Origin of the sequence: Arsukibacterium sp. UBA3155, from assembly GCA_002364615.1 — a bacterium.
Taxonomy (GTDB): Bacteria; Pseudomonadota; Gammaproteobacteria; order Enterobacterales; family Alteromonadaceae; genus Alishewanella.
Map to the genome: position 1 here is coordinate 183316 of DEYP01000028.1, position 57671 is coordinate 240986.

At 49.3% G+C, this 57671-nt stretch carries 52 protein-coding genes, 1 tRNA gene and 1 pseudogene (2 of these 54 only partly in view); 27 read left to right on the forward strand and 27 right to left on the reverse strand.

The features are described from left to right. From pstC to B2X65_RS16030, 4 genes are all read right to left on the reverse strand, one after another. Nucleotides 1–370: the 5' end (the start) of a phosphate ABC transporter permease subunit PstC gene (gene pstC / locus B2X65_RS16015; protein ID WP_290614308.1), read on the reverse strand. Its footprint begins 1028 nt before the window's first position; the window shows 370 of its 1398 coding nt (coding positions 1–370); its start codon is at nt 368–370; the stop codon falls past the left edge of the window. Between the two features lie 169 nt (nt 371–539). Further along, the gene (locus B2X65_RS16020) at nt 540–1568 is read right to left on the reverse strand and encodes a substrate-binding domain-containing protein (protein ID WP_290614310.1); all 1029 of its coding nucleotides are present in this window, start codon (nt 1566–1568) and stop codon (nt 540–542) included. 172 nt (nt 1569–1740) lie between these two features. Then, a complete protein-coding gene (locus tag B2X65_RS16025; protein ID WP_290614312.1) occupies nt 1741–1962 on the reverse strand; it encodes a hypothetical protein in 222 nt (73 codons plus the stop codon). A gap of 222 nt (nt 1963–2184) precedes the next feature. Then, nucleotides 2185–2919 carry a phosphate signaling complex PhoU family protein gene (locus tag B2X65_RS16030; protein ID WP_290614314.1) on the reverse strand — a complete coding sequence of 245 codons (735 nt, stop codon included), beginning with the start codon at nt 2917–2919 and terminating at the stop codon, nt 2185–2187. 147 nt (nt 2920–3066) lie between these two features. Here B2X65_RS16030 and B2X65_RS16035 point away from each other — a divergent pair, with 147 nt between their 5' ends. The 5 genes from B2X65_RS16035 to folM all read left to right on the forward strand — a co-directional run bounded on the left by B2X65_RS16035 (nt 3067) and on the right by folM (nt 8536). After that, a complete protein-coding gene (locus B2X65_RS16035; protein WP_290614316.1) occupies nt 3067–3411 on the forward strand; it encodes a metalloregulator ArsR/SmtB family transcription factor in 345 nt (114 codons plus the stop codon). A 19-nt stretch (nt 3412–3430) separates the two neighbouring features. Next, nucleotides 3431–4441 (forward strand): ArsJ-associated glyceraldehyde-3-phosphate dehydrogenase, encoded by a 1011-nt coding sequence (locus tag B2X65_RS16040; protein ID WP_290614318.1) that lies wholly within the window; start codon nt 3431–3433, stop codon nt 4439–4441. 2 nt (nt 4442–4443) lie between these two features. Then, the gene (gene arsJ / locus B2X65_RS16045) at nt 4444–5637 is read left to right on the forward strand and encodes an organoarsenical effux MFS transporter ArsJ (RefSeq protein WP_290614320.1); all 1194 of its coding nucleotides are present in this window, start codon (nt 4444–4446) and stop codon (nt 5635–5637) included. Between the two features lie 146 nt (nt 5638–5783). After that, on the forward strand, nt 5784–7685 hold the full coding sequence (locus B2X65_RS16050; RefSeq protein WP_290614322.1) for a putative bifunctional diguanylate cyclase/phosphodiesterase: 1902 nt from the start codon (nt 5784–5786) through the stop codon (nt 7683–7685). Nucleotides 7686–7768: 83 nt separating this feature from the next. Next, a complete protein-coding gene (gene folM, locus B2X65_RS16055) occupies nt 7769–8536 on the forward strand; it encodes a dihydromonapterin reductase (protein WP_290614324.1) in 768 nt (255 codons plus the stop codon). Between the two features lie 65 nt (nt 8537–8601). Here folM and B2X65_RS16060 read toward each other — a convergent pair whose 3' ends face one another. Together B2X65_RS16060 and B2X65_RS16065 are read right to left on the reverse strand one after the other, a co-directional pair. Further along, nucleotides 8602–8898 carry a high-potential iron-sulfur protein gene (locus tag B2X65_RS16060; protein ID WP_290614326.1) on the reverse strand — a complete coding sequence of 99 codons (297 nt, stop codon included), beginning with the start codon at nt 8896–8898 and terminating at the stop codon, nt 8602–8604. Between the two features lie 273 nt (nt 8899–9171). Next, nucleotides 9172–10182, reverse strand: a complete 1011-nt coding sequence (locus tag B2X65_RS16065) for an SMP-30/gluconolactonase/LRE family protein (RefSeq protein ID WP_290614328.1) — start codon at nt 10180–10182, stop codon at nt 9172–9174. A 147-nt stretch (nt 10183–10329) separates the two neighbouring features. On the opposite strand from B2X65_RS16065, the gene B2X65_RS16070 reads away from it, so the two are divergent. From B2X65_RS16070 to B2X65_RS16105, 8 genes are all read left to right on the forward strand, one after another. Next, nucleotides 10330–10953 (forward strand): GNAT family N-acetyltransferase, encoded by a 624-nt coding sequence (locus B2X65_RS16070; protein ID WP_290614329.1) that lies wholly within the window; start codon nt 10330–10332, stop codon nt 10951–10953. A gap of 127 nt (nt 10954–11080) precedes the next feature. Continuing rightward, the gene (locus B2X65_RS16075; RefSeq protein WP_290614331.1) at nt 11081–11539 is read left to right on the forward strand and encodes a hypothetical protein; all 459 of its coding nucleotides are present in this window, start codon (nt 11081–11083) and stop codon (nt 11537–11539) included. A 145-nt stretch (nt 11540–11684) separates the two neighbouring features. After that, the gene (locus B2X65_RS16080; RefSeq protein ID WP_290614333.1) at nt 11685–12251 is read left to right on the forward strand and encodes a type 1 glutamine amidotransferase domain-containing protein; all 567 of its coding nucleotides are present in this window, start codon (nt 11685–11687) and stop codon (nt 12249–12251) included. Between the two features lie 248 nt (nt 12252–12499). Further along, entirely contained in the window at nt 12500–13762 is a 1263-nt protein-coding gene (locus B2X65_RS16085; RefSeq protein WP_290614335.1) for a sensor domain-containing diguanylate cyclase, read from the forward strand. After that, nucleotides 13734–15701, forward strand: coding sequence for a TonB-dependent receptor plug domain-containing protein (locus B2X65_RS16090; RefSeq protein ID WP_290614337.1), 1968 nt, complete (start codon nt 13734–13736; stop codon nt 15699–15701). The genes B2X65_RS16085 and B2X65_RS16090 overlap by 29 nt, the downstream gene beginning before the upstream one ends. Next, the gene (locus B2X65_RS16095; RefSeq protein WP_290614339.1) at nt 15701–16195 is read left to right on the forward strand and encodes a YfiR family protein; all 495 of its coding nucleotides are present in this window, start codon (nt 15701–15703) and stop codon (nt 16193–16195) included. Before B2X65_RS16090 ends, B2X65_RS16095 begins: the two co-directional genes overlap by 1 nt. A gap of 113 nt (nt 16196–16308) precedes the next feature. Continuing rightward, complete coding sequence (locus tag B2X65_RS16100; RefSeq protein ID WP_290614342.1) at nt 16309–17280, forward strand: GGDEF domain-containing protein; 972 nt, start codon at nt 16309–16311, stop codon at nt 17278–17280. Nucleotides 17281–17421: 141 nt separating this feature from the next. Next, a complete protein-coding gene (locus B2X65_RS16105) occupies nt 17422–18117 on the forward strand; it encodes a substrate-binding periplasmic protein (protein ID WP_290614344.1) in 696 nt (231 codons plus the stop codon). 84 nt (nt 18118–18201) lie between these two features. On the opposite strand, the gene B2X65_RS16110 is transcribed toward B2X65_RS16105, so the two are convergent. After that, nucleotides 18202–19509 (reverse strand): aminotransferase class V-fold PLP-dependent enzyme, encoded by a 1308-nt coding sequence (locus tag B2X65_RS16110; RefSeq protein WP_290614346.1) that lies wholly within the window; start codon nt 19507–19509, stop codon nt 18202–18204. 341 nt (nt 19510–19850) lie between these two features. Between B2X65_RS16110 and B2X65_RS16115 the strand changes: the two genes are divergently transcribed. The 3 genes from B2X65_RS16115 to B2X65_RS16125 are packed head-to-tail and all read left to right on the forward strand — an operon-like array spanning nt 19851 to nt 21251. After that, the gene (locus B2X65_RS16115) at nt 19851–20360 is read left to right on the forward strand and encodes a hypothetical protein (protein ID WP_290614348.1); all 510 of its coding nucleotides are present in this window, start codon (nt 19851–19853) and stop codon (nt 20358–20360) included. A gap of 21 nt (nt 20361–20381) precedes the next feature. Next, nucleotides 20382–20972 (forward strand): hypothetical protein, encoded by a 591-nt coding sequence (locus B2X65_RS16120; RefSeq protein ID WP_290614350.1) that lies wholly within the window; start codon nt 20382–20384, stop codon nt 20970–20972. A gap of 21 nt (nt 20973–20993) precedes the next feature. Further along, nucleotides 20994–21251 (forward strand): hypothetical protein, encoded by a 258-nt coding sequence (locus B2X65_RS16125; RefSeq protein ID WP_290614351.1) that lies wholly within the window; start codon nt 20994–20996, stop codon nt 21249–21251. A 109-nt stretch (nt 21252–21360) separates the two neighbouring features. Here the strand turns inward: B2X65_RS16125 and B2X65_RS16130 are convergent. Next, a tRNA-Leu gene (locus tag B2X65_RS16130) sits at nt 21361–21447 on the reverse strand. A 193-nt stretch (nt 21448–21640) separates the two neighbouring features. Here B2X65_RS16130 and B2X65_RS16135 point away from each other — a divergent pair. After that, nucleotides 21641–22156: an RDD family protein gene (locus tag B2X65_RS16135; RefSeq protein ID WP_290614352.1), complete on the forward strand. Its 516-nt coding sequence runs from the start codon at nt 21641–21643 to the stop codon at nt 22154–22156. 30 nt (nt 22157–22186) lie between these two features. On the opposite strand, the gene lptG is transcribed toward B2X65_RS16135, so the two are convergent. Further along, a complete protein-coding gene (gene lptG, locus B2X65_RS16140; protein WP_290614354.1) occupies nt 22187–23254 on the reverse strand; it encodes an LPS export ABC transporter permease LptG in 1068 nt (355 codons plus the stop codon). Between the two features lies 1 nt (nt 23255). Further along, nucleotides 23256–24362 carry an LPS export ABC transporter permease LptF gene (gene lptF / locus B2X65_RS16145; protein ID WP_290614355.1) on the reverse strand — a complete coding sequence of 369 codons (1107 nt, stop codon included), beginning with the start codon at nt 24360–24362 and terminating at the stop codon, nt 23256–23258. Nucleotides 24363–24575: 213 nt separating this feature from the next. On the opposite strand from lptF, the gene pepA reads away from it, so the two are divergent. From pepA to B2X65_RS16160, 3 genes are read left to right on the forward strand one after another with little or no spacing between them, the layout of a single operon-like run. Further along, a complete protein-coding gene (gene pepA, locus B2X65_RS16150; protein WP_290614356.1) occupies nt 24576–26084 on the forward strand; it encodes a leucyl aminopeptidase in 1509 nt (502 codons plus the stop codon). Then, nucleotides 26084–26533: a DNA polymerase III subunit chi gene (locus tag B2X65_RS16155; protein ID WP_290614358.1), complete on the forward strand. Its 450-nt coding sequence runs from the start codon at nt 26084–26086 to the stop codon at nt 26531–26533. Before pepA ends, B2X65_RS16155 begins: the two co-directional genes overlap by 1 nt. A 15-nt stretch (nt 26534–26548) precedes the next feature. Continuing rightward, nucleotides 26549–29404 (forward strand): valine--tRNA ligase, encoded by a 2856-nt coding sequence (locus B2X65_RS16160; protein WP_290614360.1) that lies wholly within the window; start codon nt 26549–26551, stop codon nt 29402–29404. Between the two features lie 116 nt (nt 29405–29520). On the opposite strand, the gene B2X65_RS16165 is transcribed toward B2X65_RS16160, so the two are convergent. Next, a complete protein-coding gene (locus tag B2X65_RS16165) occupies nt 29521–30525 on the reverse strand; it encodes a THxN family PEP-CTERM protein (protein WP_290614362.1) in 1005 nt (334 codons plus the stop codon). Nucleotides 30526–30653: 128 nt separating this feature from the next. Next, nucleotides 30654–31457 (reverse strand): THxN family PEP-CTERM protein, encoded by an 804-nt coding sequence (locus B2X65_RS16170; RefSeq protein WP_290614364.1) that lies wholly within the window; start codon nt 31455–31457, stop codon nt 30654–30656. A 335-nt stretch (nt 31458–31792) separates the two neighbouring features. Here B2X65_RS16170 and B2X65_RS16175 point away from each other — a divergent pair, with 335 nt between their 5' ends. After that, on the forward strand, nt 31793–33298 hold the full coding sequence (locus tag B2X65_RS16175; protein WP_290614366.1) for a Na+/H+ antiporter NhaC family protein: 1506 nt from the start codon (nt 31793–31795) through the stop codon (nt 33296–33298). Nucleotides 33299–33616: 318 nt separating this feature from the next. Here the strand turns inward: B2X65_RS16175 and B2X65_RS17870 are convergent, their stop codons facing one another. The 5 genes and pseudogenes from B2X65_RS17870 to B2X65_RS16200 all read right to left on the reverse strand — a co-directional run bounded on the left by B2X65_RS17870 (nt 33617) and on the right by B2X65_RS16200 (nt 40936). After that, nucleotides 33617–35389 (reverse strand): efflux RND transporter permease subunit, encoded by a 1773-nt coding sequence (locus B2X65_RS17870; protein WP_414631429.1) that lies wholly within the window; start codon nt 35387–35389, stop codon nt 33617–33619. 180 nt (nt 35390–35569) lie between these two features. Next, nucleotides 35570–37411, reverse strand: a pseudogene (locus B2X65_RS17875) (efflux RND transporter permease subunit); the annotation flags it as partial. Further along, nucleotides 37401–38762 (reverse strand): efflux RND transporter periplasmic adaptor subunit, encoded by a 1362-nt coding sequence (locus B2X65_RS16190; RefSeq protein ID WP_290614372.1) that lies wholly within the window; start codon nt 38760–38762, stop codon nt 37401–37403. The pseudogene B2X65_RS17875 and the gene B2X65_RS16190, both read right to left, overlap by 11 nt. Before the next feature lie 55 nt (nt 38763–38817). Beyond that, nucleotides 38818–39243, reverse strand: a complete 426-nt coding sequence (locus B2X65_RS16195; protein WP_290614373.1) for a hypothetical protein — start codon at nt 39241–39243, stop codon at nt 38818–38820. A gap of 103 nt (nt 39244–39346) precedes the next feature. Next, the gene (locus B2X65_RS16200) at nt 39347–40936 is read right to left on the reverse strand and encodes an amidase (protein WP_290614374.1); all 1590 of its coding nucleotides are present in this window, start codon (nt 40934–40936) and stop codon (nt 39347–39349) included. 208 nt (nt 40937–41144) lie between these two features. Here B2X65_RS16200 and zntR point away from each other — a divergent pair, with 208 nt between their 5' ends. The 4 genes from zntR (at nt 41145) to B2X65_RS16220 (ending at nt 45078) form a co-directional block, all read left to right on the forward strand. Beyond that, a complete protein-coding gene (gene zntR / locus B2X65_RS16205; protein ID WP_290614377.1) occupies nt 41145–41597 on the forward strand; it encodes a Zn(2+)-responsive transcriptional regulator in 453 nt (150 codons plus the stop codon). Continuing rightward, nucleotides 41597–42721 (forward strand): SO_0444 family Cu/Zn efflux transporter, encoded by a 1125-nt coding sequence (locus B2X65_RS16210; protein ID WP_290614379.1) that lies wholly within the window; start codon nt 41597–41599, stop codon nt 42719–42721. Before zntR ends, B2X65_RS16210 begins: the two co-directional genes overlap by 1 nt. Before the next feature lie 100 nt (nt 42722–42821). Beyond that, nucleotides 42822–43313 (forward strand): TIGR03546 family protein, encoded by a 492-nt coding sequence (locus B2X65_RS16215; RefSeq protein ID WP_290614381.1) that lies wholly within the window; start codon nt 42822–42824, stop codon nt 43311–43313. 10 nt (nt 43314–43323) lie between these two features. Continuing rightward, nucleotides 43324–45078, forward strand: coding sequence for a TIGR03545 family protein (locus tag B2X65_RS16220; protein WP_290614383.1), 1755 nt, complete (start codon nt 43324–43326; stop codon nt 45076–45078). Here B2X65_RS16220 and B2X65_RS16225 read toward each other — a convergent pair. The 10 genes from B2X65_RS16225 to B2X65_RS16270 all read right to left on the reverse strand — a co-directional run bounded on the left by B2X65_RS16225 (nt 45046) and on the right by B2X65_RS16270 (nt 55997). Then, nucleotides 45046–46452 (reverse strand): family 14 glycosylhydrolase, encoded by a 1407-nt coding sequence (locus tag B2X65_RS16225; protein WP_290614385.1) that lies wholly within the window; start codon nt 46450–46452, stop codon nt 45046–45048. The two genes, B2X65_RS16220 and B2X65_RS16225, sit on opposite strands and share 33 nt — an antisense overlap. Before the next feature lie 128 nt (nt 46453–46580). Continuing rightward, a complete protein-coding gene (gene rraB / locus B2X65_RS16230; RefSeq protein WP_290614387.1) occupies nt 46581–46952 on the reverse strand; it encodes a ribonuclease E inhibitor RraB in 372 nt (123 codons plus the stop codon). A gap of 3 nt (nt 46953–46955) precedes the next feature. Continuing rightward, on the reverse strand, nt 46956–47699 hold the full coding sequence (locus tag B2X65_RS16235) for a 1-acylglycerol-3-phosphate O-acyltransferase (RefSeq protein ID WP_290614389.1): 744 nt from the start codon (nt 47697–47699) through the stop codon (nt 46956–46958). 42 nt (nt 47700–47741) lie between these two features. Next, nucleotides 47742–50051, reverse strand: coding sequence for a DNA topoisomerase IV subunit A (parC, locus tag B2X65_RS16240; RefSeq protein WP_290614391.1), 2310 nt, complete (start codon nt 50049–50051; stop codon nt 47742–47744). A 94-nt stretch (nt 50052–50145) separates the two neighbouring features. Then, on the reverse strand, nt 50146–51540 hold the full coding sequence (locus tag B2X65_RS16245; RefSeq protein ID WP_290614394.1) for a tetratricopeptide repeat protein: 1395 nt from the start codon (nt 51538–51540) through the stop codon (nt 50146–50148). 48 nt (nt 51541–51588) lie between these two features. Then, on the reverse strand, nt 51589–53481 hold the full coding sequence (gene parE, locus B2X65_RS16250) for a DNA topoisomerase IV subunit B (RefSeq protein WP_290614396.1): 1893 nt from the start codon (nt 53479–53481) through the stop codon (nt 51589–51591). A 19-nt stretch (nt 53482–53500) separates the two neighbouring features. Further along, a complete protein-coding gene (locus B2X65_RS16255) occupies nt 53501–54103 on the reverse strand; it encodes a YqiA/YcfP family alpha/beta fold hydrolase (RefSeq protein ID WP_290614398.1) in 603 nt (200 codons plus the stop codon). Nucleotides 54104–54128: 25 nt separating this feature from the next. Next, nucleotides 54129–54905, reverse strand: a complete 777-nt coding sequence (locus B2X65_RS16260; protein ID WP_290614400.1) for a metallophosphoesterase — start codon at nt 54903–54905, stop codon at nt 54129–54131. Continuing rightward, complete coding sequence (locus tag B2X65_RS16265; protein WP_290614402.1) at nt 54905–55363, reverse strand: DUF1249 domain-containing protein; 459 nt, start codon at nt 55361–55363, stop codon at nt 54905–54907. Before B2X65_RS16265 ends, B2X65_RS16260 begins: the two co-directional genes overlap by 1 nt. Further along, on the reverse strand, nt 55350–55997 hold the full coding sequence (locus tag B2X65_RS16270) for an NUDIX domain-containing protein (protein WP_290614404.1): 648 nt from the start codon (nt 55995–55997) through the stop codon (nt 55350–55352). The genes B2X65_RS16265 and B2X65_RS16270 overlap by 14 nt, the downstream gene beginning before the upstream one ends. Nucleotides 55998–56113: 116 nt before the next feature. Here B2X65_RS16270 and tolC point away from each other — a divergent pair, with 116 nt between their 5' ends. After that, on the forward strand, nt 56114–57472 hold the full coding sequence (gene tolC / locus B2X65_RS16275; RefSeq protein ID WP_290614406.1) for an outer membrane channel protein TolC: 1359 nt from the start codon (nt 56114–56116) through the stop codon (nt 57470–57472). 109 nt (nt 57473–57581) lie between these two features. After that, on the forward strand, nt 57582–57671 hold the beginning of the coding sequence (gene lpxL, locus B2X65_RS16280; protein ID WP_290614408.1) for an LpxL/LpxP family Kdo(2)-lipid IV(A) lauroyl/palmitoleoyl acyltransferase. The gene runs 870 nt beyond the window's last position; only the first 90 of its 960 coding nucleotides appear in the window; the start codon lies at nt 57582–57584; the stop codon falls past the right edge of the window.

Here is a 57671-nt window from a genome sequence, read left to right on the forward strand (position 1 = left end):
GTTGCATGTACGCCGCAGCGTCGAGCTCCCACTGCGCAGCCTCTGCCACCACACCAAAATTAGTGGCAAGATTGCTGATCCGGCGCATTATCACATCGGCAGTTAAGCCTTCTGCGGCCAACGCTTCTGCAGGCAATTGGGCAGCCACCATGCCGTTAATGACGCCGGGGGACAACAGTGTCCACAATACCAGAATGAAAAACGCCGGGATAACGGCCCACAAGCCGACCATCATGCCGTAATGATGCGGTCTGGAGTGCATTTTTTGCTGCGGGTTAACTATCGCGACCTTGCGACTGCGCACCATGCCAAGCTGATAGCCTATCGCCATCAATGCCAGCAGCAGTACAATTAACGAAAAATTACTCATGGTTGCTCCATTGCCCAATCCGGGTTATCCCACAGGGATAAATACTTCTTAATAAGCCGCGCCAGCTTAACGCGCCTATATTGCAGTTTTATTACAGTGTCTGTCATATTACTGAAATAGAAAAAGAGGACCGCGGGGTCCTCTTGCTTCTTTTAGCTTACTAAAACAGTTATAGCGACTTTTTGGCGCGAATGTTGGCGATAATAGTGGCGCGCTCATCATCATCCAGTGGAATTAAGCCTGCGGCTTCCAGCGGACTGCCAAAGCCTGAAGCAGCGTCAGAGACAAAGTACTCAGCGAATTCCTTCAAACCCGGAATAACGCCAATATGTTCACCCTTCACGTAGAAAAACAGCGGACGTGATACCGGGTAAGTGCCGTCAATAATATTGTCAACGGTCGGCTCAACACCACTTACTGTGGCTACTTTTATGCGGTCACGGTTTGCTTCATAAAAACTTAAACCAAACACACCAAGCGCATTTTTCTGCGCCTGCAACCGGGCCAGTGTTTCAGTGTAATCACCTGCAATTTCTACCACGCTGCCATCGGTACGCATCGCTAAACAAAAATTGTTTTGCTCTGCTTTTGGCAGTGCCTGCACTTCTGCAAAAGTTTTACAGCCATCCAGTATTACTTTTTCTTCGTACACTTCACGGGTACCGTGGTTTGAACCCGGAATAGCCAGCAAAATGGCCTGATCGGGTAAAGACTTATCAATTTGCTGCCAGTTAGTGTAAGGGTTGGCCACCATTTTGCCATTTTGCGGCACTTGTGCCGCCTGAGCCAGAAACACATGTTCAGGTTTTAATTTAAAGATGCCGGCATCAATCCGCGAAGCAAACACAATACCGTCATAACCAATTTTCACTTCGATAATGTTGTTAACGCCATTGGCATTACACGCTTCTACTTCAGCCGGGCGAATGGCTCGTGAAGAGTTAGCAATATCGATGGTGTTGGTGCCAACACCCTGACAAAATTGACGTAAGCCACCTGAAGAACCACCTGAGCCCACGACCGGAGTACGGAACTGGGCAAAGTTATTACCAAATTCTTCAGCAGCAATTGAAGCGAACGGCAACACGGTTGACGAGCCAGCCACCTGCACTGTATCGCGGTTGGCATGCGCCTGTCCTGCAAACGCCAGGCTAACGGCAGAAGCAACAATCAGTTTAGTAAGCTTATTCATTTTCATTGGGTCGATCCTCAGTATGAGATGCATTTGATGCTGCACAGTATGCGATACTTTTATTTCAGTAATATGACAGCTCACTCCAGACGACGGACATAAAAAAACCCGCTACGATAGCGGGCTCTTACACTGCAGGTTAAAAAAATATATGCCTAGTGGCGTTTCAGGTACCGGTTTACTTCTGTTCTTTATTTACTGCCACACGTTTGGTTGGCGGGTTTAACCAGACCACATGGCCGGTATGTTTTGAGGTACGGGTTAAACTGTTGGCTTCTGTCAGCTGGTCATTGTCTAACACATAAGTGTATTGCTGTTTGCTCATGCTGGAACAACCCGATAAACCAACAAGTGCTACCGCTGCTAATACTGTCACCAGGTGCTTTTTATTCATTTTCATCACTGTACTCCTGCTACGTCTTACCCAGACTATAGTCAGCGCCGCACCGGCTGTCTAGCATATTTTTATTACAGTTTAGTGAAGGTTGGCGATATTTTTTAAATTACCCTAATACATTGTTTTTAATGCAGTTATTAGCGTGACGGTAATGTGCTCACCGTCATAATTACGTCATGTTATTTAATTAGTTGTTAATGATGTATTTTGAAGCCTGAGCAGGCCTTACCGGGGGCGTCGTGGTTGTAATTCAACCCGGGCTGACTGCCCCCTGCTGACTCTGGCCATAAATATGGCCTGCCTGGCCAGATTAACACTGTGCTCGGCGATCCGTTCCAGCGCTCTGGCCACCCAGTTCACCGCTAAGACAGCATCAAGCTGATCCGGTTGCTGACCGGTATCAGCCAGATTACGTCTTAATATGGCGCCATAACACTGATGAACGGTTGCTGCCATAGCAAGCGCCTGCTCCGCCTTGGCAGTACTGGATTGCTGCAGTGCCGCAAGTGCCAGCGTAAGCATAGTGCCTACCGGTGTGGCCAGGCTATCAATTGCAGCCAGCTGCTTTGCCGACGGGGCGCTTGTTGTGTTCAGCAGCACCTGCTGGGCTATCTGCACATTCTGATTGCAAACCTGCTCGATATCACTGATTGCCTTTAACAGCGCCAGCACTAGCCTTAATTCACGATCGCTGGCGGTATGGTTTAACATATCAAGACAATGATCATCCATTGCTACTTCAAAATCATGTGCGCGTTGCAACTGGCTCAGCACCTGCTGTGCCAGTCGGCTATTGTTGCTCTGATAGGCACTCAGCGCGTGCTCAAACTGTTGCAGGGCCAGGCTGCTGACAGCGTGTAACCGCTGCCGGGCCTGAGCCATTTCAGCACTGAAGCCTGCCTGGCCACTGTCCGGCACAGTTTGGCTGCAGTCTGATCCTGACTTGCTGCTGGTAGGCATTGTTGTTTCCTGTGCAATCTGAGTATGTCCGCATCTTAACGCTGCCACTGCCAACGGTAAAGCGGCCATGTTCAACCAGGCCGCTTGACATATGGAAAAATGAATATATGATTATTCGCATATTTAGCCACCAGGTAATGCAGCCCTATGTTAAACCCCCTGCTATTTTATAAAGCTCTGGCCGATGATACCCGCTTAAAAAGCCTGTTGTTAATTACCGAGCAGCAGGAGCTGTGTGTCTGTGAGTTGATGACAGCACTTGACCAGAGCCAGCCCAAAATCTCCCGCCACTTAGCCCAGCTACGTAAAGCCAATATTTTGCAGGATCGACGTAGTGGCCAGTGGGTATTTTATTCTTTGCACCCTGCACTACCGGCATGGGCGAATCAGGTATTGCAACAAACCTTGCTGGCCAACCAGTCTTATCTGGCGCCATGCCGGCAACAACTTACTCTGGTATCCGGGCGGCCTGTTGAACAGGCCTGCTGTTAACAATGAAAAGGAAACTGACATGAGCATAAAAGTAGGCATAAATGGCTTTGGCAGAATTGGCCGTCTGGCGTTACGCGCTGCCTTTGACTGGCCTGAACTTGAGTTTGTACAGATTAACGACCCGGCTGCAGATGCTGCTACCCATGCCCACCTGCTGAATTTTGACTCGGTACATGGTATCTGGCGCCACAATGCCAGCACCGAAGGCAGTAATATGCTGATCAATGGTAAAACCATAGCGGTCAGTCACAATAAAGCGATTAGCGATACCGACTGGTCGGGCTGTGATGTGGTAATCGAAGCCTCCGGCAAAATGAAGACCGTGGCCGCTTTACAGGATTATCTGCGCCAGGGGGTTAAACGGGTGGTCGTCAGCGCCCCGGTGAAAGAAGCCGGAGTACTGAATGTGGTGATGGGCGTTAATCACCAGCTGTATGATAAAACGAAACACCCGATCGTCACGGCAGCCAGCTGCACCACCAATTGTCTTGCGCCAGTGGTGAAAGTTATTCACCAGCAGTTGGGTATTAAACATGGTTCTATTACCACCATTCACGATTTAACCAATACCCAGAGTATTATGGACACGCCGCATAAAGATTTACGCCGGGCCCGGGCCTGCGGCACTAGTTTAATTCCGACCACAACAGGCTCGGCAACCGCTATTGTTGAGATATTCCCCGAGTTAAAAGGTCGCTTAAATGGCCATGCGGTAAGGGTTCCGCTGACAAACGCGTCGCTAACCGACTGCGTTTTTGAAGTAGAGCGGGCAACAACCGCAGAAGAAGTAAACCAAATGCTCAAAGCTGCAGCTGAAGGCGAGCTGAAAGACATTCTGGGCTTTGAAACCCGACCTCTGGTATCCATCGATTATAAAACTGACCCACGCTCCAGCATTATCGATGCGCTAAGCACCATGGTGATTAATGGTACTCAGGTTAAAATTTATGCCTGGTACGATAATGAGTGGGGTTATGCCAACCGTACGGTAGAGCTGGCAAAAATGGTCGGTTTGCAGGATAAAGCCTGAATATGATTGCCGCGTCGCTGTCGCCTGCCGTACGCCAGTATTTGCTGGTAACGGCTAACTACTGGGCATTTACCTTAACCGACGGCGCGCTGCGCATGTTGGTGGTATTGCACTTTTACAGCCTGGGCTACAGCGGGCTGAGCATTGCCATGCTGTTTGTGTTTTATGAAGTATTCGGGGTAGTCACCAACCTGGTCGGCGGTTGGCTTGGTGCCCGTATCGGCTTAAATAAAACCATGAATATTGGTTTATTTTTACAAGTTATCGCGTTGTCGATGTTACTGCTGCCCGCAGCGTATCTTATTGTTCCCTGGGTAATGGCAGCCCAGGCGCTGTCCGGCATTGCCAAAGATTTAAACAAAATGAGCGCCAAAAGCAGCATTAAAATGCTGGTATCGAGCAAGGCTCAGGGTACTTTGTTTAAATGGGTGGCGCTGCTAACCGGTTCCAAAAATGCGTTAAAAGGCCTGGGCTTTTTTATCGGAGGGTTATTGTTAACCCTGGTTGGCTTTCAGCTGGCCATTTTGTGTATGGTGATAATGTTACTGCTGGTCTGGACCTTAAGTTTAATTAAACTAAAGCAGGATTTAGGTAAAAGCAGCACCAGGCCTAAATTTCGGGAAATATTGTCGAAAAGCCGGGCGATAAATATTCTGTCGGCTGCCCGTCTGTTGTTATTTGGTGCCCGTGATGTCTGGTTTGTCATCGCGTTGCCGCTGTATCTGGCCAGCCAGCTCGGCTGGGATCACTGGAGTGTCGGCAGCTTTTTAGCGATATGGGTAATTGGTTACGGTGGTGTGCAAAGTATTGCGCCATTATTGCTGGGAAAAAACAGCATACCAGACGCGAAAACTATCACATTATGGGCCTTGTTGTTATGTGCCATTCCCGCGCTGATTGCCATAGCATTAACCGTTAACTGGCAGCCTGAACTTGCCCTTCTGGGCGGTTTAATGCTGTTCGGTGCCGTGTTTGCGATAAACTCCTCGGTACACAGTTATTTAATTGTCAGCTATGCCAAAAGCGATGGCGTGTCGATGGATGTCGGTTTTTACTATATGGCCAATGCACTCGGCCGGTTACTGGGAACCGTGCTTTCAGGCTGGTTGTATCAGAGTGCGGGGCTGACAACCTGCTTATGGGTATCCAGCACAATGTTAATTTTAGCCGTATTAATTTCCAAGCGGCTGAACTGATAGCCGCCTGATTTTTGAACCCGACTTATACAAAAGTAATATTTACAGAATTAATATTGAGGGTGATAAAACGCGAAGGTCATTCGCACAACCAGAAAAAAGCGGCTACAGTAAACTAACCCGATTAATTCGCAGTATCGACTTGAATGCCGAATAGCTTAGAACATAGCCAAAATTCCGTTGTTAATTACCCTAACCAGCTGCATAAGCTGCGCACCAAACGTTTATTACAAATAATAGGCCTGACCTTATTCGGCCTGGTACTGGCAGTAGCGGTTGCCAGCGGTACAACAAAATGGGTACTGGTAGCAGGCTGTTTTACCCTGGCATTAGCGGGCATCTTTGCCTATCAACGGAAAATTATTACAGCAACCGTAGTGTTACTATGGGCCATGTGCCTGATGTTGTCAGCCTTGGCTTTTATTTCTGGCGGGATCCGCGATCTCGCTTTGCTGGGTTACCCTGGCGTACTGGTGTTTGCTGCCATGCTGGGCAATAGCAGGCTGTTTTTCTCTCTAATTGCCTTCATGCTGGCCTTTTGCGCCTCACTTACCTATCTGGCAGTTAATGGCATGGTTGTCCCGGTTATACCGACGATCAGCGCAGCACACTTTGTGTTTGTAGCGGCAATTTTACTGGTAACCGGTGTCAGCGTGTATTTGCTATATCGTGATCAACAACGTTTAATGAGTAACCTGCACGCTGAAAATCACCGGGTAAAGCAAAGCCAGGCACACATCGAGCATTTAGTCCTGCATGACCCCCTAACCGCACTGCCTAACCGCATATCCTGTCAACAACATTTTCAGCAGTTGTACAATCAGTGTTTAACCAAGGCGCAGCCACTGGCCGTGCTATTTCTTGATTTAGACAACTTTAAACCGGTAAATGATTCGCTTGGTCATGCCGCAGGTGATTTATTACTACAGCAGTTAGCCAGAAGACTGGAAAATTTATTGTCAGAGCATGACATTCTGTGTCGGTTCGGAGGCGATGAATTTTTATTACTGGCCCCCGGTTTTGCCAGCGACGAAGCGTTAGCGGCCAAAGCAGAAGCCCTGCTGCAACAAACAACCGCGCCGTTTTATATAATGCAAAATCAGATAGAGATCTCAGGCTCCGTGGGTATTGCCGTTGCGCCACAGGATGGCATTGAATTCAGCGAAATTTGTAAGCATGCCGATATGGCGATGTTTCAGGCAAAAGCGGATGGCCGTAACGTTTACCGGTTTTATCATGACGAGCTGAACAAGGCCAGTATCGACAAGTTCAATATGTTGCAATTAATGCGTAAGGCAATAAAACAACAGGAGTTCCAACTTTATTTTCAAGCAAAACTGCAGCTAAGCGACAAAAAAGTCATTGGCGCCGAAGCGTTGCTGCGCTGGCCGCAACCTGATGGAAGTATGATTAGCCCTGATGACTTTATTCCACTGGCTGAAAGCAGTGGTTTAATAGTGGAAATTGGCGAGTGGGTGCTGCAGCAAGCTTGTCTGGCGTGCAGTCGCTGGCATCAGCAAGGTTATGATGATCTTACCGTCGCCGTTAATTTATCCTATGTCCAGTTTCGTGATGGCAAGCTGGAGCAACAAGTGCAACAAGCGCTTAGTGCTGCCGCTTTGCCAGCACATGCTCTGGAATTGGAATTAACCGAATCATTACTGATTGGTGAAGGTGATAATATTGCTCAGCAACTGGCTGCGCTGCATCAGTTGGGTATTCGTTTCTCCATAGATGATTTTGGCACCGGCTACTCCAATCTGGGGTATTTGCGCCGATTTAATGCCAGTAGGTTGAAAATAGACAAGTCCTTTATTTTGTCGCTGTGCTTATCGGAGCGGGATGAGCCGTTGGTGCGGGCGATTATTCAAATGAGTAAGAGCCTCGGCCTTAAAACCGTGGCTGAAGGCATTGAGGACAGCGCAACCGCGGCGCAACTGGCCTTACTTGGCTGCGATGAAGGCCAGGGTTTCTATTGGGCAAAACCGTTGCCAGAGAGTGATTTTCTGGGTTTTGTCAGTGCCACACTACTTAACGAAAGCCAATAACTTTGTTACTGAAAAACACAGAGCACTGAACCTGTTGCGACGACGTTGCGTAACGATAATATTATTCCTCAACAGTAATTATTATGCCTGGGTTAACAGCAAATAAGGGTGTCATTATTATCACCGGTGCGGGCCAGCGGGTCGGTCTGCATTGTGCATTAGCGCTGCAGCAACAAGGCTATCAGCTGGTCGTCAGTTATCGCACACAGACCAGTAGCATTGCAGCATTGCAACAAGCTGGGGTGCATTGTGTCAGAGCAGATTTTAATCAGCTAACTGATATCGCCGCTTTCGTTGAAGCAATGGCGGCTTACCCGGCTATACGGGCCATTATTCATAATGCCTCCAGCTGGCAGCCCGACATCCCTCTGGCTCAGCAAAACGGTCAGCATGATGTGCTAAATCAGCTGCAGCAGGATGCAGCGGTATTTGATGCCATGCACCAGGTACATGCCAAAGTACCTTACCTGTTAAACCGTGCTTTGCTGCCTAAGTTGTTAGCGGCAGATGATACAGCTGATATTATTCATTTAACCGACTTTGTCGCCAGTGTCGGTAGCAGTAAGCATCAGGCCTACGCGGCCTCGAAGGCCTCGCTGGAAAACCTGACACTGTCATTGGCACGGCAGTTGGCACCGAACGTTAAAGTGAATGCTATTGCCCCCGCACTGGTTATGTTTAACGAGCATGACGATGAGGCTTACCGGCAAAAAGCGCTGGCGAAGTCTTTAATGGCAGTAGCACCCGGACCAGACGAGGTGTTACAGACTGTGTTGTATTTACTGCATAGTCATTATATAACCGGTCGGATCTTAGCGTTGGACGGCGGCAGGCATTTAAAGCTGCCCTGAACAATATTATCCTGCGCGATAAGTAAAAAACGGCCGACCGGCCGTTTTTTCATACACTGAATGTGTTACGCCGCAATTTTTTTAACCCAGGCTGCACACCAACCTTCATTAGCTACCAACTTCCCCGGGAAAATGGCGCAAGGCCGCCATTCCTGACCCGCTTCACCCTGAACCAAATTACAGTTTTCACATTTCTGACCTGCCACTTCTGATTTATGGGTATAACGCATGGCGGCTGCCAGTGGGTCATCCAGCTTCAGTTGTTCTGCGGCCAGCGCGTTTAAACTGATGCCACCTGCGGTCAGGCCAATGATGGTGCCAGCAGACACTTTAAAAAAAGTTCGACGATTGAAGTTGCTCATACCTACTCTCCTGCATTATGTAGTTAGTATAATACTGGTTAAACCGGCCAATGGTTTTGACGAACATCAATAAATTAGTTCAAAAAACCGCCAGGCCATAACGGCAGTATCATAGACAATACGTTAGCGGCCTATGATTTTTGCCTCAGTACTTAATAGTAGTGCATATTGCTAAGTTCATATCCGGCATTTACCAGTGAGTTGTCAATTCCCGATCATGCAGCAGCTAAGGCCAAAGTGCCGGGCTTTGCGTCTGCTTGCAGCGCTCTGGCATTAAGGCGCTATTAGTGCAATTCGCAGCAAGTAGTTTGTGGCGGTAATATATAAATAGCGATTATCTGGCGTCAGCGCAACATTCGCTGCAGCCACCCCTGTGTGAATAGTGCCTAAGTGAGTACCCTCTGCAGTAAATACCCATACCCCACCGGGGCCGGTAGCCAGAAGGTGACCGCTTGGCAATACTTTTAAACCATCGGGCAAACCACGGCTGGTTTTGGTATGGCCTGTGGCATCAAAAAACAGTTGTGCTGGCCCAAGGCTGCCATCTGAAGCAACCGCAGAGCGCCACCACTGGGCGGCACTCGCGTCTGAGTTTGCAACATAGAGCCATTTCTCATCTGGCGAAAAGGCCAGGCCGTTTGGTCGGTTCAGGTGTGTTATCTGCGCGGTTAGCGTGCCATCTGCAGCCAGCCGGTAAACGGCATTTGCCGTCAGCTGCTTCTGATCAGCCTTATCTCCGCCCCTTAAACCGTATGGCGGATCAGTAAAGTAATATGCACCGCTGCTGTGCTGCACCAGATCATTCGGACTATTGAGCAACTTGCCCTGATAATAATTCACCAACGTTTGATATTGTGGCTGACCGTCTTGAATCTCAGTCAATATGGCTAAACGCCGGTCGCCATGTTGTGCCAGCACCAACTGCTGTTTATGGTTAAAAATAAGGCCATTGGCACCTTGTTGTCGGTTGTAATCCGGATATAAGCCGGTATAGCCTGATGGCGCCAGATAAACTGTTAGCCCGTCTTTTAGATTCCAGCGATACACTTTATTGGCCGGCACATCTGAAAACAATACATCCCCGGTGTCGGGTTCAACAACCGGTCCTTCTGACCAACGAAACCCCTCGGCCAGTATCTCAAGTTGGGCATCGGCTGCCACCAGTTGCAACATTTCTGGCTGCTGCACTAAAACCGGTTGTGCAGGTAACTGGCCAAAAACATTGGCGCTACTGACAGCACACAACACACCGCATAGCAAACTTAACACCCGTAATACTCTCATTTACTTACTCCTTATCGCTTGTCGCATAACCCACACCTTACCTTGGATCTGCAACAAAGCACTACCCCTTAATAAACCGCATGACATTTACCAATGTATCGCGCTTTGTTAGCATGCTTAGCATTCATCCTGCTACGATTAATTGCTATGTCTGATGACCTTATTACTACCTGGTACCTGCAATACCAGGGAGCAACGCCAACACTGCCCGACTGGCCGGCTAACTGTTTATTAATGGAAGCGACCATCCCCAGCCCGGAGCTAAGCCAGTTTTTATTTTGCGCGGTAGGTCATCATTGGCGCTGGTTCAGCCGGCTAAGCTGGAATTATCAGCAATGGCTTGATTATTTGAGCAAAGATTCCGTCCGCACCTGGGTGTTGTATCAGGCTGGGACCATCGCTGGCTTTGTCGAGCTGAATTATCACCCTGTTACTGCCCATATGGAGCAGAGCCCAGGTGTTGAGTTAAAGTTTTTTGGTTTATTGCCAGCTTTTACAGGTCAAGGTCTGGGGCCTAAACTGGCTCAGGCAGCTATTGCTCTGGCCCAGCAATGGCTTGATTGTAAAGTACCCACAACAGATAAACAGATACCGGTCTGGCTGCATACCTGCTCGGCCGATCATCCGGCCGCACTTGCCACGTACCAGAAAGCGGGGTTTGCGATCTACCAAACTTCACAGGAACCCGCCGACATTCCCAGCGATTATGCCGAAGCGATGTTGTGTCGCAATTTTGTTTATTCCCGCTTGTCTCATTTCACGGCGAATTAGCCCATAGTTGCTTTTCGCGGCCTACTGGTCTCATCCTTGCATGTTCCTGCTTATTCAAAATACTAATCAGCCATATTATTTATACGTTCTGACAGCAGAACTGCCGGCTTTTTAACGAGGAGACATTATGAAAGTAGATTCAATTCGTGGATTACTCGACTGGACAGCTGGCTACCATCAACACTTATCAAATTGTTTTGCGAAATCCGCTGAAAAACAACAAAACGACCGTTCGCAGATGCTGCTGAACTACCTTGCTGATAAGGAAATGGATTTAGCAACCCGGGTTCGTGCCTTTAAAGACGTTGGCGAAGACAAGGCATTAAATACCTGGTGTACCGAGCACATTGATAAGCATCCCTTGATGGCAGAGGCCGCCTGTGATGATGCCTATACAACAATGGATAGCAACGCCATTATTACTGAGGTAGAACAGCAGCATCAAATCATCATTCTGCTTTATGAGAACCTGTATGATCGCAGCCCCAAGGAAGAAATTAAGGAACTATTGGCGAAGGTACGTGATTTGCAACAACAGGAAGCTCAGCAAATGATGCAAGGCGCTAACCGGTTAGAGGATATTTAAAGCCTGTTACTCAGTTAACACCACAGGTAAGTTTTACCGCTGGGTCTGTAGAAGTTTTACAGCGTGACCATAGCGCTTGGGTGCGCCAGGCCCTTACTTAACTTCACCGTCTACTTAACATACTTTAGTTAAAAGGAGACCCATTATGAATGAACCAAAACCCCTTCTGGGCAAGAAAGTAGCAATCTTAGCAACCGATGGTTTTGAGCAGAGCGAATTAACCTCTCCGCTTCATGCCCTGCGCAACGCCGGAGCAGAAGTGGATATTGTGTCACAGCGAGCGGGTGAAATTACCGGCTGGTCCGGTAAAAACTGGGCTGATGAAGTCAAAGTTGATAAAACCCTGGATGAGGTAAAAGCAGAGTATTATGACGGCCTGGTATTGCCGGGTGGCCTGATTAACCCCGATACCTTAAGGCAGGATGAGGGTGCCATAGCGTTTATTCAGGGCTTTTTCAGTGACACTGCTAATAAACCGGTGGCCGCTATCTGCCATGGACCGTGGTTGCTGGCAGAAGCTGGCGTGTTAGATGGACGAAAAGTTACCTCATTCGGTAGTATTCGTACCGATTTAAAAAATGCCGGGGCGAACTGGGTAGATGAACCGGTAGTGGTCGATAACGGACTGGTTACCAGCCGCAATCCTGACGATTTGCCCGCATTTAACAAAAAGTTGTTAGAGGAAATACGTGAAGGTCGCCATCATGCATAGTGTCGAACGGAAATAAAAGGTGTCGAACGGAAATAAAAGGTGTCGAACGGCAACAACTGGCGGCGGTATCACGACGGCTCAGTGTGCATCACTAAGGTTTGACTGCAGCACTCTGGCCAATCGGATCGGTTCAACTATTATTTTCTCTCTTTTCAAATCAGCGTAGTCATCTATAATCGAGTTAAATACTGCGTCGTGTGACTAACCCTGTTAGTAGTAATGGCAAGATAACCAGCTAAGAGACTTTATTGAGCGCTATTAAACCCCGCCATTCATTGGTTCGCAAACTAACCCGGCAAAACCTGACCGTTTTGCTGGGCAGTATGCTCATCAGTTTTATGCTGATTGCCGTAATGCTGTGGTTGACGGCCCGGGACCGCCAGGGCAGCGCCGCAGAACTGGCCGCTATTCAGCTTGCCAGCAATGTGTCAGCCATGCTGGTATTTAATGACCCGGACGCTGCCGAGCACGAGCTGGCTGTGCTGGCAAGCAATCGTGATTTAAGTGGTATTGCGCTGTATAACGCCAAGGGGGTGTTGTTTGCCGATTTAGCCGATGTGGCAACCTTGCCCTGGCAGACAACGCCAGCCTCCCAAGAGCTGCATCGGCGCTACCATGGCCTGGAAATTGAGCTTGTCGTGCCGGTAAAAGTAAAAGATAAAATCGAAGGTGTGCTGTATGTCCGGGAAAATATGGATCAGCTGATGAGCTGGTTCTTACGTGGCTTACTGATGATCTCAGCATTAATGGTGATCATTTATTGGTTTGCCGCCAGGCTGCTGATTAGAATTCAGCGCAAAGCGCTATCACCACTGGTAGCCTTATCGGCGCTTGCTGAACAAGTGGCCAGTGAACGCAACTTCGCTTTGCGGGCAGCGGTAGTCGACAATAACGAAATTGGCAGCTTAACCCTACGCTTTAATGAACTGCTAAAACGGGCTGAAATCTGGCAGGCTGAATTGAGCAGCCAACTGCAACAGCAAGCTGCCAGGGGTGATCAGTTAGAACATCTTGCGTTAAAAGACAGCCTGACCCAGCTGCCAAACCGACACAGCTTCACGGAGCTGTTAAACCAGATGGTGCAAACCAGTATTAGTAACAATACCATGTCGGCGCTGATGTTTATTGATCTGGACAACTTTAAGTTTGTTAATGATAATTACGGCCATGATGCCGGCGATGACGTGCTAATTGAAGTCAGCAGCAGGATCCAGGCAGCAATTCGTACCGGCGATACGCTGTGCAGGCTGGGCGGGGACGAATTCGCCCTGCTGCTACCCGAACAGGTAACACCGCAACTAACCGAACAAGTTTGTAAAAGGTTAGTACAAAAGATCAACCAACCCATCTGGGTTAAAAATGCAAAAATGCCGGTAACATTAAGTATTGGTGTTGCATTGTGTCCGCAGCATAGTAGCAGCGCCGCCACATTACTGCAGTTGGCCGATGAAGCCATGTATCAGGCGAAAAGGGCGGGGAAAAATGGTTATCAGATATACAGTGCTGCTTAACGCGCTGGTTCTTTGTTTAAGCAGCACACAGCTGCAGGCCCAACAGGTGCCAAGCCTGGAAGAACTGCTTAAACAGCCTACCGCAACAGATCCAACCCGGATTGAGGTGTCAACTTCAGCGCGTCATGCTCAAAGTGCCGGTAAGTCGGCGCAAGTCACCCATATTGTAACCGATGAAGATATCAGACGGTTCAGCCTGAGAAATCTGATTGAAATACTCAGCTTCTTCCCGGGACTGTACGTTAGTTCTGACACCAGCTACGGCTATCTGAGTGCCCGCGGTATTGGCCGGCCCGGCGACTATAATGCAAGGGTTCTGCTGCTGGTTGATGGCACCAGAGTCAATGACAATATTTATGATGCTGGCATGATCGGCAATAATTTTTATATCGATCCGCAACTGATTGATCGGGTTGAATACAGTCCGGGCAGCGGTTCAGCATTATATGGCAATAACGCGTTTCTGGGCGTGGTCAATGTGATAACTAAACGTGGCAATAAACTGCAAGGTGGTCAGTTAGCCCTGGCTGCCAGCCAACGCGATCAGCTTGACCTGTCACTTTCCTATGGCCTTCGCCATGCCAGTGGCCATGAAGGCTGGGTGTCGCTCAGCCGCAGCGAGCAGGACGATATTGCTTTTGCCGATATCAATGCACCTGAGCCTGTGTTGTCGCAGCAAACCCTGAATAACGATCTTAACCATAAACTGGCTGCCAGCTATCGCTATCGCCGGCTGCAAGTGCAGATGGCGGGCGTGTCACGCTCCAGGGAAGAGCCCGTAGCGCTGGTAGCGGATCCTAACAGAAGCGACATTTTTAAAATAAAGAACCGTAATTATTTTATTTCGCTGCAGCATGGCCATAGCCTGAGCGATCAGGTTGAGTTGTACACCCATTTATCAACCAATGGCTTCGACATTACCACTTTTACGCCTTTTATTTTTCCTACCGGCGAGATTCGCCGCTACCACTTTGATGTTACCGGCAGATGGACTAACCTCGATTTACGCTTAAGCTATACGCCAGAACCGTCTCATCATTTGCTGTTTGGGATTGATGGCCAGCACGATCAGCATCAGAGTTATCAATTTAGTATTGATGATGTTATTCCGGTGCTTGGCGTCAGCAGTAAAAACAACCGAATTGGGCTTTATCTGCAGCATGGCTGGCAGTTTAATGATAATCATAAATTTATCAGTGGTTTTCGCTACGACTATACCGAACAGAATGTTCGTGAATTCAGCCCTAAGCTTGGTTGGATATGGCAGCTGACTAATCAGCAGAGCATCAGACTCAGTTATGGTACGGCATTTCGCGCGCCCAACGAATATGAGCGGGAAAGTAATATCTATAACGAGCTGCCTGTGCCTGAGTCGGAGTTAATCAACACGCTGGAGGCGAACTGGCAAGCTCAGCTTGCGCATAGCTGGTCGGTTAGCGCCACCGTATATCATTCTAAGGTACGCAACCTGATCACCGGTAATTATGGTGCAAGCGCCATAGTGCAATTTTTTAATGACCGCGCCGTCGAAGCCTATGGTTTTGAAACAACAGCCACCAAAACCTGGCAAAGCGGCGCAACGTTGCAGCTGTCTGCCAGCACCCAGCGTGCCCGCTATAAAAACGACCAGATGGGCTTAACTAACTCGCCGGAACATTTGTTTAAAACCCAGTACAGCCAACCGCTCTGGCATGACGATCTTCATCTGAACTGGCACTTGTTTGCAACATCAGCACGAACCAGCCCCCGCGGCCAAATGCCCGGCTATGCCCGGCACGATCTGTTGTTATCCTGGCAGCTCAACCCCAAATTACATATTGTGCTGGGTTTGAAAAATGTATTTGATAAAACATACGTCGACGCCCCGCTACCAACAGGGCTGCCGCTGCAACAGCCCGAACGCAGTGCTGAATTGTCCATTAACTGGAATTTCCTGTAATGCGCAGGTTGTTGACGGTACTTATCGGGGCGACGCTCATTTTCTTTATGTCGCCGGTCCGGGCTCAGCCGGCACAGGCATCATTAAAAGCAGCGTTGTTATTCCGGTTTGTGCAATACAGTGAATGGTCAGATAAACCGCCGGCACAGCAAAACTATTGCATCGCCCAGGATGCCGGGGTTTTTAATGCGCTAACCAGCATTTTGCCACAAAATACTCAGGCTTCATTGATAACTGCAGCTAATCAGGCGGCAACATGCACTGTTTTGTATTTAAACGCAGAACTCGCCTCAAAACCAGAGTGGTCACAATTACTGCAAACGACGGGGCGTCTTACCGTAGTAGAAGGTGCAGAGTTATTTCGGCAGGGTGCCATGTTTGGCTTGATCGCCGAACCAAACCGGATATCGTTCCGGGTTAATCTGACATTAGCACGGCAACAGGGCTTTCATCTTAGTGCGCAGATGCTGAAGCTGGCGAAAGAAATTCATTAATCCAGCGCGCAAAACTCATTATTTTTCTGTTTTTTTCCTTTTTCGAAAACATTGTCTGCTAATGTCAACTAAGCTTAATCGTCAATAATAAATATGAAGAACGAGCCTAGAAATTGGAATTCATTCAGGAATTGCTTAATGGCGATTTTATGCCGCACGGCCATTGTTTGTTATGGCGCACCGACCTCCTGATCCTGCATGTGGGTGGCGACCTTCTCACCTTTATTGCTTACATGCTGATCCCCATTGCCTTGATTCGGCTGGTACGGGCAAGAGATGACTTACGCTTTGACTGGATGTTTTTAATGTTTGCCGGCTTTATTTTTTTCTGCGGCGCCACTCACTTACTCGGCGTCATTAATATTTGGCATGGTTATTACTATATTCATGGCATCATTAAATCTGCCACAGGTCTTATTTCAATTGCTACCGCCATTTTACTCTGGTATCTGTTACCGCAGGTCATAAGTATTCCCAGCAAGCGCAATATGCAGCAGAAAATTACCGAACTTACCCAGGCTGAAAAACAACTTGCAGAATCGAATCAACGCTTGGAAACCGAGGTAAAAAAGCGCACAGCGCAACTGGAAAAAATGGCGACTACAGATGAATTGACCGACTTAATTAACCGCCGCGAAACCATGCGGGTACTGGACATCGAAATATCACGTGCCACCCGTCAACTGGCACCACTTAGCATTATGATGCTGGACCTGGACGAATTTAAAGCGGTTAACGACACCTTTGGCCATCACGTTGGCGATCAAACATTAAAAGTTGCCGCAGAATGTTGTCAGCAGCAGCTTAGAAAAACAGATTATGTTGGAAGAATTGGCGGCGAAGAGTTTTTAATTATCCTTCCCGATACAGCTATTGACAGCGCAGCCGAGTTAGCCGAGCGGATCCGTATCTCGCTGCAACAATATACCTCAGCGCAAAAAAATATTCCGCTGTGTACTGCCAGCATCGGCGTGGCTCAGTGCCGGAAAAACGATAGCTCCGTTAGCCTCATGCAACATGCTGATGACGCACTTTATAAAGCAAAAACATCGGGGCGAAACCGGGTGCGGCAGGCCGCAACCTGAAAAGCCGCCAACTACGGAACAGCAATATGTCAGCAATGGCAGTCGTAAACCGCGTTAAAAGTGCCCCGTACAACTGAAAACCTCGTACTAAAATGATACACTTTAGCGACCAGCAAGTATCCGGTAAGAATGATGCGTATAATGTGGTTGCTGTTTATGTTGTCCTGGCACCTGTGCGCAGAGCCAAAAACACTTAAGGTGGCCGTTAATATCGGTCCGCCATGGGCGTTTTATCAGGAAGGAAAGGGCATTACCGGTATAGATGTGGAAATTATCCGGCAGATATTAACTAAAATGGGTTACAGCAGTGAATTTCATCTGCTGGCTTATAATCGTCTGATCAAAGAGTTTAATGAAGGCAAATTTGATGTTGCCAGTCCTGCTGCATTTCCCTCAGAGAACGGCTATTTAACCACACCCTATTTGCCCTTTGAAGACGTTGTTGTGTCGCTCAAATATAATAAATTGGACATCAATACGCTGGCCGATTTAAAAGGTAAAAATATTATTGCCTATCAGTTTGCTAACGCTGTGCTAGGTGCTGAGTTTGCAGAGACGGTAAAGCAGGAAAACTATTTAGAAATTGCCGAACGGGAGCTTCAGCTTAAGTTATTGGTGAATGCCAGAACAGATGTGGTGATTGGCGAACGGCGGCTATTAACCCACATTATGCAAAAAAATCACCCTAACATAAGCCTGACAATCCACCCGATATTTATTACCCAACCTTATGGTGCCATTTTCAAGGAACAGCAGTTACAGCAGCAGTTTGATCAAGAGCTCGAAAAGCTGCAACAGTCTGGTGTGTATCAAGACATTTTAAACAACTGGCCCTGATCGAACTGCAGTGGCTGCGGATTAAATTTAACGGCGCCATGCACGTTTAAAAACAACCATGCATTCCATAAACCCATTTAGCAGCTAACGCACCGCGGCCAGTGCGGCCAGGGTTTGGGTTATTTCCTGCTCGTTGTTAATCAGGCTTGGCGCAAAGCGGGCATAAGACTTCCGGTACGGTGTGCTACTCATAATGATGCCTTTACTGTGCATGGCTTTAACCACATCATCCGCAGCCATATCGTTGTAATCAAAACAGACCAGACCTGAAGAGAGCTCGGCATTAAGCGGAGTGTGCAATTTAACCCCTTTCAGCTGACTGAGGCCCTGCTTCGTCAGGCTGTTTAACTGATGAATGCGCTGCTGGACGTTAGCTTTACCTAATTGTAAGTGCAATTTAAACGCCTCAGGCAAAGCCCAGCGATGTTCAAACGAGTGAAAACCGCCCGGTGTCATATGCTCACCAATTGGTACCTGGTCATAAGTACTGCCGCCGAGCCAGACGTCATAGGAACGACTAAAGCTGGGAATAACTGCCGTACATTGTGCCCAGCCCTTATCACTCCCCCACACCACACCCGTACCGCGGGGGCCGAAAATCCATTTATGGGTACCGGCAATAAAAAAATCGCAACCCAATGTTGTTACATCCTCATTTTCAATGCCAAAGCCATGGACGCCATCAACACAGAACAAAATTTGATCGGACTCTGTCCGCTGGTTGTTCAGTGCTTTGAGCATTTCACCAATAGCCCGGATAGGGAGTTTGACACCGGTAGAGGAATGCACCCAGGTAAGGGCGACTACTTTAGTATTAGCTCCAATCGCTGTTTTTAAGCGGCTGACAATCTCATCAACACTAACCGTTGAGGGGTCATCATACAGGGCAACTTGCCGCACCTTTGCGCCGGTGCGCTCGGCCCGTAGCTGCAGCGATAAATCGGTTGAGTAATGGTCGTGTACTGTTTGCAGGACTTCATCACCCGGGCGTAACGTCAGCCCGCTGTATACCAGTGCTAAGCCCATGGTGGTGCTGTCGGTCAGCGCGATTTGAGACGCATCGCCGCCCATGTAGCTGGCTGCGGCAGCAGAGATTTCCTGATCAATCGTCATAAAGTGTTCATGCCAGTAATCGGCCGGGTTAACGTCGAAAGCCCGACGATGTCGATCAATGGCATCCGCTACCGGTTTAGGATGGGATGCCAGGAGAAATGTCGCCAGATGAATATAATCATGGCTTAGCGCAAACAGCTTACGCAACCCTTGCCAGTCTGCAGTTTTGACCACAACATTGTTGCTTTGCTCCGAACCCGCCTGCAGCAAAGCAGGAAAAGACAGCATGCTACTGCCCACAACCAAAGTAGATTTACTCAAAAACTCCCTGCGTTTCATCTCAATCTTCCTGATTAAATTTTAAACAGTTTAGTTGAAGATTTTGAAAACTGTTAGCGGGCCACCGGATGGCTTATGTTCAAGCCAGACATCGAACAGCACCGCATACAATGCTTTGGCAACCAATTTAAATTAATTTATTTAATTAAAAGTTGCTAACTTCTGAAATTGTACAATATTTAATCAGCAAGGGTAATAAATGGTTCACTTTCCGTCGTAGCAGAGCAGGCTTGTTGCTAAGCCTCAGATAGTGGTCAATAAAAACCCTTTCAGATCCCTTTCAATCCTCCCCTTTTAATAGTTGCTGAAGTTTTGGTATGAAAACAGCGTAAGGAAAGATAATGAGCCAAAGTCAGATTGAAGATGTCGTAAGCACTTTACTCAGTGCCCCGGTAAAAGCAGCAACATACGCCAATCGTGAACAAATGTATATTTGGCGAGATTACTTAAAAACTATAGAAGCTGTAATAGGAACTGTCACAGATCCTGCTCAGAAAGTTGCATTGATCAGTCAGTACATGAGCATGGCGCCGACATGGAAAGTCGCGGCTCAAATAGATGTGGGGATTACAATGCGCATTGCCTCAATTTCTAAGACAACGGTAGGTGGTTCGTTAGGCATCGCGGTCGGTTTAGTGCAAACAGCAGGTCAATTCTCATCAGAGAAATCCACTTCAACTGAAAGTTTACTTACAGCGCGAGCGCTTTATTCACTTTCAAATGATAACGAAATACAACTTGAAAATTTCTTGAGTAGCTTGGGGATAGATCTGGCACAGCCGGATCAAGTGGCAACAGCAGTTGGCAAGTTGGAAAGTATTACAGCTCAAGTCCATACAGCCTCTCAGTAAAATAACAAATGGATTTGATATATGGATAATCTGAATTCAGAGCAAAAAAATAAAGTGCACGAAGTGCTTGTTGCATTGCAAAAATCATTATCTCGCGTCAGTAGAGCCTCTGCCGATAAAAAAAAGGGCGATGCATATGCCCTTATTACTGGCGATGTTAATTTCTCTATTACACTAAAATGCGATTTAGAAGATGGTCACAATTTAACCCTTCATAAAGATGGCGCTATTGAACTTCACCTTGATGGCTCTATAGCAACTGATATAGATGTGCAAGATGTCTTGGCCGACTCAGGCCCCCAAGACACGCAAAACGCCAACCCAGGCACTACTGAAAAAGACAACAACAATCCGGCTACATCTACTTCAGCTGAGGAAACTTTATACACAGATCTTCATAAGCTATCTCCTGAAAAACTTAATGCAACGTTAGAGAAAATTGAATCCGAGCTTGAGAAAAAGCCTGCCGGTTTGAAAAGTACTGCAATCAATGCACTGCTCAATGCGCTAATAAACATAATCAAGAACAATGCGCTTAGTCCTGCTGGAGCGCCAGCTGCTGCAGAAACACAAGCAATAAAACCAATTAAAAGAAAAACAAGCCGAAAATAACCAGCAAGTGACGGAGGATAAATGTCAGGAAAAGCAGAGATACCAGCAGGTTCAGCTGAGAAAGTATTTATTGAGTCAATCAAAAGAGTTAAGCAGTTAGGTGCCGATAACAAAATCAACGCTGCCGTAGACCTGGGCGTAACGTTCAGCTCAGTGATGATTGATGAAAAGGGTGGTCTACTTGCGTTATTCAAGGGAAAAAGTAGCAATCATCAATCTATAGAGCTGAAGCTTGCAACGCGTATTTATCTTGAGGCATCACCTGACTCAGCAAAGTAGTCAAAGTTAAAGCACCTGAATTTTTGTTACAAAAAACGATTTACTAATGAGGGGCAGTTGTGTTTCTAAATTAGAGAGGAATGCTTAGTAAGCATAAAAAATTAAGCTTTGGTGCCTAGGGTCGGACTCGAACCGACACGGAGTTTCCCCCGGCGGATTTTGAATCCGCTGCGTCTACCGATTTCGCCACCCAGGCACTGAGGGAGTTTTTGAAGTAAACGCCTGCATTATACGGTGCTGCTAAAGCTTGGCAAGTGCTTTTATGACACTTTGTTTTAATTAACTTTTAAATGCACAAAATTGCAGCAGTGCTGAAAAAAGCCGAACCTGGCATCGCAAAAAAATACGACCATGTTAAACTTGCCGCAGTTTACTGACAGGACTTTACTATGCTTGCCAATGCGCTAGCGAATGCCCCCCGTGCCGGTTTTGCCCGGCGTTTAGCGGCAATGATTTACGATATTCTGGTACTGGCGGCTCTGGTGATGCTAGCCGCTGGTGTTGCAATGTTATTGGTACAGGTCTTAGCCTGGAGCGCACTGGTAAACCTGAGTGGTTACAGCGATATCGCTGATTATTTAAATACCGGGTGGCGTCGCTGGTTGTATTTTGTCTATCTGCTGGCGGTAGTTTTGGGTTTTTATGTGTATTTCTGGTGTAAAGCCGGCCAGACCCTTGGCATGCGCGCCTGGCGATTGGTGGTGGTAAAACAAAATGGTCTGCCATTAACACCATTGCAGGCACTGGCCCGGGCTTTACTGGCCTTATTTGGGGCAGGTAACTTCTGGCTGTGGCTACGCTGGGGTAAAGGCCTGACATTGCAAGACCAGCTTACCGCCAGCCAGATGGTGGTTATTACCAAAGAACACAGCAAAAGCCTGAATGTGCATCAGCGTGCCGGCTGATGCACAAAATTAAAGACTATACGCTGCGGGCTACACTCTCTTTCGCATAAAATAGAGCGCCAGGCCCATAAACAGCAAGCTGGGTAACATGGCACCTGCCAATGGCGGTAACTGGTAAACCAGCGCCAACGGGCCGAATAGCTCGTTGCTCATAAAGAAGCCAAAGCCGGTTAAAATTCCCAGCAATACCCGCGCCGCCATAGTAACACTTCGCAACGGCCCGAAAATAAAGCTAAGGGCCAGTAACAACATCGCAGCAACCGACAAGGGTTGCAGCACTTTACGCCAGAATGCCAGCTCATAGCGGCTGGCTTCCTGATCATTTTGCTCAAGATAATCAACGTATTGCGCCAACCCGGTCAGCGACAGCATTTCAGGCTTAATGGTAACTACCCCCAATTTGTCAGGGCTTAAACTGGAACGCCATTGCTGCTGTGCCAGATTATTTTGCAGTACCTGCTCGGCTGAAAAGGATAACTCGGTAACATTTTGCAACTGCCAGCGATCATTACGATATACTGCGCTATCAGCGCTGGTAACGGTTTGTAATTGCAGATCACTGCCAAATTTGTAAATGGTTAAACCGGTTAAATTGCCAATATCATCGACTTCTTTAATATTAACAAAGCTATCGCCGTCTTTGGCCCAGACGCCTTGCCTGGCAGCAAACAGGTTACCATCTGAAATAGCTTTGATTCGAAGCTCACGCGCCGCTCTGTCGCTAACCGGGGCGCCCCACTCTGCCACTGCCATTACAACCAACACCATAACAATCGCCGATTTCATTACTGAGCTGATGATATTTAAGCGAGACAACCCCGCCGCCTGCATTACCACCAGTTCACTGCTACTGGCCAGCATGCCCATACCAATTAAACCACCGATTAACGCTGCCATTGGGAAAAACAACACCACATCGCCTGGCATACTATACAAAGTAAACAGCGCAGCATGCACCATATCGTAATAGCCACGGCCAATAGAACGCATCTGGTCGATAAACCTGAACAGCGCTGATAACACGATTAACACGCTTAAGGTCAGGGCCGACGTAGCAAGAATAGTGCGGCCAATGTACAGATCAAGAATTTTAAGCATATCAGGCGCGCCTCGCAGCCCAGGCACGTAACCGCTGCGCGGAGGAACGGTTACGCATAATTAAAAACAACCCCAGCAGGAGGGCGCTGCCGTGCAGCCACCACATACCGGCTTCAGGCGGAATTTTGCCGTCTTCCAGGGCTGAGCGGCCAATAATGAGCAGCGCGTAATAACCCAAATATAGCAACAGGGCCGGTAGCAGACGACCGAATTTCCCCTGGCGCGGGTTTACCCGGCTAAGCGGCACGGCAATCAGGGTAAGGATAGGAATAGATAGCGGAATGGCAATACGCCAGTGCCATTCTGCTGCCGCTTCAGCGCTTTGCTCTTGCAATAATAATGGCGTACTTAAACTACTGAGCTTACGCCGGCGCTGCTCAACCTGCTGCTCGCGCAATTGGATCTGGTAACGGCCAAACTCAGTCACTTCGTAAGCTGGGGAGCGGCCATCGCCGGCGTAGCGCCGACCGCGTTGCAATTCCAGCATCTGAGCGCCGGTTGCAGCATCCTCGGTAACGGCACCGGTTTCGGCATAAACGATAGCATGCTGCGACTGTTCGCCATGTAATTCAGTTTGCGCCACGAATACCCGGGATAAATTATTGCCTGAACGACTGATATCCTGTACAAAAATCACCGCTTTTTCATTAGCAGTGTGCTGAAAGCGACCCGGCACCAGGGAGAATAGCCCTACATTGCTGTCAGCTTTTTCCAGCAGCTGATATTCACGCTCGGTAGCCCACGGGCTTAAATAAAGGGTCACGCTTGCGGCTAAAACAGCCATAAATACCGATAGCAACAAGGTTAAGCGGGTAACGTACCACTCACTGACGCCAGTGGAATGTAGCACGGTCATCTCACTGTCAGCATATATCCGGCCATATGCCACCAGAATGCCCAGAAACGCACTTAATGGCAGGATGATCACCGCAAGCTGTGGTAATTTTAATGCGACAATCCCCACCACCAGTTGTCCCGGCAAATCGCCTTCTGAAGCATCTGCCAGAATTTTCACAAAGCGCTGACTGATGATAATACTGGTCAGGATAACAAAAACGGCTAATTGGGCACGAAACACTTCACCAATCAGATAACGAAAAATAATCAAAAATGCCCCCTAAAACCTGTCTTTTTGCTGGAAACCTGGCAATTTTTAAGTAAACTTGATATTTATTACAATTATTATCAGGCAAAGTACCGTGAAAACCGAGCTTTTTTCTCAATTCACGGTAGAATTCAGCCATGTTTTTAGCTGGCGATATAGCGCAATGAAAATTGGTAATGGCTATAGTAGCACAGTCTCTTAGAATCAGGAGTAAGTATGGAGTTCAGCGTTAAGAGCGGAAGTCCGGAAAAACAACGCAGCGCATGCATTGTTGTTGGCGTTTACGAGCCACGTCGTCTTTCCGCAGTAGCAGAACAACTGGATAAAATCAGCGAAGGTTATATCAGCAATTTATTGCGTCGCGGTGATTTAGAAGGCAAACCCGGTCAGGTGCTGTTGTTACATCATGTCCCGAACGTGCTAAGCGAACGGGTATTGCTGGTGGGCTGCGGAAAAGAACGCGAATTAGACGAGCGGCAGTATCGGCAGATTATTGCGAAAACCATTAGCACCCTGAACGAAACCGGATCAATGGAAGCAGTGTGCTTTTTATCTGAACTGCATGTTAAAAGCCGGGATACATACTGGAAAGTGCGGCATGCAGTGGAAACCACGCAAGATTGCCTGTATGTGTTTGACCGCTTAAAAAGTAAGAAAGACGAAACCCGCCGTCCGTTACGGAAAATTGTATTTAACGTACCAACCCGACGCGATCTGACCATTGGCGAGCGTGCTGTGGAGCAGGGTTTGGCGATTGCTGCCGGCATTAAGCAGTGTAAAGACGTTGGCAACATGCCTCCTAACATTTGCACCCCCGCTTATTTAGCTGAGCAGGCGCAGGCATTGGTAGAGTTATCCGATAAAGTCAGTGTTGAAGTGCTCGGCGCTGAAGAGCTGGCCAGCCATGGCATGAACTCATACCTTGCGGTGGGCCGGGGCTCGGTAAACGGCCCAAAAATGTCAGTGATTAAATATAATGGGGCTGGCAACGACAGTGCGCCGATGGTGTTAATTGGTAAAGGCCTGACCTTTGATTCAGGCGGTATCAGTTTAAAACCCGGCGATGGCATGGATGAAATGAAATACGATATGTGCGGTGCTGCATCCGTACTTGGCACCATGCATTCGGTTATTGCACTTGGCTTACCCGTTAACCTCGTTGCTATACTGGCTGCTGCTGAGAATATGCCCGATGCCAACGCTTACCGGCCAGGGGATATTTTAACCACCATGTCTGGCCAGACAGTAGAAGTACTAAACACGGATGCCGAAGGCCGTTTAGTGCTGTGCGATGCCCTGACCTATGCCGAGCGGTTTGATCCCGAGCTGGTAATCGATGTCGCTACATTAACCGGCGCCTGTGTTATTGCCTTAGGCAAGCATGCCTCGGGTTTATTAAGTAACCATAACCCATTGGCTCACGAGATCCTCAATGCCTCAGAGCAAAGTGGTGATCGCGCCTGGCGTCTGCCACTATGGGACGATTATCAAGAGCAACTGGAAAGCCCCTTTGCTGATTTTAGCAACTTAGGTGGCCGCGCCGCGGGTACCATTACCGCAGCCTGCTTTTTGTCGCGCTTTACCCGCAAATATAATTGGGCTCACCTGGATATTGCCGGAACAGCCTGGCGCAGTGGTGGCAAAGACAAAGGCTCTACCGGCAGACCGGTAGCGTTGTTAACCCAGTTTTTAATTAACCGGGCTGGCCACAACCAGGATCACTAATGGCGGTTACCTTTTATGTGCTGGCTGAACCCCAGCACCCAACTGAAAATGAGCTGAGCACTACGCCAGCTCATTTTGCTTTAGCATGTCAGCTGTGCGCTAACTTTTACCGCGCTAACCAGCGGGTTTTTGTCTATACTGCCAGCCAGCAAGATGCTGAACTCATTGATCAATTATTATGGCAATTTGATGCCGACAGTTTTGTGCCACATAATTTATCTGGTGAAGGCCCGGCCAGAGGGGCGCCAGTAGAAATAAGCTGGCAGGCCCCCAGACAAAGCCGGCAGATCCTGATTAACCTGGCAACGGACATACCCGCCTTTGCCAGCCGTTTTAACGACATTATCGAATTTGTTCCCTCGCAAGCCGCTGCCAAAGCGCAAGCACGGGAACGTTATAAGCAATATCGTCAGTCGGGTGTAACTCCTGCAACCATCAATGCCGACTGAACAACAGGTACTCTCATGGAAAAAACATTTAATCCCAGTCAGATAGAACAAGCCATGTACAGCGCATGGGAAAGTAAAGGTTATTTTAAACCTGCCGGCGATACCGGTGCCGGTAGTTACTGCATTATGATCCCGCCGCCAAATGTCACTGGCAGCCTGCACATGGGTCACGCCTTTCAGCAAACCATTATGGATGCCATGACTCGTTATCAGCGGATGCGGGGCAAAAACACCCTGTGGCAGGTTGGTAGTGACCACGCCGGTATTGCTACTCAAATGGTAGTAGAGCGGCAACTGGCCGCTGCCGGCTTACCAGGAAGGCATCAGCTGGGCCGCGAAGCGTTTATTGAAAAAGTATGGGACTGGAAAGCTGAGTCTGGTGGCACCATCACCGCACAAATGCGCCGGCTAGGGAATTCAGTCGACTGGGAGCGCGAGCGCTTTACCATGGATAAAGGTTTATCTGAAGCCGTGCAGGAAGTGTTCGTCCGCCTTTATCAGGATGATTTAATTTACCGCGGTAAGCGTCTGGTTAATTGGGACCCGAAACTACATACCGCCATTTCCGATTTAGAAGTAGAGAATAAAGAGCAGCAAGGCCATATGTGGCATTTGCGTTACCCACTTGCCGATGGTGCTGTCACTGCAGATGGCAAAGCCTATCTGGTGGTAGCAACCACCCGTCCGGAAACCATGTTAGGCGACACCGCTGTTGCCGTTAATCCGGACGATGAACGCTACCAGAGTTTAATTGGCAAAGACATATTACTGCCGCTAGTGAATCGTCGTATCCCGATTATCAGCGATGAGCATGCCGATAAAGATAAAGGCACCGGCTGCGTTAAAATTACTCCCGCTCACGATTTTAATGATTATGAAGTGGGTAAACGTAATCAGCTGCCGATGATTAATGTGCTGACTCAGGATGCAACTATCCTCACTGATGGCGAATGCTTTCACAGTAATGGTGAACTTAACCCGTCCGCCACCGCAGCAATCCCGGAAGCATTTCAGGGGTTAGATCGCTACGCTGCCCGCAAAGCCATTGTCGCCGCTTTTGAAGATGCAGGTTTACTCGACAAAGTTGATAGCCTGACCAACACCCTGCCTTATGGTGATAGAAGTGGTGTGGTAATTGAACCGCTGCTGACAGATCAATGGTACGTTCGGGTGGCACCGCTGGCTAAAACTGCGGTAGAAGCAGTAGAAACCGGGCAAATTGAGTTTGTACCCAAGCAATATGAAAATATGTATTTTAGCTGGATGCGTGACATTCAGGATTGGTGTATCTCCCGTCAGCTCTGGTGGGGGCATCGCATTCCGGCCTGGTACGATAACGACGGCAAGGTTTATGTTGGCCGGACCGAGCAGGAAGTGCGCAGTACATATCAGCTGGCAGCTGATCTGGTGCTGCGTCAGGATGACGATGTGCTGGATACCTGGTTCAGCTCAGCGTTGTGGACATTCTCTACACTTGGCTGGCCCGAGCAGACAGAAGATTTGAAAACCTTCCATCCGACCGACGTCTTGGTTACCGGTTTTGACATTATTTTCTTCTGGGTTGCCCGGATGATCATGATGACCATGCATTTTATTAAAGATGATGATGGCAAACCTCAGGTACCGTTTAAAACGGTTTACGTTACCGGACTTATTCGCGATGAAAATGGCGATAAAATGTCAAAATCTAAGGGTAACGTGATTGACCCGCTGGATATGATTGACGGCATTAGTCTGCCTGAGCTGCTGGCTAAACGCACCAGCAATCTGATGCAGCCTAAACTGGCTGAAAAAATAGCAAAACAAACTGAACAACAATTCCCGGACGGTATCACGGCCAGCGGCACCGATGCAGTGCGATTTACGCTGGCATCACTTGCTTCAACAGGACGCGATATTAACTGGGATATGAAACGGCTGGAAGGGTATCGCAATTTTTGCAATAAACTATGGAATGCCAGTCGCTATGTCCTGATGAATACTGAAGACAAAGACTGTGGTTTTGGCAGTGAGCCAAAAGTGCTGTCACTGGCAGATAAGTGGATATTGGCGCAATACCAGCAAACAGTAAAACAGGTTACGCAGCATATCGACAACTACCGTTTTGATTTAGCAGCCACAGCCCTGTATGAATTTACCTGGAACCAATTCTGCGATTGGTATTTAGAGCTGACTAAACCGGTATTATTTAAAGGTACCGAAACAGAACAACGCGGCACCTTGCATACGTTGCTGACCGTGCTGGAAAGTTTATTGCGTTTAATGCACCCTATCATGCCCTTTATTACCGAAACCATCTGGCAATCGGTGAAGCCACTTTGCAACATCAACGAGGATAGCATTATGTTACAAGCCTATCCGCAGTTTGATGAAAGCCTGGCGGATGACACAGCGATGGCCGATTTAGAGTGGTTAAAAGCAGTGATTACTGCCATTCGGAATATTCGCGGTGAAATGAACATTGCACCCAGCAAGCCGATTAATGTGCTGCTGCGTAATCTGAATAACGAAGAGCAACGTCGTCTGCAGCAAAACCAGAACTTTTTAATGGTTATGGCAAAACTGGAAAGCGTTACGGTATTAGCGACAGATGAAAAAGCGCCGGCCAGCGCAACACAGTTAGTTGGCAATATGGATTTACTGATCCCGATGGCCGGTTTAATTGATAAAGACGCCGAACTGAGCCGGATTGGCAAGCAACTGGAGAAAACCAACCAGGAACTTGCCCGGGTTAGCGGCAAATTAAACAACCCCGGTTTTGTAGCAAAGGCCCCTGAGGCTGTGCTGGCAAAAGAACGGGCAAAACAAGCTGAGTTAGAGCAGGCTGTGGTTAAGCTGAAGGCGCAGCAGGCAGAAATAGCAGCGCTGTAACCTGGTTAGGCTGAATAGCAAAAGGCGACATGTTAGTCGCCTTTTTTCATTGTTCAGATAAAAAAACCGGAGCAAGATCCGGTTTTTACCAGCTCAGCGGCAAAATACCGCATCGCTTATTTTTTAACTGAACGGCGGCGACCAAAAGCTCGCAAACCCAATAAACCCAGACCGAACAAACCTAACATAGCTGGTTCAGGCACATTTAGCGGGCGGGTGGTGATAAAGAAACCAAACTGAGCAGGCGTAAAGGTTTTCTCACGGGTTGTAAAACCTAAACAACCATTTGCTTTCCCTGCTCTTGCACACGTTGCATCAGGTAAGGGTGTTAAATTACCTGATAATTCCACAATACTTAGAAAGTAAGTCAGGCCGCCATAAACAAACTCAGTATTCAATGCTCCAAACTGAATAACAAAAATATCATCACACACTGTCACTGATGGGAAATTACAGGGTGTTGTGTTTGGCGTTTCAATAAAATCAACAAAAAAGTTAGTCGTAAACTGAGGAACCGCAGGACCAACCGGATTCACCGGCGTTAAATCCAGTGTGGTTAATATACTGGCACTGGTCAAGGTACTATAAGTGCTCGAAAGCGTATTGTTATAATGAGTAATAATATTGGTAGGTGCTGGCAGCATACCATTAGTAAACACATTGCCCATTGCCGGTGAGTTACTAATAGCGATACCGCTGCGGGAATTTATAGCGCTTTGCGTTGGATTAGTATGATCTCCGCCAGCCCGCCCCCAGCTTATCAGTGAGTCATTTACTATTTGATTAGCATTTGCACCACTGAATGTTGCACCCAACCATTCCGTTGTCACATTGTAAGACCACTCTACCACGGCAGCCTGACTAAATGGCGCTATTAATATCACGGCACCAACCAGCAAGCCTTTACATATTTTCTTCATACGACACTCCTTGTTAGAACAAAAAGACGGAATAACAGTTGTTGTCCGCGTCACTGCCTTAAACAAAGCATTTTCCAGGCCACTATTTAATTCATTGTTTTCATTTGTTATTTCCATCTGCGCAATTGAGAGGTGTAAAGTTTTCTGGTTAAAAAATAAACTACCAACAACTTCACGATACATTGCTTGGCTAATATTCATGGACAAATGCCCGGCAGAAAAACCAGATAAATTTGAACCCAGGTAGAATTCGAAAAGCAGAGTGAAAGAACATAAAAAAACCGGAGCAAGCTCCGGTTTTATATACTTAACTATTAATATAGTTCAGGTTATTTCTTAGTTAAACGACGACGACCGAAAGCGCGTAAACCTAATAAACCTAAGCCAAATAAACCTAACATGGCTGGCTCTGGCACATTAACCGGGCGAGAGGTTATTAAGAAACCAAATTGCGCAGGTGTAAACGTACTCTCTTGTGTAGTAAAACCTAAACAACCATTAGCAACACCCGCTGCTTCGCAGGTAGCATCTGGAAGTGGATTTAAGTTACCGGTTAGCTCAACTATGCTGATGAAATACGTTACACCATCATACTCAAACTCACTGTTTAACGCCCCGAACTGAATTACGAAGATATCGTCACACACACTGTCACTTGGATAACCACAAGGACTGCTGTTTGGTGTTTCAATAAAATCAACAAAGAAATCAGTCATAAAATCTGGCGCTGCAGGTCCAACAGGATCAACTGGCGTCAGCGTTAAAGTCGTTCTTACCTCAGCGCTAAGTAAAGTGGCGAAGCTGCTGGACAATATATTGTTAAAGTGAGTAATGGTGTTTGTTGGCGCAGGCATCATGTTGTTGGTGAACACATTACCCATTGCTGGTGAATTAGTAATTTCCAAACCACTACGTGAATTAGAAGCGCTTTGGGTTGGATCAGTATGGTCACCGCCCGCACTGCCCCAACTAATCAACGAGCTATTTTCAATTTGAGTGCCACCGCCAGCGCTGAAATTGGCATCAAGCCATTCGGTTGTGACGTTATAAGACCACTCCACTACTGCTGCTTGGGTAAATGGCGCAGCTAATAACGCAGCGCCAACTAACATCCCCTTGGTAAATTTGTTCATATCAATCTCCTTACTGGAACAAAAGGGCGAATTACCGCAAGTATCCGCGTTCTGTTTGTATAAAGCATTAAATACGCCAACTTTTATAACGATGTTTTTACACGATTTTTTATCAACAAGAATCATTATTGTAAATTTTTATGACAGTTTAATCACAACTGCGTTGCCCGCAGTACAATTTTCTGGTGGAAACATATTTTTTTGATATTATTGCGCCGTGGTATTTCACACGCCCCGTTACGCCACAATGTATAGTGCGTTCCGTTGCTTTGGTTCCTGACGCGACGGTTTATTAACCTGGTTCCGGCTTGCCGGAATGTTACTTGAGAATAGCAATGTCAGCAGATAGTAATGTAGCAAACCTTGCCGAGCCTGTTGCTGCCGCCATTGAAGCGGCCTCTGTTACACCTTCTGCATTAAGTTTAATTCCTCCGTTAGTTGTATTAACTTTTGCTGTTTGGCTAAAGCGCCCCATTCTTGCGCTGATATTAGGTGCCGTGACCGGCTTACTGCTGATAAACCCTCTGGATGCGTTGTCAAACTTCTCTGAGATCTCTGTTAACGTGATGCAGGATGAAACCATCGGCTGGTTAATTTTGGTGTGCGCCGGGTTTGGCGCCCTGATTGGTTTGCTGATCCATACTGGTGGTGCTGTAGCCTTTGGCCGTTTTGGTGCCAGAAAAGCGAGCGGACCACGTTCATCGATGTTTATGACATTTTTACTGGGCTGTGTCATTTTTGTAGATGATTATCTGAATGCCCTTTCCGTTGGCGAAGCAATGAAACGGGTTACTGACAAGTTTAAAGTCTCAAGGCAAAAACTGGCTTACATCGTCGATTCAACTGCGGCGCCAATCTGTGTACTGGTACCGATTTCCACCTGGGCGGTATTTTTTGGTGGTTTGCTCGAAGACAACAATGTTGCCGAGCAAGGCAAAGGCGTAGCCGTTTACATTGAGGCCATTCCTTACATGCTGTACCCGATTATGGCCATTATTGTTGTTATGTTAGTGACGTTGAAACTGATGCCAGATATTGGGCCGATGAAAAAAGCGGAACAGGCTACGATGCAGGGTACACCTGTTGAATGTGAGTTGGCTGATAATCCTCAGGCCGGCGCGCGCCTGCAGAATTATGCGATGGACGAAATGCCCTACCATACCAGTGATGAGTACGCCGTGAACTCGATAGAAGAAGAATTTGAAACCAGCAATAAACACGGGAAAGTGCATAACTTTGTCATGCCGATGCTGGCGCTTATTGTGTTCACTATGCTGCTTGGCGAATCTTTAAGTGAACCTGATATTTTAAAAGGAGTGATTGCCGCTCTGGTATTTTCATTTATTTATTATGGTGTGCAAAAGTTAATGTCCTTATCTGAAATGATGGACGTGATGATGAATGGCTTTAAGACCATGCTGCCAGCAATAAGTATTGTTATTGCCGCATTTATCTTTAAAGATGTCTGCGATAAACTTGGCTTACCACTGTATATTATCGAAAACCTTGCTCCTTATATGAGCGCGCAGATGCTGCCGGCACTGGTATTTTTGTCAATGGCCATACTGGCCTTTGCCACCGGCTCAAGTTGGGGTATTTTTGCGGTGTCGATACCGATTGTTATGCCGCTGGCGTTTGCGGTGGATGCCAATATTCCACTGGTAATAGGCGCGCTGCTATCGGCCAGCTCTTTTGGCAGCCAGGCCTGTTTTTACAGTGACTCGACAGTACTGGCAGCGCAAGGCTCGGGCTGTAACCTGATGAGCCATGCCTTAACCCAGTTCCCCTATGCCTTAATCGCCGCCATAATAGCCTTTTTTGGCTTTATTGCGCTGGCTTGATACTTGAAGCTATTTGGCAGGGGGCTTCAAACCGGATTACCCACGCTGACACGCCGTGAACCCATCCCTGGGGGCTCGTTTCCGCCCGTCCAGGGCTTCAACTGTCGGCTTAGGGTAATCCGGTTTTCGCTTTTGGGCTTAAGCGTGAGACTGGAAACCCGATTTGGTTGCCACAGAGTGTTTGAGTGAGGGCGTCAGCCCGAACGACAAATTCGTCTGGAGCGAATTTGAACAGCTTCAGCTGGCCGAAGGTACTGGGCAGGACAGCCCAGTATAGTTGCTGTGGCAAGCCAAATGGGGTATTGCAGTCGATTGCATTTACTTACTCCGCAATTTCCTTTCCTCCACCGCGCAATACAACACCGGCACCATAAATACGCTTAGTAGTACAAATAACATCCCGCCAAAGGTTGGGATGGCCATTGGGATCATTAAATCAGACCCGCGGCCGGTGGCACTTAACACCGGCAGTAACGCCAGAATAGTGGTGGCCGAGGTCATTAGACAGGGCCGGATCCGCTTTGCTGCCGCTGAAAGCACCAGGGTCCGCACCTCTGCTTTACTGCCCGGTTTGCTGTCAGTAAAGGCTTGCTTTAAGTAACTGGCCATCACAATACCGTCATCGACTGCGATACCAAATAACGCCAGAAACCCCACCCAGACAGCAATACTCAGATTATACGGTTGCAGCTGAAACAGCTCGCGCAGGTTAGTGTCAAGCAAACTGACATTTAAAAACCAGCTTTGGCCAAACCAGTCGAGCATAATAAAGCCGCCGGCCCAGGCGACAGCAATGCTGCTGAAGATCATCATTGTGGTACTAACCCGCCGAAACTGCAGGTACAGCAACATAAAAATAATGATAAGTGCCAGTGGTACCACCCACAGTAGGGTTGTCGCCGCCTGCTGCTGCTGCTCAAAACTGCCGGCAAAGCTGTAACTGACCCCGGCAGGCAACTGCCAGGCACCACTGCTGCGCTGTTGATCCAGATAAGCCGCGACAGCATTGACTACTTCTACCTCAGCCATGCCCGGCTTACCACCAAAGGTGACATAGGCCGTTAAAAAGGTATTTTCCGAGCGGATCATCTGCGGCCCACGCTGGTAGCGAATTTCCGCTAGCTGGGTTAACGGCAGCGGATAACCAGCCGGAGTGTCGACTAATACATCAGCCAGTTGCTCCAGGGTATCGCGCCGCTCGCGCATATAACGCACGCGGATCGGATAACGCTCCCGGCCGTCAATGATCCGGCCGGCATCCATGCCGCCAATCGCAGTGGCAATGGTCTGTTGCACCTGCTGCATACTCAGGCCATGTCTGGCAATTTCAGCCCGGTCCGGATGAATTTCCAGATAAGGCTGGCCGACAACCCGCTCGGCATTCACTGTTTTTGCCAATACAGCAGGCGCTTGGCGCAGTATCTGCTCAAGTTGTAATGCAGTTTGCCCCAAGGTGGTCAAATCCGGCGCCGCCAGTTTGATGCCCATTGCTGCGCGCATCCCGGTTTGCAGCATCAGCTGGCGGGTTTCGATCGGCTGTAATTTTGGCGCTGACGTGACGCCGGGCAACTGTGCGGCCTGAATAATCTCCAGCCAGATATCGTCCGGGCTGTTAATATGTTCCCGCCACTGCCGGTATGGCCGGCCATCGGGATCAGCGATAAGCTTGCCACTGCTGTCTCTGAAAAATTGCTCTTCGGCGCTGTCATAGCGAAAATACTGCCGGTTACCGGCGGCATCAGTTTTATACTCACTATGATACTGAATAAGGGTTTCAATCATGCCAAGCGGCGCCGGGTCAAGCGCGGTGTCGGCCCGGCCAACTTTACCCACTACCGAGCGCACTTCAGGAATAGCTGCAATAGCCCTGTCCTGTTGTTGCAGCGCCGCCAGGGCTTCGGCTATGGAGGCATGCGGCATCAGGCTGGGCATTAATAAAAACGCCCCTTCATCCAGAGCCGGCATAAATTCCCGCCCCATGCCGGGGTAACGCTGGGCTGTCGCGCTGTCGGCCTCTACCCAGGGCAATACCCGCTCAGCACCCAACCAGATAGTCAGCCCGTGCAATACCAGCAGCAGCGGCAGCAGCATAAACAGCAGCTTCACCTTTAGAATCAGTCGCAGTAACGGCAGATAGCAGACTAAAAACAGCCAGAAACATACCAGTACTGTGCCAAGCAGTGTGGCAACCAGCAGAATATTGCTCAGCAAGCCGGCAGCCGGGCCCAGTGGCTGCCAGAAATAAGCCAGCAAGCCGATAACTGATAATAACAATACTAATAACAGTAATGCCCGCAGCCGGTTATTGAGATTGTCCGGCAGGGTTAAGCGGGGCCAGCGGCTAGTAAGCCCCTCAAAGGTGTTCTTAAACCGCTGCAGCCGTGGTGAGAACAGTAAAAACAGCATTACCGGTAATAATGTTAACGCCAGGAAGGCTGCCGCCAGTAACACCAGGGTTTTACTGTAAGCCAGCGGACCAAACAGCTTACCTTCGGCCCCCGTCATACTGAATACCGGTAAAAAGCTGACGATAGTCGTGCTGATTGCCGTTACGATTGCCGGCCCGACTTCCTGCATCGCCCGTTGCACTGCAGCATAAGCTGTTAAATCCGGCTGCTGCCGGCGCTGCCGGATCAGGTTCTCACTGACAATGATCGCCATGTCGACAATAGTACCGATTGCGATAGCAATACCGGCCAGCGCTACGATATTTGCTTCTACCGCAAACAGTTTCATGCCGATAAAGCTCAGCAGCACCGCTAATGGCAGCATAATGCTGACGGCAAATACTGCCCGCAGGTGCCATAACAGCACCAGCACCACAATGATGGTAATCAGAATTTGCAGGCTCAGTGCCTGCTCAAGCGTACCCAGCGTTTCGTTAATCAGCTCTGAGCGATCATAAAACGGTACCACTGTCAGTTGACTTAAGGTCAGCCACTGCGGCCAGCTATCAGCCGGTTGCTGTTGTAAAAAGGTGGTCCATTGGCCGTTTTCGCTGCCCCAGGCGGTTAAGCCATTGGCCTTTGCAAAGTCGGCCACCTGGGAGGCGCTGGTGTGTTGCCAGTCGATAACCGCTTTGACAGGCAAACCGCGGCTAACCTGGTTGAGCTTAGCATAAATATTATCAATAGCCTGACGCGGATTATAACCCTGGCGCACCGTTACCACGCCACCCACTGCTTCTGCCCCTGCCACATCCAGCGCACCGCGACGCTGCGCCGGGCCGGTACTGACTTTTGCCACATCGGCTACCGTTATCGGCGTATTATCAGGCGCTAAGCGCACTACCGCCTGTTTAATATCACTGAGGTTTTTGACTAAACCAACACCACGCAACAGATACTCAACACCATTAAGCTAGCGGCTGCCGGCGCTGACATCCAGATTTGCCGCCATCACGGCATTAGTGACATCGGCCAGGCTAACCTGATAAATCCGCAGTAAATCCGAATCAACCTCTATCTGATACTCGCGCTGATAGCCACCAATCGATGCGACTTCACTGATCCCTTCAGCAGCCAGTAAACCGCTGCGTAAATACCAGTCCTGAATGCTGCGCAGCTCGTCCAGATCCCAGCCAGAGGTTGTTTTACCTGATGGATCGCGGCCTTCTAACGTATACCAGAACACCTGGCCTAATGCCGTCGCATCGGGTCCCAGGCTGGGCTGTACCCCGACCGGCAATGTATCAGCCGGCAGACTGGCCAGTTTCTCCAGCAGGCGGCTGCGTGACCAGTAAAACTCCACACTGTCATCAAAAATAACGGCAATACTGGAAAAACCAAACATCGATAAAGTGCGGACATCTTTAACGCCGGCTACGCCCATCAGGGCGACACTGAGCGGGTAACTGAGCTGATCTTCCACATCCTGGGGGGAGCGCCCCGGCCACTCGGTAAACACAATTTGCTGATTTTCTCCCAGGTTTGGAATGGCATCCACCGCCACCGGTTTAAGCGGTATGCCGGTCTGCCAGCCAAAAGGCGCGTAGCCAACGCCAACCACGACCAATAAAGCACTGATCAGTAGCACCAGCAGTTTCTGGCGCAGACAGGCACTAATCAGCTGTGAGAATAACGTTGTTTGTTGTCTTGCAGATTCAGTGGGCATGACCCGCCTCCTGTGCGCCGTCGGCAGAGAGCATACTGGGCAGGCCGCGGATTTGCAGCTCGCTGTCTAAGCGAAATGCCCCTTTACTTACAACCAGCTCGCCTTCGCTCAGCCCTTCCAGCACCTGATACTGATCAGCAAAACGCCGGCCCAGCACCACTTCGCGGCCAACATAGCTAGCCGGCTGGCCAGGTTGCTGCACGTATACCAAGGATCGCTTGCCGGTATGCAGTACCGCTGATGCTGACACCAGCAATACATTATCCTGACTGTCCAGCAGCCTGCCCCTGGCCAGCATACCGGGTAACAACCGGCCATCCGGGTTATCCAGCACGGCCCTGACGGTTACGGTGCGCTGGTTGCTGTCAACCTGAGGTTCCAGCAGCAACACTGTGCTGCTGAATGTTTCTCCCGGCAGAGCCAGCAGTTCTACGCTGATAGTCTGGCCCGGCGTAATGGCGCCAAGCTGATGTTCAAAGACTTCCAGTTCCAGCCAGAGCTTATCTAACGCCAGCACACTGAATAACGGCTGGCCAGCACTGACATAGGCACCTTCATTGACCATTTTATTCAATACCCGCCCAGATACCGGGGCACTAATCGTTACCGTATCTTGCAATGTTTCACTTTGGAAAATAGTGTCAATCTGAGTAGCTGGCACCCCCAGCAAGCGCAGACGCCTGCGTGCCGCTGCCAGTGTAGTATCGGCGCTAAGGCTGGTGCTCTTAGCTGTGCCAAGCTGCTTGGCCTGCAGCAGTTCCTGCTGAATAACAATAAGATCAGGATTAAAAATCTCCACCATGGGCTGGCCGGCGGTGACATCGACTCCGCTGCTTTCCAGATAAAACTTGTCAATCCGGCCGGAGGTCCAGGCACTGATGGTTTTCAGACGGCTCTGATCGGCAGCCAGTTTACCAACCAGCGCCATACTATGCTGCGCTTGCTGTCGCCGCACCGGTGTTAACTCAGGCTGCAACAATGCCTGAGCCCGCGGGCTTAGCTGCACTGCACCTGCTGCATTAAAAAATGGGTCAGAGTGATTTTCGGCTTCATCTGTAACAAGCGGAATAAGCGCCATGCCGCAAATGGGGCAGCGATCATCCGGATCAGTGGAGCGGACATGCGGGTGCATTGAGCAGGTATAGACAGTGGCAGGTTTATCACCCGTTATCAGCTGCCGCAGCGAGCTTTGAGCTGGCTGCGGGCTTTGCAGGGCTTTTTCATGTTGGGCGCTTTTGTGCTGGGCATGATCATGCTGATGCTGCTGGGCAGGCTCGGCCAGCACCGCACTGCTAACGAAAAGTAACACTGGCACACTGGCCAGCAAGCTGCTTTTAACCGGGATAAACATAGTAAAACCTCTGCTTTTAACATACCGAAAATAACCGTAGGCAAAACGGCCGGTATCAAATCAGCAGCAGGTTTTTACGTAAATATAACGGAACAGAGGGTCTTGGCGGAGGCGCCAGGACAAAGTTGTCAACAGCACGCACCGTGCCGGGCCATAGTTCAGTAACCTGCAGCCAGCTTACAGCTAATACTACTGCCGGCAGCGATAACGGATCGAGCTGGGTTGCCTGGCTATCGCAGCCGGAACAGTTATCGTGAGTGCTGCTAAGGGGCTGTGAGCCGTTTTCTGGGGCATCATTTAAGCTGGTAACACCATGACAAGGCGGCGTTGTTGTCGCAGCGGCTGCATGTTGCGGGGAGTCAGCGACAGCGTAAGCCTGATTAACCAGACCATTACACAGCAGTAAACACCAGGACAAAGCAAGGCTGACCATCAAAGGGATAGTCCAGTATTTTTGCTGTTGTACCAGGTTACTCAACATAGTTGGGTGGTCGTCTCCATATCAGTTTTGGCTAACAATACTGGTTGGCCATTGCCGCCAAGATTACGCTCTGACGGCAAATAAGTCAAAACCGCAACCTGCATTAATTAGTACGTTCAGCCACGAAACCGGGCCGCTGATACGCCGCTAACCGCTGCTCAAGTAAAGCCGCCAGCGCTAATAACTCAGGTTCAGTCCAGGGTAAACCGACCAGACTAATACCCAGTGGTAACATGCCACTGTATCCTGCCGGAATCGTGATCGACGGGTAACCGGCTACTGCCGCTGCGGTAGAAGTGCCAAAATTGAAGTCATCACCTTTAATATGATCAATCGGCCAGGCCGGACCATACGAGGGCAAAATAATGGCATCGACTCCCTGGTCACGTAAATACTGATCTAAGGCGGCTTCAGCCAGTTTGCGACTGTCAGTCAACGCTTGCTGATATTTTGCTTTATCGACATCAAGGTCAATCGCGGCCGCTTGCTCTAAATACTCCTGACCAAAAAAGGCCAGTGCCTTCTCGCCCTGCTGGCGGTTAAATGCCACGATCTCGGCAATAGTATCCAGCGCGGCGGGCGCCTGATAGGTCTGTAGCCACGCTTCTAAATCACGTTTAAATTCATACACCAACACCGTCAGCTCAGCACTGTATAACTCCGGCGGCAGTTGCCACTTATCAGTGCTAATCACTTCAATTCCTGCCTTTTCAAGCTCTTTCGCCAGCTTATCCAGCATTGGCGCCAGTGTGACATCCTGCTGGTCGTAAGCGCGCACTAGCAATACTTTTTTTGCCGAGGTCTTATTTAAGGCCGCTTCATTTAGCGGGCTGTTATAGCGGCTTTTTGCTGCAGGGCTTAACATCTGCTCGAGCAACAGTGCCGCGCCAAAAACGGTCCTGGCCATCGGCCCGGCAATATCCTGCGCCGCGGCAATCGGAATAATACCCTCTCCAGATACGGCAGAGCGGCTGGGTTTTATGCCGACAATACCGTTAATTGCGGCCGGACACATAATAGAGCCGTCAGTTTCGGTGCCCACGGCCAGTAAGGTGAAATCCGCAGCAACCGCCACTGCAGAGCCGGAGCTTGAACCACAGGGGCTGTGGCTGAGTAAATGCGGATTTCGAACCTGCCCCCCCAGGGCTGACCAGCCGCTGGCTGAGTTTTCACCACGAAAATTAGCCCATTCCGACAGGTTAGCCTTTGCCAGAATAATCGCACCAGCAGCACGCAACTGAGTAACCAATGCGGCATCTGCCGGGGTAAGGTGCCCTTTTAATGCCAGGGCGCCGGCCGTTGTCGGCATGCTGTCCAGCGTCGCGATATTGGCTTTTAACACCACCGGCAACCCATGCAGTGCTGAGCGTACCTTGCCGGCGCGGCGCTCAGCATCCAGCTCCCGGGCCTGACTTAGCGCATCAGGGTTAATATCGCTAATTGCCGCCAGCTGATGGCCGCTGTTGTTATTGCTGGCGATTTGCTGCAGGTAATAGCTGACCAGCTGCTCTGAGCTCAGCTTGCCATCGGCTAAGGCCTGCTGTGCGGCAGCGGTTGACAGCCAAGCCGGGTTAATCGTGCTTTGGACCGTGTCCGGACGGGTGACAGGTGACTGAGGGGTTGCGGATTGATTACTGCAAGCGCTTAGCGTCAGCAGCAGGCCAAAACCCAAACCTAAAACAAAATGGCGCATTAGTGTTCCCTGTTTATCAACAATATTTATTTTGCAATAACCCATCGTAACCGTTTTATCGTGGTTCCCGGCACCTTTCTATCGCACCCTGCCGGCTGTTGTTCGCAAAAGCAACCATAATCATTTTTAAAGCTTCTTGACTCTGGAGTAAGCTCAAGGGTTTATACTGTACCCATAGTCGTTGCCAGCTGATAACAGGAGCAGACAGATGAAAATTGGTGAGTTAGTGAAACGCCATGGCATCAGTGTGGATACCATTCGCTTTTATGAGAAACAGCAGCTGTTAAGGCCAAGCGCCCGCTCTGATGCAGGCTACCGCCTGTACAGCGAAACGGACAGCCAGCGTCTGGCTTTTATTCTGCGCGCGAAAAGTGTCGGTTTCAGTTTGCAGCAAATTAACGAACTGCTGCAAATTGAAGATAACAAAAGCCAGTGGCAATGCAGTGATGTGAAAGACAAGGTACAACAAAAGCTTCGGGAAATTGCCAGACAACTCGCGGAACTCAGCCAGTTTCAGCAGGCACTGCAACAGCTTGATGAGGCCTGTTGTGGTGGCAGCATCAGTGCCAATGAATGCTCGATTCTGACAGCGCTGGAGCAAGACTCCACGGTTAAACCCGAACAGCATGCTGGTGAGCAACATAATAAGGAGCATAACTAATGCTAAGTTTTATCGACAATTTCTGGCAGTTGTTTGCGCTGTCAGCCCCCTGGCTGCTGGTCGGGTTAGTGGTGGCCGCAATAATGAAAGTCTGGATCCCGATGAGCTGGCTGCAGCAGCAACTGGGCGGTGATGGTATAAAACCCGTGATAAAAGGTGCATTACTGGGCGCGCCTTTGCCGCTGTGCAGTTGCGGGGTGATCCCGGCCGCTATGCAGTTGCGCCGCGGCGGTGCCGGCAAAGGGGCAACCGTTGCTTTTTTAAGTGCTACCCCGGAAACCGGCGTCGACTCGATTTCTGTGTCCTATGTGTTGCTCGGGCCGGTGATGGCGATAGTGCGGCCGGTTGCAGCGATAATAAGCGCCATTGTCTCGGGTTTATTAGTCGGTAAGGCCAGTGAACCAGCAACCGCGGTCACAGAGCCAGCGCCAGCCCCTGCTCTGCCAACAGCAAAAAGTTGCTGCGCCGGCAAAGCAGCGGTAACCAGCGAACCGGTTAAAGCGTCATGTTGTGCCACTGATAAAACCAAAGCTGCAAAATTAACGCTGTGGCAGCAGGCAAAACAAGGCCTTGAGTACAGCAGCGGCAAACTGCTCAGCGACTTTTACCTGTGGCTGCTGTTGGGCTTATTTTTTGCGGCGCTGGTGCAAACCCTGGTACCAATGGATTATTTAACGCAGTACGGCAGCAGCATCTGGACCATGTTGTTAATGGTACTGATTTCGGTACCCATGTATGTCTGCGCCACCGCATCAACCCCTATTGCAGCGGCAATGATGCTGGTGGGCATCTCGCCCGGTGCAGCACTGGTGTTTATGCAGGCTGGCCCGGCAACTAATATTGCTACTATCAGTGTGGTGTATAAAGAGCTAGGGAGCAGAGCGCTGGCCGCCTATCTGTTCGGCGTTATCGTCATGTCAGTGCTATTTGGCTGGTTACTGGATCAGGGCCTCGCCTATTTTGATATCTCAGTGCAGGGCGCAATGCAACACCAGCACTCGGTATTACCCGGCTGGCTGGAACTCGCGGCAGCCCTGTTGTTGGCAGGCATAATCCTGCGCATTATCTGGCGCCAGCTTAATCAACGCCGGCAGCGTCATCAGCTGCAATCACGACGCGGCTAAAATCTTCAGATAAATCCTTGTTTTAGCCACCGGCAGCTGACAAACGCCGGTGCGCCTGTTACCTTATATACAGCAATGATTGCGACTATAAGGATGTCCTATGCTAACGCTGTTCGCCCGAATTCTTAAAGTACTGAACTCCGAAGCATCCCCCTGGCAAATTGGCTGGGCTATCGGCCTGGGTCTGTTAGCAGGTTTACTGCCATTTGGCATACTCACGCTGCTTATTATTCTTTTGGTGTGCCTGTTTACCGTCAATCTGGCTACTTTTATTCTGGTTTGGGGCCTGTGCAGCGGTCTGATGTTCATTTTTGGTGATTCGCTGGAAGCGTTAACCTGGCAATATGCGCAAAGCCCTGCCCTGTTGCAGCTGTTGGCTCAAAGTGAAACGCTGCAAATGTTGCACTTACATCACACCCTGGTGCTGGGCGCTTTTGTACTGGGCATGCTGTTGCTCGTTCCGGTTGCCTGGTTGGGTACCATACTGGTTAAACAGTACCGCGGCCGGGTGATGAGCAAACTGCAACAATGGAAAGTAGTGCAGATGTTAAAAGCCAGCAAGCTGGTTCAGCTGTATGAAAATTTAAATTAAGGAGCGAGCAATGATCCGTAAATCCGGTTGGTTAATTTTTCTTGCGATGCTCGCCGCTATTCTGGCGCTGGTTTATTTGTTTCTTGGCACGGCTATCCGGCTCGGTATGGTTTATACCCTGGAAAAAGCAGCAGGGGCAGAAGTTAATATTAGTAATGTCTCGGTAAGTCTGGCGCCAATTGCGCTGAACATCAGCGAATTGCAGATAACCGACAATGCCAAACCCAGTCACAATACGATTAGTTTTGCTAATGCCAAGGCAGCAATAGAAGTCTGGCCAGCCTTACTCGGCTATTACGTTATTGACGATTTATCCGTCGACGGTCTGGCTTATGGTACCGAGCGCAGCAGTCCTGGCAAAGTATTTCGGGGCCCCAATGCGGATCCGGCCGATAAAGTCGACTTACAGCAATTATTGCTACTGGACTTACCTAATGCTGATGAGTTACTCGCCCGGGCTGATTTGAAAACAGTTGCCCGCGGCGAAGAATTGCAACAGCTGGCCAAAAACCAGCAGCAAGTTCTGAAGGACTTACAGTCACAGCTGCCTGACAAAGCCAAACTGGAACAAATTCAGGCGCAGATCAAAGCGCTGACCGACAGTAAAATTGAAAACCCCGCCGATTTAGCCAGTAAAGCTGCCGAGTTAAAGGAATTGCAAGACACTCTGCGGGCTGAACGCGATAAATTAAAAGCAGTACAACAGCAGCTAAGCCAGAGCCGGCAGCAGCTACAACAGGCGGTTAGCGCAGTGCGTGAAGCCAGCAGCAGCGATTGGAAAAAGCTGCAAGATTTGGCCAATATCGGTGAGGGCGGGCTGGCGCCTATCAGCCAAATTTTATTAGGCGACTTCTGGGGTGAGCGAATTGGCCAGCTAGAAGCCGTGTACCGCCTGGCAAAACCCTATATCCCGGCTAATTTACCAAATAGCGACGAAGTGCCTGATCCAGAAATCGTAATGCCTAACCGTATTTTACCTTTGCCCAGCCAACCTTATCCGGATTTCTGGATCAAAAATGCCCGGGTAAACTGGTTAATTGGCGGTGGCGAAGCATTAATAGAGCTGCGGGATATTACTGCCCAGCACGACATTATCAACGCCGCCACTCGTTTTAATGCCCAGGTCACCGGCTTGCCTCAGCTATCATTGCTGAAACTGGACGGTGACTTCGCCGTGCTTGAGCAAATGGTGACGAACGTGAACTGGCAACTGCAAGGCATCAATGTCGACAGCATGGATATTGGCCGGGGCGAGACCCTGCTGCAACTTGCTAGCGCCAAACTCAGTACCACAGGTAAACTGAATCTGGTTAATAATCAGGTTAAACAACAGGCTCAGCTGGTATTGCAACAGCCTGAGTTTAACGCCAGCGACAATAAATACATCCAGCAACTGGCGACACTACTGAACCAGCAAGCAGAAATTCCATTGAATTTAAATGCCACCGGGCTAATCAGTGCACCAGACGTCAGTATTCGCTCACCGTTAGATAAACTGCTGGCAGATGCCGTGATGGGTGAGGCAAAAGCGAAAATAGCGGCGCTGCAATCCGATTTACGCAGCAAGCTCGACACCAAACTGCAACAACAGCTTGGTGGCCAGAGTGAATGGCTGAGCATGCTAAACCAGCAAGACAGTGCCGCTGAGTCGATGGAAGGCAATATTGAGCAAATGCTTAATGCCAAACTGGCTGGTGTAAAAGATCAGGCTAAAGATAAATTAAAAGATAAGCTACGGGACCGTCTTGGTGGCGGGGGCGGCTAATAAAAAAGGCTGTTTCAAACGCTGAATTAATTGCTGATAGCGGCGCTGCCCCAGGCCGCCGTCTGTTACCTGCGAAAGCCTTAGCACCGTCATGCCCTGATAATGACCCCGGCTAAATACCGCGTCAATATTATCCCAACCCTGGTGATGTGTTACTCCAGCAGCCAGGGCATTTTCCCCTTTTAACACTACCTGCTGGCGGGTTGCTTCAGCGCCCAGCCAGCTAACCAGGGTTTTGGCCAGCGACTGACTGCTGCTATCTGGCAAATCGTCCATTTCCAGCGCGGTAAAGTGCAATACAATGCCGCGCGGTTCATTGCCAAACGCCGCTGCTAAGCCAACAATACCGGCATAACCAAAACCATTGTCAGCACTGAATAGCAATGCACTAGTGATTAGCCCGGCAGCCAGCTCGGCACTGCGTCTGCTGTTATCGGTAGCAGCCATTTTCCAGTGAATGCCCGGAATTTTAAAACCCAGTTCTATGGTCGCTAATTTATGACTAAAAGCAGTTAGTGCCGCATCCAGCATTCGCCTGCCATGGCCCAGCAGCGCCATATGGTACCAATCAATAAAATCCCGGCCATAAGCACTGTTAAACGCCACACCACTGGCGATAAAGCTATCGCCATCAGCGGGCGGCGATAGCTGGTTAAATGCGCTGAAATGAGTTTGCCAACTCTTATTCATTGCCTCTACGGTCTGATACTTGTGCTGCATGGCGGCTTGAAAATCGGCAATCGCTAACGTTGAATAAGCCTGAAAACCACCGCGACTGGGGTAAGCTGTTCTGCCACCATCGTGGCTGTTGTAAGAGGGGTAACGCAATTCACCAGCCGGCCCCATAGAGATATTAATTTCACTGATACTCGGTGCCATTGCCGCATATTGGCTGGCAAACGCCTGCATAAACTCGATATATTGCGGCAGCACCCATTGGTCGGCCCACAATGCGACCGTTTCAGTGGAATGGTTGCCAAATTCGCTTTTATACTGCAGATCCGTGTCCGCAACGCCTTGCTGCTGATAATGCTGCCAAATCCAGGGTGGCAGCGGAATATCACAATCATCCCCGACATTACCACCACACTGGTGAAATGCCATTATCGGCACAACTCTCAGGCCGGAAGCCACAATATCGCTGAAAATAGCGTCATAATAACGCCAGTCGAATTGCTGATCGCCGGCTTTCTCCACCAGCCCCCACCAGATATCAACCGATACCCCATCCACACCAATCTGCTTAGCTACGGCCAGCTGCTGTTGAAACTCAGCGCGATCGGTCACTTGCAAAGGTGCCATGACATTGGCAGTAAATGCAAGACAACGTGCTGAGCACAGCAGCAGCACACAACCGAATACTATAAATCGCATCTTCAATATCCATATTTTAAAACAGGGAGCTATTAAAGCGTGCTTAGCCAGCAAAGTATTGTCCGGTTACGACAATAAAAAAAGCCGCGGCAAGCGGCTTTATCTAAAACAAGGAAGTGGTTACATAACTACTCTTCGTCGTCATCGAGCTCGAAGTCTTCTTCGTCGCCTTCAAAGTAAGTGCCCCAACCGTCATATTCTACGCCGTGTTTATGCGCCAGTTGTTCCAGCTTAATGGCATCGGCTACTATCGGGGCGATTTCCAACGCTTGCTCGCGAATGGCATCAAATACCCAGGCACTGCCGCCATCTTCAAACTCGACTTCTTCGGCATCGGTTACTTCGTAACCGAGCTTAAATAGCTCAACCGCCAGTTTTTCCAGCTTATTGAAATCTTTGTCGTAAAAGTGATGCTCAACGGTATATAGCGCGTCCGGATCGCTGCCATCCTCTAATAACGCACTAATGGTGTCTTCAGTAAATTCCTGCCAGTTTTCCATTTTTTACTCTTCTGCTGAGATATTGCTGGCAGTGTAGTCGTTGCCAAGTTCAGTATCAAGTAGCCCGATTTGCCCGGCCATCAGCTGGCGGGTATTTTTGGCAAACTGACGAATACTGTCCTCTTTACTCAGGGTAATCGGGGCCATCATCTGAATAATCACCTTGCCGTTATTCCAGCGGTTTAGCTTAATTTGCTGATGGGTGGTACTCATACATACCGGCACCATTTGCACATTCGCTTCCAGCGCTATATGAAACGCGCCCATTTTAAACGGTAATAAACCCCGGCCATAACTGCGGGTACCTTCCGGAAACATCCAGACCGACAGGTTCTGCTGGGTTATCCGCTCGGCTGCAGCGAGCATGGTGCTAAGTGCTTTTTCTTTATTGTTGCGATCAATCATCAGATTACCGCTTAGCCAGTATAGCTGCCCAAAAAACGGAATATACTTCAGGCTTTTTTTGCCCAGGGTGACCGTACCAGGCAACACTGAGCCGCTCATGGTAAACAGGTCGAGATTATTCTGATGGTTGGCAATAAAAACATAAGGGGTGTTCGCCTGGATAGCCGGGTCGCGACGGATCTCAACACTAATGCCTAAAATCCACGATACCCTGCCATACCAGTGTGAAAACAAGGCGACATTATTACGATGAAAAGGCCGCACCAGACATACTGCAAGCCCCGCTATGGTACTGACGATAAAAAACAACGCCAGCAAAATGATCCGAACGACAGCTATCAACCTTATGCCCCTTCAGCAGAAAAGGGGCATAGTATAACGGGTTTAGCTGTCATTGCTGGTTGGATCACTGCCACTGTCGCCGGCCGTCGTATTTGGCGTGTTGCCAAGCTGCAGCTGCACTTCGTCAATGCGCTGCAAACCACGGGGCAATTTATTACCCCGACGACCGCGCTCGCCAACGTAATGCGCTAAATCAGCCATTTTCAAGGTAAGTTTACGCTTACCTGCAACCAGCGTGACCCCACCATCGGCCGGCACAACCGCCAACTGACAGACATACTCTTCGCGACTTGCCGCGCGGGCTGTTGGTATCGACATTAATTTATTGCCCTTGCCCTTACTCAGCTTGGGTAATTCGCTGACCGGAAATACCAGCATTCTTCCTTCATTTGAAATACAGAGCAATAAATCAGTCTCGGGTTGTTTCACGACAAGCGGCGGCAATACTTTGGCACCGGCTGGCAAACTCAGCACCGCCTTCCCTGCTTTATTACGACTAAGCAAATCACTGTATTCCGCGACAAAGCCATAGCCTGCATCGCTGGCTAACAATAATGCCCGTTTTTCATCGCCCAATAACACATGGTCAACCGTTTCACCGGCCACGATGGTAAAGCGGCCGCTTAATGGCTCGCCCTGACCGCGGGCTGAAGGCAGTTCGTGGGCTTCGGTTGCATAACTGCGGCCACTGGAGTCGATAAACACCGCCTGCTGATTAGACCGGCCACTGGCCATGGCTTTAAATGCATCGCCCGCCTTATAGCTTAAGGCATTGCCGTCGACATCATGACCTTTAGCGCAGCGCACCCAGCCTTTTTCCGATAACACCACGCTTACCGGCTCACTGGGGAGTAACTCTTTTTCACTAAGGGCCTTAGCTTCACCCCGTGTCACCAGCGGGCTGCGCCGATCATCGCCATATTTTTCCGCATCGGCCAGCAATTCGTCGCGGATCAGTTTAGTCAGTTTTTTCTCTGAGCCTAAAATACTTTGCAGCTTGTCGCGTTCTTTGGCCAGCGCATCCTGCTCGCCCCGGATCTTCATTTCTTCCAATTTTGCCAGATGACGAAGCTTCAGCTCTAAAATGGCTTCGGCCTGGCGCTCGGTAATACCGAAAAAAGCAATCAGCTCAGGTTTAGGTTCGTCAAAGGTGCGGATAATGCGAATAACATCATCAATGTTTAAAAAGGCGATTAGTAAGCCTTCTAACACATGCAAACGGTCGAGTACTTTATCTAAGCGGTATTGCAAGCGCCGACGCACCGTATCGCGACGGAAACTAAGCCACTCGTTCAGAATTTCCAGCAGGTTTTTTACCCGGGGCCGCTGGTCCAGTCCCAGAATATTTAAGTTAACCCGGTAACTGCGCTCTAAATCAGTGGTCGCAAATAAATGCTGCATCAGCTGGTCAATATCCACCCGGTTTGAGCGCGGCATAATGACTATGCGAGTTGGGTTTTCATGATCAGACTCATCACGCAGATCACTGACCATCGGCAACTTTTTCGCCTGCATCTGGCCGGCAATTTGTTCCAGAATTTTCGCCCCAGAGGTTTGATGCGGCAGTGCGGTCAGCACAATTTCACCATCCTCAAGCTGATACACTGCCCGCATTTTAATGCTGCCACGGCCGCTTTGATAAATGGCAGCAATGTCGCTGGCCGAACTGATAATTTCAGCATCGGTCGGGTAATCCGGACCTTTTACGTACTGCATTAAATCGGTAATGGAGCTTTGCGGATTGTCCAGTAAGGCGGCACAGGCATTGGCCACTTCACGCACATTATGCGGCGGAATATCTGTCGCCATGCCCACCGCAATACCGGTAATACCATTAAGCAGAATATGCGGCAAACGCGCCGGCAGCACTTTTGGCTCTTCCAGGGTACCGTCAAAGTTCGGCGCCCAGTCGGTAGTACCCGAGCCAAGTTCCGATAATAAGACTTCGCTAAAACGGGATAATTTCGCTTCGGTGTAACGCATGGCGGCAAATGATTTCGGATCATCCGGTGCACCCCAGTTACCCTGGCCATCTACCAGTGGATAGCGATAAGAGAACGGTTGCGCCATCAACACCATGGCTTCATAACAGGCACTGTCGCCGTGCGGATGAAACTTACCCAGTACATCACCAACGGTTCTGGCTGACTTTTTATATTTTGCCAGATGCGACAGCCCCAGTTCTGACATGGCATACACTATTCGTCGTTGTACAGGCTTTAAGCCATCGCCAATATGCGGCAAAGCCCGGTCCATAATGACGTACATCGAATAATTTAAGTAGGCTTCTTCAGTAAAGCGGCGCAGCGGTAACTGCTCTACACCGTCGTGGGATAACACCGTTTCTGTCATGCCGGTTCCTGTTGTTATTTAGCTAAGTCGTGGTCAAATGTCGTTTTAACACTAGTTCTTACATTAGTTTTTACATTGGCACTTGCCTGGGTTGCTATAAGGGCACACCGTTGCTCTTACTCGCTGTTTTACTGGCACGGCGGCTGAATTGCCACAATACAATGCCAAGTAAGATAAGCGTGGTACAGCCAAGGATCCCCAGCCACAGTAGCTGAATTTGCCTTTTTCGCTCCACCTCCTGCAGCCGCAGAGCTTTTAATTCATTCTCAGCTTCGAGCAGATTGCTGCGTACCTGATGCCGCTCGCTGTCAAACTCCAGCCGGATCCGCTCCAATGCCAGTTCATTTTCTTTGTTACGTAGCAGCTGAAATCCATCTACAAAGTCTTGCAACACCAGATACGCTTTCTGATATTGATCTTGCTGGGCCAATAATTCGGCCCGTAACAGTTTAATGGCCAAGGTGACATGTTCCACTTGTTCAGCCGGTTGATCTGCCGCCTGCTCTGCCAGCATCACATGTTGCATCGCCAGCGAAGTCTGCTCTAAGTCACGGTATATTAATGCTTTTTCATAATGATGCGACTGCACATGATAACTCGATTGCAACCGCGGCAAATATTGCTCTGCCTTCTCAATATACCCAAGCGCGGCTTCTGTACGGCTCATTTCAGCGCTGGTAATCGCCAGCCCCAGATAGGCGTGATACAGATTAACCGCGTCATTGGCATTTAAACTGCGCTGCAGCATCTGGTTGAAATGATCTAACGCCTGCTGATACTGTTCCTGATAGCTGTAGGTGCGGGCCAGGTTAAACAATACGGCGATTTCATTTTTCACCCAGCCCAATTGTTGATATAACACCAGAGCCCGCTGCAAAAACGCCACGGCATCATCTTCAAATGCCAGGGACGAATACATCAGACCAAGCTGGGCATTCACCTCGGCCAGGATCTGAGGATCTTGCAGCAGTTCAGCTCGCTGATAAACCGTTTTAAGCAATGACAATGCCTGCTTATCATCATTCTGATCGCTTAAAACAGCGGCCTGATTAATCTGCCCCCGTAAAATCAGTTTCTCGTTATCCAACAACGTGGCTAACGCCGTGCCCTGCTGATAATGCTTCATGGCCTCGGTTAGCTGCACCTGCATTTCCAGGGCGTAACCCAGTTCGTACCATACTTCTACCTTTAACGCTGACTCGGTATCTTTAAGTAACTCCAGAGCCTGGCGCGCCGCCTGCTGTTGTTGCTGATGCCGGCCCAGTGCACTGTATACCGCCGCTTGCTGGCGCAACCAATACGCTTGCACCGCTGCAGGCTGAGTGGCAAATTCCGGCTGGTGTTGGTTAAGAATGGTCAGACTTTGCTCAGGCTGCTGGTGTTTCATATCATCCAGCTGCAACAGCCAGTCCGGTATCGGCTGAGCCTGTAAGCCAAACGCCAGACACAGCCATGACAGCGCGCAAAAGTAGTGGCAGATTCTCTTCAAAACGGTATCACATCCTTAATCAGTGGTGTTGCCAAACCCGTCTTCTGACTAGGCAATTAATGCCCGGTCACCTTTTAGTTCCAACCAGTCACGCCGATCGGTCGCCCGTTTTTTCGCCAGCAACATATCCATCAGTTCCATGGTCTGAGCAACATCGTCAATGGTTAACTGCACTAAACGGCGGGTGTTCGGATCCATTGTCGTTTCCCTTAGCTGCAATGGGTTCATCTCACCCAAACCTTTGAAACGCTGCACATTAACCTTGCCGCGTTTCTTTTCCGCTTCTATCCGGTCCAGCACACCGTTTTTCTCATCTTCATCCAGCGCATAGTAAACGTCTTTACCAATATCAATCCGATACAGCGGCGGCATGGCAACATAGATGTGACCCGCCGCGACCAGCGCACTGAAATGACGCATAAATAATGCACATAGCAAAGTGGCAATATGTAAACCATCAGAATCCGCATCGGCCAGAATACATATTTTGCCGTAGCGTAACCCCGATAGATCCTGACTGTCGGGATCAATACCGATAGCCACTGAAATATCATGGACTTCCTGCGAGGCCAGAATTTGTCCCGAATCCACTTCCCAGGTATTTAATATTTTACCCCGCAGTGGCATTACCGCCTGAAACTCGCGATCCCGTGCCTGTTTGGCACTACCGCCCGCCGAGTCACCCTCTACAAAAAACAATTCTGTCTGGCTGAGATCCTGCGCTGAACAATCCGTTAACTTGCCCGGTAACGCTGGGCCCGAGGTCACTTTTTTGCGGATAACTTTTTTCGCAGCTTTTAAACGTTTCTGGGCATTGTTAATACAAAAATCGGCCAGCGCCAGCGCAATATCGGTATGTTCATTTAACCACAAACTAAAAGCGTCTTTAACTATGCCGGACACAAAGGCAGCACATTGGCGCGACGATAGCCGCTCTTTGGTTTGACCGGCGAATTGCGGGTCTTGCATTTTGACGCTGAGCACATAGCTACAGCGATCCCAGACATCCTCTGGTGAGAGTTTTATGCCACGGGGTAATAAGGTTCGAAACTCACAAAACTCGCGCAGTGCTTCCAGCAACCCCTGGCGTAAGCCATTAACATGGGTGCCGCCCTGAGCGGTAGGAATTAAATTGACGTAACTTTCGGTAACTAACTCGCCGCCTTCAGGCAGCCATAGCAAGGCCCATTCCACGGCTTCTTGTGAGCCACTGAAATTACCAACAAAAGGTTGCTCGGGCAACGCGATGTAGTTTTGAACCGCTTCAGCCAGATAATCGCGGATCCCTGCCTGATAACACCAGCTGTATTGTTGCTGGTTTACTTTATCATCAAATTTTACCGTCAATCCCGGACACAGCACCGCTTTGGCTTTTAATACATGTAACAGCCGACTGACCGAAAATTTTGGAGAGTCAAAATAACTGGGGGTGGGCCAGAAACGCAGCCGGGTACCGGTGTTGCGTTTGCCCACCGTGCCACTAATGGTCAGTTCACTGACTTTGTTGCCATGTTCAAAGGCGATATCGTATACATTACCGTCGCGCCGGATGCTGACATCAACCCGGCTGGATAAGGCGTTTACCACTGAAATACCTACCCCATGCAAGCCACCGGAGAACTGATAATTCTTGTTGGAGAACTTACCACCAGCATGCAGCCGACACATAATCAGCTCAACACCTGACACGCCCTCTTCCGGATGAATATCCACTGGCATGCCCCGGCCGTTATCAATAACTTCCAGTGACTGATCATCATGTAAGATCACCTGCACCAGATCCGCATGCCCCGCCAGCGCTTCATCCACACTGTTATCAATAACTTCCTGCGCCAGGTGGTTCGGTCGGGTTGTATCGGTATACATTCCGGGCCGGCGCTGCACCGGCTCAAGCCCGGTTAATACTTCAATCGATTCGGCATTGTAGAGTTGTTCTGTCATAGTTGTTGTCACTGTCTGGTTACTTTCTGCTCATGGGGCCCTGGGGGTGGCTTGCGGTACTAAGCTGGCAAAATTCGGCAATTACCGGCAAATATCCGGCAAAATTGATAAAACTGTGATCGCCACCACAAATCACCTGCTGCCGGGCGCCCTGATAATAGCTAACGGCGTTGCGGTAATCTAACACTTCATCACCGCTTTGCAACAGTACTAAATAGTTTGCCGGTTGGCGCAACCGGACAGGCATCAATTGCTCCAGCTCTGCCATATGGCTCGGTTGCACCCTGAACTTTTGCTGCAGCACCGGATGATAATACTCTCCCAGATACTCAGCCAGCACCTGATGAGGTGCCACCGCCGGGTTAATTAAACAGGCACGGCACTGATAGCGTTCGGCCATCACCGTAGCCAGAAAACCACCGAGCGAGCTACCAATAATCGCCTGTGGCGGGGCCTTACCCATCACCTGCTTTAACTGTGCCATCGCTTCTGCCGGGGTGTAGGCTAAATCCAGCGCTACAAAGGGTTGCTGCGGGTAATGCTGGCTAAAATACTGCCGGGCCTGCACCGCTTTAACTGACTGCGATGAGCTGGCAAAGCCATGTAAATAGTAAAGCGTCAAACGCGCTCTCCTGTTATTGGTGCTTTTAACTTACTGTAACAAACTGCCAGCTTACCTGACCATCGGCCGCAAACTGCCAATGACAATACATCGGGCCGTGATCGAGGGTTTGCCAGGCGTTCTGCTGGCAAAACTGTACTGAGCTGGCCGGACAACCCACCAGCTGAATGGCTTGATGCTCTTTTGTGTAAGCATGATGGCAATGGCCATGCGCCAGGCCTTTTACCCTGGGCTCTGTTGCCAGTAGCTGCCAGAACGGTTCTGCATTCTGCCAGCCATGTTTATCAATGGCGCTGCCTAACGGTAACGGGTGGTGATGACTAAACAGCCAGAAGCCCTCTGCGTCACTGCTGGCGAATTGACGGACCAGCCGCTCACGGCGCCTCGCATTAAAAAAACCCGCCGGCGTGTCGCCTTTCGTATCCAGCAACAATAACTGCCAGCCGGGCAGCTGCACACTGCTGGCCGCAACCACAGGAGTCTGACCGGTTAACCAGTTAAGATGCTCATAATTATCGTGATTGCCTGGCAGCACCAGCACCGGACAGCTTAACGGTGCCAGTATTTGTACCAGCAATTGATAAGAGGCACGGCTATGGTCCTGACTTAAATCCCCACTGAGAATAACTGCATCTGGCTGACAGGGATTATCCATCACGGCCCGGATGGCCTGCTGCAGATAGCGTCCGGGTTTAACCCCCTGATACTCGTCATCAATATCTGCTAATAAATGACAATCACTTATCTGCACAATCTGGTAGGGACAATCTGGCGCTTTAGCCGCTAACTGCAATATGGCCATTACTTAAGGTCCAGCTCGGTCGCATTATAGCCCTGAGCAATACATAATTTCAGCCAGTCTGCCAGTAACAGGTTTATCTGCCGTTTTTCGTCCGGTTGCATCATTTGCGGGTTGGGGTAAGGATAACGCGCAGCAAATTTGCGGTGGCGGGCCATCCGCACCACTTCTGCCAACTGGGCATCGTGGTACAGCTGCACATCAAAACTTGGGCTAAACAGATTATTACCCGCTGCTAACGTTGTTGCACTTAGCAGTTCAATTTGCAGCCGGGTGGTAAAGGGCCCGCATTCGAGCACGCTAAGCTGATAGTGCTGCTGCGAACTGATGGCAATAGTCCACTGCAATCCCGGTGCATATTTTGCCGGCAACAAACGGTTTAAGCGGGCATAATTGCGCTCGCATAAACTCAGAAAATCAGGTAACTGCGGCTGATATTGCCGCGCTTTAGTCAACAGCATCACTACTCCAGGCGCGGCGCACCTCGGTTAAATGTAAAGTCAGCCACTGCAGTGCTATTACCGTAGCAGCATTGTCAATCTTACCTTTAGTCAGCAAGTGCATTGCATCAGCGCGTGGTAGCAGCTGAACTTTGATATCTTCATGCTCCTGCTCCAAACCATAAATACCCGGCAACACAGGCCTGGTTAGCTGGCCAAGAAATAATTGCACCCGCTCGGTAGTGCCACCGGGGCTGGAAAAATAACTAAGCATAGGCCATAACGCGCCAAGCTCAAGACCGGCTTCTTCCAGCGCTTCACGCCTTGCGGTTTGCTCGCCAGTCTGCTGGTGGTCTATCATACCGGCAATTATTTCCAGCAACCAGGGGCTGCGGTTTCCAATCATCGCACCGGGCCGGAACTGCTCGATTAAAACCAGCTCATCGGTTTGCGCATTGTACGGTAGCACTGCGGCAGCATGGCCGCGTTCAAATATCTCCCGCACCATAGGGCTGCTCCAGCCACCCGCGTAAAGTTTATGGCGCAGCCGGCAGCGTTCAATCTGAAAAAAACCCTGAAAAACCGTGCTTTTGTCGATTATCTCTACATCATCTGCGGTAAATGATGGATAATCGACGTTATTGACTTCAGACATGTCTGCCCTCACATTTTGTTACACTCTTGACGGTAACTTTACGGTTTAATCCTGACTTAGTTTACCGTAACAGGTTATCATTTATTCAATTTCCGTTAAGCCAGGACTTGGTGATTATGAAAAAAACGTTTTTAAGTACTCTGATTTTGTCTTCGCTAACCGTATTCAGCGTTAGCGCTCTTGCTGCAGATTTAACCACAGTGTATCAACTGGCTATCCAGAAAGATCCTCAGTTACTCAAAGCAGAAGCCGTTCGTAATGCTGCCAGAGAGCGGATTGATATTTCTAAAGCTCGCTTATTGCCGCAGGTGAATTTAACTGCGGGCTACAGCAAAAGTATTAACGAGCGCCAGGGATTCGTCGGCGATGAACTGACGATTATTGAATCGGACACTACCGGCTGGAGCGCTGAAGTTGGCCTAAGTCAGTCGGTATTTGACTGGACCAACTGGAAAAACCTGAACACAGCTGAAAAATTGGCTATGCAAAGTCAGACTATTCTGGATGCAGAAATACAGGGACTGATTGTCCGGGTGTCACAGGCGTATTTTAATGTACTCGAAGCCGTAGACGGCTTAAGCTTTGCTGAAGCAGAAAAGCGGGCAATTGAGCGCCAGTTAGAGCAAACCAAGCAACGTTTTGCAGTAGGCTTAACCGCCATTACCGATGTCCATGAAGCACAGGCTCAGTTTGACAGTGCGGTAGCCCGCGAAATTGCCGCACAGAATTTGGTAGAGACCGCCCGCGAAACGCTGCGTGAAATAACCGGGCAGTACCACAGCGAACTGGCCAGTTTAGATACTGATAAATTTGATACCGTGCAACCTTCGCCGACTACCGCCGATGCCTGGGTGCAACTAGCAGAACAGTTGAATCTGAATATCAAAGCCAATAAGCTAGCATTGGAAATTGCCCAGAATGATATTGAAAATGCGAAAGCCGGTCACTATCCAACGCTGAGCCTGGATGCAGCCTACGGGACTGGGGATGATGAATCGACGAGTACCTTTCTTGGTACCTCCCTGCCCACTAATCCCCCACGATTGGATAATAAGCGAATTGGCCTGAATTTACGGGTTCCGCTATACAGTGGTGGTGGTACCGTTGCTGCGACTGACGTGGCCAAGGCTAATTACGTTGCGGCCAGCCAGGATTTAGAACAAAGCTACCGCACTGCGGTACGTCAGGTACGGGTGTCGTTTAATGATATTAACGCCAATATCGCGACCATCCGCGCTTTAGAGCAAGCGGTCATCTCTGCTGACAGCGCGTTAAATGCCACTGACGCTGGCTTTGAAGTTGGCACCCGGACCATTGTTGATGTATTGCAAAGCACCCGTAACCTGTTTGAAGCCCGCCGCAATTTATCGGCAGCCCGCTACAACTATGTCATTGCTATTTTGTCGTTAAAACAGGCGGCAGGTAACTTGTCAGAACAGGATTTACTGGCAATTAACCAGGCATTGGTCGAGTAATATTGCTTAAGGTTCACCGCATTTGCGGTGAACCTCCTACCAGTTTGGTCTGTTCTGACCGGTTTTTTTCGTTACAATAGCCACATTACTTACTTTTGAGACAGCCACTGTGGTTAATGCTCCCCAATTTAGCTGGCGTTTTTTACTTCCTCAATACTGGCTGTTATGGCTGGGTGTTGCCCTGATGTGGCTGATAAGC

Coding starts and splice junctions, on each gene's coding strand:
- B2X65_RS16110 (WP_290614346.1), bottom strand. CDS start 19,509: ATGAAACGCAGGGAGTTTTTGAGTAAATCTACTTTGGTTGTGGGCAGT.
- B2X65_RS16155 (WP_290614358.1), top strand. CDS start 26,084: ATGGCGGTTACCTTTTATGTGCTGGCTGAACCCCAGCACCCAACTGAA.
- B2X65_RS16040 (WP_290614318.1), top strand. CDS start 3,431: ATGAGCATAAAAGTAGGCATAAATGGCTTTGGCAGAATTGGCCGTCTG.
- B2X65_RS16160 (WP_290614360.1), top strand. CDS start 26,549: ATGGAAAAAACATTTAATCCCAGTCAGATAGAACAAGCCATGTACAGC.
- B2X65_RS16260 (WP_290614400.1), bottom strand. CDS start 54,905: ATGGCCATATTGCAGTTAGCGGCTAAAGCGCCAGATTGTCCCTACCAG.
- B2X65_RS16090 (WP_290614337.1), top strand. CDS start 13,734: ATGGTTATCAGATATACAGTGCTGCTTAACGCGCTGGTTCTTTGTTTA.
- B2X65_RS16125 (WP_290614351.1), top strand. CDS start 20,994: ATGTCAGGAAAAGCAGAGATACCAGCAGGTTCAGCTGAGAAAGTATTT.
- B2X65_RS16025 (WP_290614312.1), bottom strand. CDS start 1,962: ATGAAAATGAATAAAAAGCACCTGGTGACAGTATTAGCAGCGGTAGCA.
- B2X65_RS16065 (WP_290614328.1), bottom strand. CDS start 10,182: ATGAGAGTATTACGGGTGTTAAGTTTGCTATGCGGTGTGTTGTGTGCT.
- B2X65_RS16175 (WP_290614366.1), top strand. CDS start 31,793: ATGTCAGCAGATAGTAATGTAGCAAACCTTGCCGAGCCTGTTGCTGCC.
- B2X65_RS16105 (WP_290614344.1), top strand. CDS start 17,422: ATGTGGTTGCTGTTTATGTTGTCCTGGCACCTGTGCGCAGAGCCAAAA.
- B2X65_RS16200 (WP_290614374.1), bottom strand. CDS start 40,936: ATGCGCCATTTTGTTTTAGGTTTGGGTTTTGGCCTGCTGCTGACGCTA.
- B2X65_RS16210 (WP_290614379.1), top strand. CDS start 41,597: ATGCTAAGTTTTATCGACAATTTCTGGCAGTTGTTTGCGCTGTCAGCC.
- B2X65_RS16190 (WP_290614372.1), bottom strand. CDS start 38,762: ATGTTTATCCCGGTTAAAAGCAGCTTGCTGGCCAGTGTGCCAGTGTTA.
- B2X65_RS16095 (WP_290614339.1), top strand. CDS start 15,701: ATGCGCAGGTTGTTGACGGTACTTATCGGGGCGACGCTCATTTTCTTT.
- B2X65_RS16115 (WP_290614348.1), top strand. CDS start 19,851: ATGAGCCAAAGTCAGATTGAAGATGTCGTAAGCACTTTACTCAGTGCC.
- B2X65_RS16060 (WP_290614326.1), bottom strand. CDS start 8,898: ATGAGCAACTTCAATCGTCGAACTTTTTTTAAAGTGTCTGCTGGCACC.
- B2X65_RS16020 (WP_290614310.1), bottom strand. CDS start 1,568: ATGAAAATGAATAAGCTTACTAAACTGATTGTTGCTTCTGCCGTTAGC.
- zntR (WP_290614377.1), top strand. CDS start 41,145: ATGAAAATTGGTGAGTTAGTGAAACGCCATGGCATCAGTGTGGATACC.
- B2X65_RS16215 (WP_290614381.1), top strand. CDS start 42,822: ATGCTAACGCTGTTCGCCCGAATTCTTAAAGTACTGAACTCCGAAGCA.
- B2X65_RS16265 (WP_290614402.1), bottom strand. CDS start 55,363: ATGCTGTTGACTAAAGCGCGGCAATATCAGCCGCAGTTACCTGATTTT.
- pepA (WP_290614356.1), top strand. CDS start 24,576: ATGGAGTTCAGCGTTAAGAGCGGAAGTCCGGAAAAACAACGCAGCGCA.
- B2X65_RS16220 (WP_290614383.1), top strand. CDS start 43,324: ATGATCCGTAAATCCGGTTGGTTAATTTTTCTTGCGATGCTCGCCGCT.
- B2X65_RS16035 (WP_290614316.1), top strand. CDS start 3,067: ATGTTAAACCCCCTGCTATTTTATAAAGCTCTGGCCGATGATACCCGC.
- parC (WP_290614391.1), bottom strand. CDS start 50,051: ATGACAGAAACGGTGTTATCCCACGACGGTGTAGAGCAGTTACCGCTG.
- B2X65_RS16030 (WP_290614314.1), bottom strand. CDS start 2,919: ATGCCTACCAGCAGCAAGTCAGGATCAGACTGCAGCCAAACTGTGCCG.
- B2X65_RS16170 (WP_290614364.1), bottom strand. CDS start 31,457: ATGAACAAATTTACCAAGGGGATGTTAGTTGGCGCTGCGTTATTAGCT.
- B2X65_RS16195 (WP_290614373.1), bottom strand. CDS start 39,243: ATGTTGAGTAACCTGGTACAACAGCAAAAATACTGGACTATCCCTTTG.
- parE (WP_290614396.1), bottom strand. CDS start 53,481: ATGACAGAACAACTCTACAATGCCGAATCGATTGAAGTATTAACCGGG.
- B2X65_RS16070 (WP_290614329.1), top strand. CDS start 10,330: ATGTCTGATGACCTTATTACTACCTGGTACCTGCAATACCAGGGAGCA.
- B2X65_RS16050 (WP_290614322.1), top strand. CDS start 5,784: ATGCCGAATAGCTTAGAACATAGCCAAAATTCCGTTGTTAATTACCCT.
- B2X65_RS17870 (WP_414631429.1), bottom strand. CDS start 35,389: ATGCTGCTGCCGCTGCTGCTGGTATTGCACGGGCTGACTATCTGGTTG.
- B2X65_RS16080 (WP_290614333.1), top strand. CDS start 11,685: ATGAATGAACCAAAACCCCTTCTGGGCAAGAAAGTAGCAATCTTAGCA.
- B2X65_RS16270 (WP_290614404.1), bottom strand. CDS start 55,997: ATGTCTGAAGTCAATAACGTCGATTATCCATCATTTACCGCAGATGAT.
- B2X65_RS16165 (WP_290614362.1), bottom strand. CDS start 30,525: ATGAATATTAGCCAAGCAATGTATCGTGAAGTTGTTGGTAGTTTATTT.
- B2X65_RS16135 (WP_290614352.1), top strand. CDS start 21,641: ATGCTTGCCAATGCGCTAGCGAATGCCCCCCGTGCCGGTTTTGCCCGG.
- B2X65_RS16075 (WP_290614331.1), top strand. CDS start 11,081: ATGAAAGTAGATTCAATTCGTGGATTACTCGACTGGACAGCTGGCTAC.
- tolC (WP_290614406.1), top strand. CDS start 56,114: ATGAAAAAAACGTTTTTAAGTACTCTGATTTTGTCTTCGCTAACCGTA.
- rraB (WP_290614387.1), bottom strand. CDS start 46,952: ATGGAAAACTGGCAGGAATTTACTGAAGACACCATTAGTGCGTTATTA.
- arsJ (WP_290614320.1), top strand. CDS start 4,444: ATGATTGCCGCGTCGCTGTCGCCTGCCGTACGCCAGTATTTGCTGGTA.
- folM (WP_290614324.1), top strand. CDS start 7,769: ATGCCTGGGTTAACAGCAAATAAGGGTGTCATTATTATCACCGGTGCG.
- lptG (WP_290614354.1), bottom strand. CDS start 23,254: ATGCTTAAAATTCTTGATCTGTACATTGGCCGCACTATTCTTGCTACG.
- B2X65_RS16120 (WP_290614350.1), top strand. CDS start 20,382: ATGGATAATCTGAATTCAGAGCAAAAAAATAAAGTGCACGAAGTGCTT.
- B2X65_RS16225 (WP_290614385.1), bottom strand. CDS start 46,452: ATGCGATTTATAGTATTCGGTTGTGTGCTGCTGCTGTGCTCAGCACGT.